At 36.5% G+C, this 57,671-nt stretch carries 60 protein-coding genes and 1 pseudogene (2 of these 61 cut by a window edge); 18 read left to right on the top strand and 43 right to left on the bottom strand.

All coding sequences use genetic code 11. The features are described from left to right. From LG276_RS11450 to LG276_RS11410, 9 genes are all read right to left on the bottom strand, one after another. On the bottom strand, window positions 1-1,283 hold the 5' portion of the coding sequence (locus LG276_RS11450) for an acyl-CoA dehydrogenase family protein (RefSeq protein ID WP_251161564.1). Its footprint begins 493 nt before the window's first position; only the first 1,283 of its 1,776 coding nucleotides appear in the window; the start codon lies at window positions 1,281-1,283; its stop codon lies off the left edge, out of view. A gap of 11 nt (window positions 1,284-1,294) precedes the next feature. Continuing rightward, the gene (locus LG276_RS11445) at window positions 1,295-1,705 is read right to left on the bottom strand and encodes a PaaI family thioesterase (protein ID WP_251161563.1); all 411 of its coding nucleotides are present in this window, start codon (window positions 1,703-1,705) and stop codon (window positions 1,295-1,297) included. A gap of 17 nt (window positions 1,706-1,722) precedes the next feature. Next, window positions 1,723-3,858, bottom strand: coding sequence for an acetate--CoA ligase family protein (locus LG276_RS11440; RefSeq protein WP_251161562.1), 2,136 nt, complete (start codon window positions 3,856-3,858; stop codon window positions 1,723-1,725). A gap of 3 nt (window positions 3,859-3,861) precedes the next feature. After that, window positions 3,862-5,772, bottom strand: a complete 1,911-nt coding sequence (locus tag LG276_RS11435; protein ID WP_251161561.1) for a TRAP transporter fused permease subunit — start codon at window positions 5,770-5,772, stop codon at window positions 3,862-3,864. Between the two features lie 53 nt (window positions 5,773-5,825). After that, window positions 5,826-6,971 (bottom strand): TAXI family TRAP transporter solute-binding subunit, encoded by a 1,146-nt coding sequence (locus tag LG276_RS11430; RefSeq protein ID WP_251161560.1) that lies wholly within the window; start codon window positions 6,969-6,971, stop codon window positions 5,826-5,828. A gap of 40 nt (window positions 6,972-7,011) precedes the next feature. Continuing rightward, complete coding sequence (locus LG276_RS11425) at window positions 7,012-7,416, bottom strand: Zn-ribbon domain-containing OB-fold protein (RefSeq protein ID WP_251161559.1); 405 nt, start codon at window positions 7,414-7,416, stop codon at window positions 7,012-7,014. A 4-nt stretch (window positions 7,417-7,420) separates the two neighbouring features. Next, window positions 7,421-8,590 carry an acetyl-CoA acetyltransferase gene (locus tag LG276_RS11420; RefSeq protein ID WP_251161558.1) on the bottom strand — a complete coding sequence of 390 codons (1,170 nt, stop codon included), beginning with the start codon at window positions 8,588-8,590 and terminating at the stop codon, window positions 7,421-7,423. A gap of 222 nt (window positions 8,591-8,812) precedes the next feature. Beyond that, a complete protein-coding gene (gene fabG / locus LG276_RS11415; protein ID WP_251161557.1) occupies window positions 8,813-9,553 on the bottom strand; it encodes a 3-oxoacyl-ACP reductase FabG in 741 nt (246 codons plus the stop codon). A 168-nt stretch (window positions 9,554-9,721) separates the two neighbouring features. Then, the gene (locus tag LG276_RS11410; RefSeq protein WP_251161556.1) at window positions 9,722-10,516 is read right to left on the bottom strand and encodes an IclR family transcriptional regulator; all 795 of its coding nucleotides are present in this window, start codon (window positions 10,514-10,516) and stop codon (window positions 9,722-9,724) included. A 155-nt stretch (window positions 10,517-10,671) separates the two neighbouring features. Here LG276_RS11410 and LG276_RS11405 point away from each other — a divergent pair, with 155 nt between their 5' ends. Then, complete coding sequence (locus tag LG276_RS11405; RefSeq protein WP_251161555.1) at window positions 10,672-11,580, top strand: LysR family transcriptional regulator; 909 nt, start codon at window positions 10,672-10,674, stop codon at window positions 11,578-11,580. Between the two features lie 58 nt (window positions 11,581-11,638). Here LG276_RS11405 and LG276_RS11400 read toward each other — a convergent pair whose 3' ends face one another. The 13 genes and pseudogenes from LG276_RS11400 to LG276_RS11340 all read right to left on the bottom strand — a co-directional run bounded on the left by LG276_RS11400 (window position 11,639) and on the right by LG276_RS11340 (window position 24,919). Continuing rightward, entirely contained in the window at window positions 11,639-13,744 is a 2,106-nt protein-coding gene (locus LG276_RS11400; RefSeq protein ID WP_251161554.1) for an acetate--CoA ligase family protein, read from the bottom strand. 15 nt (window positions 13,745-13,759) lie between these two features. Beyond that, the gene (locus LG276_RS11395) at window positions 13,760-15,064 is read right to left on the bottom strand and encodes a TRAP transporter large permease (protein WP_224936373.1); all 1,305 of its coding nucleotides are present in this window, start codon (window positions 15,062-15,064) and stop codon (window positions 13,760-13,762) included. Next, complete coding sequence (locus LG276_RS11390) at window positions 15,054-15,569, bottom strand: TRAP transporter small permease (protein ID WP_251161553.1); 516 nt, start codon at window positions 15,567-15,569, stop codon at window positions 15,054-15,056. The genes LG276_RS11395 and LG276_RS11390 overlap by 11 nt, the downstream gene beginning before the upstream one ends. 22 nt (window positions 15,570-15,591) lie before the next feature. Continuing rightward, window positions 15,592-16,653 (bottom strand): TRAP transporter substrate-binding protein, encoded by a 1,062-nt coding sequence (locus tag LG276_RS11385; protein ID WP_251161552.1) that lies wholly within the window; start codon window positions 16,651-16,653, stop codon window positions 15,592-15,594. 27 nt (window positions 16,654-16,680) lie between these two features. Continuing rightward, a complete protein-coding gene (locus LG276_RS11380) occupies window positions 16,681-17,895 on the bottom strand; it encodes a CaiB/BaiF CoA-transferase family protein (protein ID WP_251161551.1) in 1,215 nt (404 codons plus the stop codon). Window positions 17,896-17,898: 3 nt separating this feature from the next. Beyond that, a complete protein-coding gene (locus LG276_RS11375; protein ID WP_285852022.1) occupies window positions 17,899-18,495 on the bottom strand; it encodes an acyl-CoA dehydrogenase family protein in 597 nt (198 codons plus the stop codon). 27 nt (window positions 18,496-18,522) lie between these two features. Then, a pseudogene (locus tag LG276_RS11370) lies at window positions 18,523-19,052 on the bottom strand (acyl-CoA dehydrogenase family protein); the annotation flags it as partial. 207 nt (window positions 19,053-19,259) lie between these two features. Further along, window positions 19,260-19,826, bottom strand: a complete 567-nt coding sequence (locus LG276_RS11365; protein WP_251161550.1) for a Fe-S-containing hydro-lyase — start codon at window positions 19,824-19,826, stop codon at window positions 19,260-19,262. A gap of 11 nt (window positions 19,827-19,837) precedes the next feature. Further along, the gene (locus LG276_RS11360) at window positions 19,838-20,683 is read right to left on the bottom strand and encodes a fumarate hydratase (RefSeq protein ID WP_224936367.1); all 846 of its coding nucleotides are present in this window, start codon (window positions 20,681-20,683) and stop codon (window positions 19,838-19,840) included. A 2-nt stretch (window positions 20,684-20,685) separates the two neighbouring features. Further along, a complete protein-coding gene (locus tag LG276_RS11355) occupies window positions 20,686-22,047 on the bottom strand; it encodes an MmgE/PrpD family protein (protein WP_251161549.1) in 1,362 nt (453 codons plus the stop codon). 91 nt (window positions 22,048-22,138) lie between these two features. After that, entirely contained in the window at window positions 22,139-22,804 is a 666-nt protein-coding gene (locus tag LG276_RS11350) for a GntR family transcriptional regulator (protein ID WP_224936365.1), read from the bottom strand. A gap of 168 nt (window positions 22,805-22,972) precedes the next feature. Further along, a complete protein-coding gene (locus tag LG276_RS11345) occupies window positions 22,973-23,830 on the bottom strand; it encodes a CoA ester lyase (protein ID WP_251162008.1) in 858 nt (285 codons plus the stop codon). 24 nt (window positions 23,831-23,854) lie between these two features. Then, entirely contained in the window at window positions 23,855-24,919 is a 1,065-nt protein-coding gene (locus tag LG276_RS11340) for a tartrate dehydrogenase (protein WP_285840849.1), read from the bottom strand. 257 nt (window positions 24,920-25,176) lie between these two features. Between LG276_RS11340 and LG276_RS11335 the strand changes: the two genes are divergently transcribed. After that, window positions 25,177-25,899: an ATP-binding cassette domain-containing protein gene (locus LG276_RS11335; RefSeq protein WP_251161547.1), complete on the top strand. Its 723-nt coding sequence runs from the start codon at window positions 25,177-25,179 to the stop codon at window positions 25,897-25,899. Further along, window positions 25,896-26,663, top strand: coding sequence for an ABC transporter permease (locus LG276_RS11330; RefSeq protein ID WP_251161546.1), 768 nt, complete (start codon window positions 25,896-25,898; stop codon window positions 26,661-26,663). The genes LG276_RS11335 and LG276_RS11330 overlap by 4 nt, the downstream gene beginning before the upstream one ends. A gap of 71 nt (window positions 26,664-26,734) precedes the next feature. On the opposite strand, the gene LG276_RS11325 is transcribed toward LG276_RS11330, so the two are convergent. After that, window positions 26,735-27,010 carry a hypothetical protein gene (locus tag LG276_RS11325; RefSeq protein WP_251161545.1) on the bottom strand — a complete coding sequence of 92 codons (276 nt, stop codon included), beginning with the start codon at window positions 27,008-27,010 and terminating at the stop codon, window positions 26,735-26,737. A gap of 267 nt (window positions 27,011-27,277) precedes the next feature. Here LG276_RS11325 and LG276_RS11320 point away from each other — a divergent pair, with 267 nt between their 5' ends. Both LG276_RS11320 and LG276_RS11315 read left to right on the top strand, forming a co-directional pair. Beyond that, window positions 27,278-27,499 (top strand): hypothetical protein, encoded by a 222-nt coding sequence (locus LG276_RS11320; RefSeq protein WP_095373379.1) that lies wholly within the window; start codon window positions 27,278-27,280, stop codon window positions 27,497-27,499. Between the two features lie 56 nt (window positions 27,500-27,555). Continuing rightward, on the top strand, window positions 27,556-29,586 hold the full coding sequence (locus tag LG276_RS11315) for a catalase (protein ID WP_251161544.1): 2,031 nt from the start codon (window positions 27,556-27,558) through the stop codon (window positions 29,584-29,586). A 332-nt stretch (window positions 29,587-29,918) separates the two neighbouring features. Here LG276_RS11315 and sdaAA read toward each other — a convergent pair whose 3' ends face one another. The 7 genes from sdaAA to LG276_RS11280 all read right to left on the bottom strand — a co-directional run bounded on the left by sdaAA (window position 29,919) and on the right by LG276_RS11280 (window position 35,672). Continuing rightward, complete coding sequence (sdaAA, locus tag LG276_RS11310) at window positions 29,919-30,809, bottom strand: L-serine ammonia-lyase, iron-sulfur-dependent, subunit alpha (protein ID WP_251161543.1); 891 nt, start codon at window positions 30,807-30,809, stop codon at window positions 29,919-29,921. A 24-nt stretch (window positions 30,810-30,833) separates the two neighbouring features. Continuing rightward, window positions 30,834-31,496, bottom strand: a complete 663-nt coding sequence (gene sdaAB / locus LG276_RS11305; RefSeq protein WP_224936357.1) for an L-serine ammonia-lyase, iron-sulfur-dependent subunit beta — start codon at window positions 31,494-31,496, stop codon at window positions 30,834-30,836. Between the two features lie 36 nt (window positions 31,497-31,532). After that, a complete protein-coding gene (locus LG276_RS11300; RefSeq protein WP_224936356.1) occupies window positions 31,533-32,207 on the bottom strand; it encodes a transcriptional regulator in 675 nt (224 codons plus the stop codon). 478 nt (window positions 32,208-32,685) lie between these two features. Then, window positions 32,686-32,919 carry a group-specific protein gene (locus LG276_RS11295; RefSeq protein WP_224936355.1) on the bottom strand — a complete coding sequence of 78 codons (234 nt, stop codon included), beginning with the start codon at window positions 32,917-32,919 and terminating at the stop codon, window positions 32,686-32,688. Window positions 32,920-33,014: 95 nt separating this feature from the next. Beyond that, the gene (locus LG276_RS11290; protein ID WP_251161542.1) at window positions 33,015-34,943 is read right to left on the bottom strand and encodes an LTA synthase family protein; all 1,929 of its coding nucleotides are present in this window, start codon (window positions 34,941-34,943) and stop codon (window positions 33,015-33,017) included. A 183-nt stretch (window positions 34,944-35,126) separates the two neighbouring features. After that, on the bottom strand, window positions 35,127-35,360 hold the full coding sequence (locus LG276_RS11285; RefSeq protein WP_224936353.1) for a hypothetical protein: 234 nt from the start codon (window positions 35,358-35,360) through the stop codon (window positions 35,127-35,129). Between the two features lie 12 nt (window positions 35,361-35,372). Then, complete coding sequence (locus LG276_RS11280) at window positions 35,373-35,672, bottom strand: DUF2642 domain-containing protein (protein ID WP_224936352.1); 300 nt, start codon at window positions 35,670-35,672, stop codon at window positions 35,373-35,375. 156 nt (window positions 35,673-35,828) lie between these two features. Here LG276_RS11280 and LG276_RS11275 point away from each other — a divergent pair, with 156 nt between their 5' ends. The 3 genes from LG276_RS11275 to LG276_RS11265 all read left to right on the top strand — a co-directional run bounded on the left by LG276_RS11275 (window position 35,829) and on the right by LG276_RS11265 (window position 38,546). After that, window positions 35,829-36,923, top strand: coding sequence for a glycosyltransferase (locus LG276_RS11275; RefSeq protein ID WP_251161541.1), 1,095 nt, complete (start codon window positions 35,829-35,831; stop codon window positions 36,921-36,923). Between the two features lie 43 nt (window positions 36,924-36,966). Continuing rightward, window positions 36,967-37,422, top strand: coding sequence for a hypothetical protein (locus LG276_RS11270; RefSeq protein WP_224936350.1), 456 nt, complete (start codon window positions 36,967-36,969; stop codon window positions 37,420-37,422). A gap of 101 nt (window positions 37,423-37,523) precedes the next feature. Next, window positions 37,524-38,546 carry a M42 family metallopeptidase gene (locus LG276_RS11265; protein ID WP_373370914.1) on the top strand — a complete coding sequence of 341 codons (1,023 nt, stop codon included), beginning with the start codon at window positions 37,524-37,526 and terminating at the stop codon, window positions 38,544-38,546. A gap of 75 nt (window positions 38,547-38,621) precedes the next feature. On the opposite strand, the gene LG276_RS11260 is transcribed toward LG276_RS11265, so the two are convergent. Further along, complete coding sequence (locus LG276_RS11260) at window positions 38,622-39,341, bottom strand: glycosyltransferase (protein ID WP_251161539.1); 720 nt, start codon at window positions 39,339-39,341, stop codon at window positions 38,622-38,624. Between the two features lie 108 nt (window positions 39,342-39,449). Between LG276_RS11260 and LG276_RS11255 the strand changes: the two genes are divergently transcribed. Next, window positions 39,450-40,532 carry a glycosyltransferase family 4 protein gene (locus LG276_RS11255; RefSeq protein ID WP_251161538.1) on the top strand — a complete coding sequence of 361 codons (1,083 nt, stop codon included), beginning with the start codon at window positions 39,450-39,452 and terminating at the stop codon, window positions 40,530-40,532. A gap of 439 nt (window positions 40,533-40,971) precedes the next feature. Here LG276_RS11255 and LG276_RS11250 read toward each other — a convergent pair whose 3' ends face one another. Then, a complete protein-coding gene (locus tag LG276_RS11250; protein ID WP_251161537.1) occupies window positions 40,972-41,685 on the bottom strand; it encodes a glycosyltransferase in 714 nt (237 codons plus the stop codon). Window positions 41,686-41,687: 2 nt separating this feature from the next. Further along, window positions 41,688-42,605, bottom strand: a complete 918-nt coding sequence (locus LG276_RS11245; protein ID WP_251161536.1) for an NAD-dependent epimerase/dehydratase family protein — start codon at window positions 42,603-42,605, stop codon at window positions 41,688-41,690. A 167-nt stretch (window positions 42,606-42,772) separates the two neighbouring features. On the opposite strand from LG276_RS11245, the gene LG276_RS11240 reads away from it, so the two are divergent. The 6 genes from LG276_RS11240 to LG276_RS11215 all read left to right on the top strand — a co-directional run bounded on the left by LG276_RS11240 (window position 42,773) and on the right by LG276_RS11215 (window position 46,735). Next, window positions 42,773-43,213: a hypothetical protein gene (locus LG276_RS11240; RefSeq protein WP_251161535.1), complete on the top strand. Its 441-nt coding sequence runs from the start codon at window positions 42,773-42,775 to the stop codon at window positions 43,211-43,213. 171 nt (window positions 43,214-43,384) lie between these two features. Next, a complete protein-coding gene (locus LG276_RS11235; RefSeq protein ID WP_251161534.1) occupies window positions 43,385-44,575 on the top strand; it encodes a glycosyltransferase family 4 protein in 1,191 nt (396 codons plus the stop codon). 12 nt (window positions 44,576-44,587) lie between these two features. Then, entirely contained in the window at window positions 44,588-45,505 is a 918-nt protein-coding gene (locus LG276_RS11230) for an NAD-dependent epimerase/dehydratase family protein (RefSeq protein ID WP_251161533.1), read from the top strand. A gap of 79 nt (window positions 45,506-45,584) precedes the next feature. Then, complete coding sequence (locus LG276_RS11225) at window positions 45,585-45,734, top strand: hypothetical protein (protein ID WP_251161532.1); 150 nt, start codon at window positions 45,585-45,587, stop codon at window positions 45,732-45,734. Continuing rightward, entirely contained in the window at window positions 45,727-45,987 is a 261-nt protein-coding gene (locus LG276_RS11220) for a hypothetical protein (protein WP_251161531.1), read from the top strand. The genes LG276_RS11225 and LG276_RS11220 overlap by 8 nt, the downstream gene beginning before the upstream one ends. Window positions 45,988-46,042: 55 nt before the next feature. Continuing rightward, a complete protein-coding gene (locus LG276_RS11215; protein WP_251161530.1) occupies window positions 46,043-46,735 on the top strand; it encodes a glycosyltransferase in 693 nt (230 codons plus the stop codon). Window positions 46,736-46,890: 155 nt separating this feature from the next. On the opposite strand, the gene LG276_RS11210 is transcribed toward LG276_RS11215, so the two are convergent. The 6 genes from LG276_RS11210 to LG276_RS11185 all read right to left on the bottom strand — a co-directional run bounded on the left by LG276_RS11210 (window position 46,891) and on the right by LG276_RS11185 (window position 51,717). Next, on the bottom strand, window positions 46,891-47,703 hold the full coding sequence (locus LG276_RS11210) for a dTDP-4-dehydrorhamnose reductase family protein (protein ID WP_404294298.1): 813 nt from the start codon (window positions 47,701-47,703) through the stop codon (window positions 46,891-46,893). Window positions 47,704-47,734: 31 nt separating this feature from the next. Further along, complete coding sequence (locus tag LG276_RS11205; protein WP_224936338.1) at window positions 47,735-48,721, bottom strand: polysaccharide biosynthesis protein; 987 nt, start codon at window positions 48,719-48,721, stop codon at window positions 47,735-47,737. After that, on the bottom strand, window positions 48,714-49,805 hold the full coding sequence (gene wecB, locus LG276_RS11200) for a non-hydrolyzing UDP-N-acetylglucosamine 2-epimerase (RefSeq protein ID WP_251161529.1): 1,092 nt from the start codon (window positions 49,803-49,805) through the stop codon (window positions 48,714-48,716). The genes LG276_RS11205 and wecB overlap by 8 nt, the downstream gene beginning before the upstream one ends. 228 nt (window positions 49,806-50,033) lie before the next feature. Further along, a complete protein-coding gene (locus LG276_RS11195; RefSeq protein ID WP_404294416.1) occupies window positions 50,034-50,291 on the bottom strand; it encodes a hypothetical protein in 258 nt (85 codons plus the stop codon). 59 nt (window positions 50,292-50,350) lie between these two features. Next, window positions 50,351-51,148, bottom strand: coding sequence for a PHP domain-containing protein (locus tag LG276_RS11190; RefSeq protein ID WP_251161528.1), 798 nt, complete (start codon window positions 51,146-51,148; stop codon window positions 50,351-50,353). 23 nt (window positions 51,149-51,171) lie between these two features. Then, the gene (locus LG276_RS11185) at window positions 51,172-51,717 is read right to left on the bottom strand and encodes a M15 family metallopeptidase (protein ID WP_224936645.1); all 546 of its coding nucleotides are present in this window, start codon (window positions 51,715-51,717) and stop codon (window positions 51,172-51,174) included. Window positions 51,718-51,856: 139 nt separating this feature from the next. Between LG276_RS11185 and LG276_RS11180 the strand changes: the two genes are divergently transcribed. Continuing rightward, window positions 51,857-52,033 carry a CsbD family protein gene (locus tag LG276_RS11180; RefSeq protein ID WP_224936334.1) on the top strand — a complete coding sequence of 59 codons (177 nt, stop codon included), beginning with the start codon at window positions 51,857-51,859 and terminating at the stop codon, window positions 52,031-52,033. Window positions 52,034-52,073: 40 nt separating this feature from the next. Here the strand turns inward: LG276_RS11180 and LG276_RS11175 are convergent, their stop codons facing one another. The 4 genes from LG276_RS11175 to LG276_RS11160 are packed head-to-tail and all read right to left on the bottom strand — an operon-like array spanning window position 52,074 to window position 55,791. Further along, window positions 52,074-52,640, bottom strand: coding sequence for a GNAT family N-acetyltransferase (locus LG276_RS11175; RefSeq protein ID WP_251161527.1), 567 nt, complete (start codon window positions 52,638-52,640; stop codon window positions 52,074-52,076). 52 nt (window positions 52,641-52,692) lie between these two features. Further along, a complete protein-coding gene (locus LG276_RS11170) occupies window positions 52,693-54,300 on the bottom strand; it encodes a YndJ family protein (protein ID WP_289433626.1) in 1,608 nt (535 codons plus the stop codon). Then, a complete protein-coding gene (locus LG276_RS11165; protein WP_224936331.1) occupies window positions 54,293-54,883 on the bottom strand; it encodes a DUF4166 domain-containing protein in 591 nt (196 codons plus the stop codon). Before LG276_RS11165 ends, LG276_RS11170 begins: the two co-directional genes overlap by 8 nt. After that, the gene (locus tag LG276_RS11160) at window positions 54,880-55,791 is read right to left on the bottom strand and encodes a DoxX-like family protein (protein WP_251161525.1); all 912 of its coding nucleotides are present in this window, start codon (window positions 55,789-55,791) and stop codon (window positions 54,880-54,882) included. Before LG276_RS11160 ends, LG276_RS11165 begins: the two co-directional genes overlap by 4 nt. Window positions 55,792-56,055: 264 nt before the next feature. On the opposite strand from LG276_RS11160, the gene LG276_RS11155 reads away from it, so the two are divergent. Continuing rightward, a complete protein-coding gene (locus LG276_RS11155) occupies window positions 56,056-57,093 on the top strand; it encodes an ABC transporter substrate-binding protein (RefSeq protein WP_224936329.1) in 1,038 nt (345 codons plus the stop codon). 18 nt (window positions 57,094-57,111) lie between these two features. After that, window positions 57,112-57,671, top strand: the 5' portion of a protein-coding gene (locus LG276_RS11150) for an ABC transporter ATP-binding protein (protein WP_224936328.1). Its footprint extends 241 nt past the window's final position; the window shows 560 of its 801 coding nt (coding positions 1-560); its start codon is at window positions 57,112-57,114; its stop codon lies beyond the right edge, outside the window.

Genomic DNA, 57,671 nt, shown 5'->3' with positions numbered 1-57,671 from the left:
TCACGTACAATTTTAGCATTTGCCCATTCTTCAATATATCCATTGCCGCCTCTCATTTCCATTGATTCACCTGCAATCACTCTTGCTTGTTTGCATATTACACCTTTTAACAAAGGTGTTAACAATCTTAGCATCGTTTTTGCTTTCTCATCCTTTTTAGTTTCGGTCAAATCAAAGGTATGTGCCGTGTATAGTGACATGGATGTCGCCACTTCCGATGTTAGCATCATTTCAAATAATTGTTTCTGCATGAGAGGAAGTTTGGCTAATGGTTTTTTAAATGCGATACGTCCTCTAGTTGTGTATAAGGCTTCTAAATAAGAGCGCCTGATGAGACCTGTAGAACGGACACTATTTGATAACCTTGAAGCGTTGACCATTGACATCATTTGTTTAAACCCATGATCAAGTTCCCCAACTAAGTAACCAGTCGCCCGCTTAAAAGTTACTTCTCCTGAAGCCATTCCTTTTGTCCCTAATTTATCTTTTAATTTATTGATCGTATAATGATTTCTTTCTCCACTAGGCAAGATTCTTGGTACTAAGAACATGGCCAACCCTTTTGTTCCTTCTTTTGCACCTGTTGGTCTCGCTAATACAAGTGCTACATCAGCACTAACATTTGAACAAAACCATTTATCCCCCGTGATTAACCATGAATCTCCATTAGCTTCTGCTCTGACTGAATTGGCACCAACATCCGAACCGCCTTGCTTTTCTGTCATAAATTGAGCAGCGGTCATTCTATTACTCTCCGTACTAATTAATTGGGGTAAGTATTCTGTCTTTAGTTTTACACTTCCATAATCCTCCAAAATCTTCGCCGCTGAGTCTGTCATACTCATCGGACAACATAAACCAAATTCAGCTTGAGCAAATACATACCAAAAAGTATATTTCATCACTTTATTAAAAGCCGTTTCAGCCCCCATGACACCGCTGCGATGACTCATGGCAACCAATCCGAATTCTTCATAACCGATTTCCTCGAGACGTGAATAGGATGAATGATAATTAACATCATTTATTCGTTGCCCACGCTTATCATACATTGTTAATGTTGGCGGATGTCTGTCCGCCTCTCTCGAAAGCGGATCGATCTCATTATTTGCTCTATCCCCTAACTCAATTAACTGAGCTTTAAATAATTGATAATCATCGTTTACATAGTGTGCTAATAAAAAATGAATATGGGGATCTGATAAGAAATAATTTATTTCTGTCGGTTCTGGCATGCCACCTTTTATCGGTTCCGGTTGAGGTACTTTAATAGACTCATCCATAAATCCCCCTCCTAACTTATCCGCTGTTTAATAGAAAAGGTACCTAGCGCTTTAGCAACAACACTTCCATCTTCCTGAGTAAGAATAGACTCAACATATTGGATTCTTCTTCCTTCATGTATCATTTTCGCTTCTGCATACAAGATCCCTTCTTTAACAGGTGCAAGAAATTGAGTTGTTAATGAAATCGTCGCCACTTTAACATCTTTCATTGACCGAATAGTGACACCTATAACCGAATCCAATAAGGAGGCAGTTGCGCCTCCATGAACCACACCATTAGAGTTTAAATGTTGTTTTTTTACCGACATCTTAATGCGCGCTCTCCCTGCTTCCAATTCATCCATTCTAATACCAAGGAGCTGCCAATAAGGAGATGTATTAAACTCCTTTTCTAGCCATTGTAAGTATTCATTCTTCATAATAGAGACTTCTCCATTCATAAGGATTCTATTAAATTATCAATTTTTTCATCCCAAACGATGACACCATCTAGGGCAAGCACACCTTCTCCCTCTTCAAGCACAAGAAGAGGGTTGATATCCATCTCTTTTAATCTACCATTTTGATTAGCAGCAAAATGGGATATCTTCTCTATCGCTCGAGCTAATGCCTGAATGTCATGACTGCCTTTTCCCCTAACTCCTTGCAAAACGGCATAACCTTTTAATTCCATTAGCATCTCAATTGCGTCTTCCTCACTGACTGGAGCTTTTCTTAGCGATACATCTTTAAATACTTCAATAAATATTCCTCCTAGCCCACAGACAATAATCGCACCAAATTGAGGATCCTCTTTCACGCCAATGAAAAATTCTACACCTTCTTGCTTAACCATCTCTTCCACAAGAAAGCCATCTATCTGTGCTTCTTTATCATATTTCTTTACACTTTCTGTTATCTCCTTAACCGCTAACGCTAATTCTTGTTCATTCTGTATATTAACAATAACACCACCTGCATCCGTTTTATGAAGAATATCGGAAGAAATGACTTTGCACACCTTAGGAATATCCCAATCTACTTTCATAGTCTCTATCTCATCTACCTTATTGATGAGTACTCCTTTAGGTGTACGGATGCCAAAGCTTGTTAATAAATGTTTAACCTTTACTTCAGTCCAAATTCGTTCTTTAATTTCATCACGATGATAAATGTTTTCACCAGCTACCTGAACATCATTAACAGTCTTTGTTGAATATTGTACTAGTACACTTAGTGCGACCATCGTTTCATAAGATGTTTTATATACTGGGATTTTATTTTGTTGTAAATATCTTCTTCCTTTTCCTGTTAATTCATCTGTACCAGTAATCGTCACGAGTATCGGTTTATCTGTTTTCGCGTCTATTTCCGCTATTGCTTTGCAAATGTTAAAGCCTAATTCGCCTCCAAATGTCGTTTGAAAAACAATGCTGTCTATTGTTGTATCTTCTAATAAAATTTTCAATGTATCGGTTAGAATATGTTGTTCTTTTAAACTTTGCGCAGTCACATCAATCGGATTCATTGCAGATCCGTAAGTAGGGATTAAATCTGCCACTTTTCTCTTCGTTTCTTCAGCCAACGTAATCATATTAAGCTGCAAATCTTCACTATAATCAGCCATTGCGATACCTGCAGCTCCAGAATTAGAAATCGTTACCACTCTATTTCCAGCTGCCCTTTTGTGATTTAAAAAGACTTTGACTGTTGTGATTAAATCATCAATATCATTCACTGTAATAATGCCATATTGTTTGGCGATTGCTTGATACGTTTCGTCAGAACCAGTCATTGAGGCTGTATGCGATAAAGCCGCTTTCTGTCCTAATTTTGACCTTCCAGCTTTCAACATGATGAGTGGTTTATCTTTTTCTTTTGCGGCTTTCGCTAATCGAATGAATTGTTCTCCGTCTGGAATACTTTCTAAATAACCAGTAATGATTGATGTTTGCTCATCCTTTACCATATAACTCATGACATCAAGTGTCGTAATATCCATCTGATTTCCCGTATTCACCACATAGGAAAATCCTATATTCTCTTCTTGTGCCATCCCGAATAATGAAAAGCCAATCGCTCCACTTTGAGAAGCAAACCCTACTGGTCCAGAAATAAATGGCCGATCTGTTTCAAACGAGGTAGCAAACCCCATTGGTAGTGATAAATGAACATTTAATAAGCCGACACAGTTGGGGCCAAGAATATGAATATTCGCTTCCTTCGCCTTTTCTAACACTTCATTCTGTAGATTTGAACCTTCTTCTCCTATTTCTGCAAAACCTGAGCCAAAAAGAACGATACTTCTAATTGCTTTTTGTTTACATTGATCGATGATGGATAACATTCTTTTAGCTGAAACAGCTATTAATGCGACATCAACGGAGTCAGGAATTTCAACTAAAGAAGGGTAACACTTATAACCACCAATTTCTTCATATTTAGGGTTTACAGGATAAATATTCCCTTTATATTGATGCTGAATAAGGTTTTTGATCGGTTTACCACTAATGGATGTGAAATCTTTTGATACGCCTACAATGGCGATTGATTCTGGGTGAAGAAATTTTTGTATCGCTTCATTTTTATCCATTCGTTATACCTCCAGTTCATTGCCTTGATTATATTTACTTCTTTTTCTTCGCCATTTAAGTACATAAAGACAGACAGCTATCACGGTTCCAGCGATAATAAATGACCACATTGGGACAAACATCATCAGACCAGCAACAAATAAAATGATTCGCTCTGCCATAACTAAAATGCCAGCTCCCACAAGATAGCCTTCCAGAGCAAAGGAAATGCAAGCAATCCCTATGACTGCAACAACTATACTAAGGACCGTATCCCACGGATCTCCACGACCAATCAATATGGCAGGATTATAAATCATGAAGAATGGGACAATAAACTTTACTGACCCTAACTGGACAGATTGAAAAGCTGTTTTCATCGGACTTGCTCCTGCTATACTTGCTGTCGAAAAGGCAGCTAATGCTACTGGTGGCGTAATATAGGAGACAGTTGCCCAATAAACAACGTATAAATGTGCTGCTATTGGATCCACACCAACTGCAACAAGTGCCGGTGCCATAATAACTGCTAAAAATACATATACAGCGGATACAGTCATACCCATCCCTAAAATAAAGCAGGTAAGTGCTCCACCTATTAAGATTAAGAAAGTATTATCTCCAGCAGCAGCCACTAATTCACGAGAAAATGAAAACGATACACCTGTAGCAGACAACGCACCAACAATAAAGCCTACCCCAGCAATAATAACAACGATATCAGTTAAGACCTTTCCTGTATTCACAACCATATTCGCTAGATCTTTAGCTGACATCCTCGTTGATTTCTTTATCATGGCAATGATTAACAATACAGCACTCGCATAATAAGGTGCTTGCCCTTCTGAGTTAAGTACTGCTAAGAAGAAAATCATGACTACGATTGAAAAGATATAATACCAACCCTCTTTTAACGTTTTCCAGAATGAGGGTATTTCCTTAGCAGACATCCCTTTCAATCCATTTTTGGCAGCATATCCATCAATTTGAATAAATAAGCCAAGATAATAAAGAAATGCTGGGACTGCCGCTGCTAAAGCGATTTCATAATAAGGGACCGCTAAAAAAGAGGCCATGATAAAGGCTGCCGAACCCATAATCGGTGGCGTAATGGTACCACCTGTAGACGCAGTCGCTTCAATAGCTGCTGCATAATGGGGTTTATAGCCTGTTTTCTTCATTGCCGGTATGGTCATTGCACCTATTGTCACTGCATTCGAAACGGCACTACCACTCAACATGCCAAAAAATGCACTCCCTACAACGGCAACCTTCGCAGAGCCCCCCCTTGTTCTGCCAAAGATAGAAAGAGCGAGGTTGAAGAAAAAGTCACCACCACCAGTTTTCGTAATGACTACACCAAATACTAAAAATCCTAGTAATAAATTCCCAATCGTTGTATAAGCAATACCAAACACGCTATTAGAACTCATGATGTGATTTCTCGCTAACGTAAGAAAATCATAAGACTGTCCTTGGAGCAATTCTATCGGTATAATTCCAGCAATAAGAGGATACAGTGAGATTACTAGACAGATCATCGCTAAAACAAGACCGGCTGTTCTTCTTAAAGCTTCAATAATTAACCCCCATAGAAGAATACTTGCAATGGTCGGTAAAACTGGAGCCTCCCAATCCCATCCCTCAATAATAATCCGTTCACCATTCAAACCAATGGCTAAAGCAATGATCATGGATAATAAAAAACAGGCGATATCATACCATTTAATCGAAAGATCCGTTTTCTTTCCGGGAAACATAAGATAGGCACAAGGGAGAAAACAGGCTAATAATAAAATCATGTAAGCATTTTGAATCGGATTTATGCCAAATAATTCAAGATAGAATAACATGTTTACAGATAAGAAAATGCCTATTAAAGTGGAGCTAATAATAATCGTTTTCCAAAAAGTGTTTAAACGTGATTGCACCATAGACTAACCTCACCTCACATTTATCAGAATGGATGGTTATGATTCTCTCATTCCTAATTTACAGATTCCCGTTCCTGTAACCAGAGCGCTTCAAATTCCTCATCTGTTAATTCTTCTTTTTCAGCGTAGGCAACCGTTTTTTCCCATACTTCATTTAACGCTTCGTACCGTTCTATTAATTGATCATTTTTTTGTTGTTTTTCTTCACTCCATAAGCCTTCTTCTTTAAAGAAACGAATTGTGCCCTCATGAAACGGAATCCCTTTTGGCTCTGTTAAGACTTCATCCTTACTATATAGAGCTAGATTAGGTAGGGCATCGCCATATAAATGGAAAGAATCATTTAACGATTTAATAAACTGATAGACTGCCTCTTCACTTTGATCTGCGTATCCACCAATTAAATAGCCATGTCCCATGACATCCATACCTGTTTCCATACCTGCTCCTTGTTTTGTATTAATAGGAAATAACCACGCAGCCACTTCCTCAACTCTTGCCCATCCCCCGTTGTCATCTTTATCCATTTCTAACCAACGAATCCCACCTTTACTATGGGCTTCAAACATTGTAGATGCAGTCGGATTAATACCGGCAACATCAATTTGCCCTTGGATAAGCGCTTCTCCTTGTCCTGAATAGGAAGTGATTTTTACTGGCTCCACATCATTCCAAGTTAAGCCGGCGAAAGCAAGCATTGCTTCATTTTTCAAATTGACGGAAGTGTTTCCAGCTATTATTGGAATTTTCTTTCCCCTTAGATCTTTGAGAGTTTGTATATCTGAGTTTTCTCTCACCGCAAATCCGAATTGACTAATGGGTGCCCAATAAGCTCGAACATTTTGCGGTCCCCATTTTTTTGAAGTGAATTCTTCCTTTCCTTCGAATGCCAGTTGAATTTCATCTCCCACTTTGCCTACAGAAGCAATTTCACGCCTTAAAGGGACCATTCTTCCAACACCACTTGCAGATGGAAGCATTCTCACCTTTGTATCATATTTTTCTGTCAACACATTCGCAATAGCCGACATTTCTGCATAACCACCAGAGCCTACATCATAAACACTCCACGTCATTTGCTCAGCTAGGCCCGATTCATCTGCGAGCAACGAAGCTTGAGGTGCAGAGTTACATCCAGCTAAAAGAAAACATAGTAATAGCAGCAGTACTAATGGAAGCATTTTATTCCCTTTATTCATGTAATAACCTCCCATCCAGATATGGCCAATGAAAACAAAGTTATACAGGCGTAAACATGGGTAGCGTCATCTCTCCGACTTTTTGAAAGACGACTTTTACTTGTTGATTGCAATGAATTGCTTCCATATCCGTATCAATAATGTTCGTCATCATCCTAACCCCTTCTTTTAGATCGATGAGGGCAACACAATACGGCAAATCGTCTTTAAACGCAGGGCCGCCAGCCCTTCGCGCAATTGTATAAGAATAGATCGTCCCTTCTCCGCTTGCTTCTACCCAAGTAACGTTTTCCTCTCCACAGTGAGGACATAGAATACGTGGGTAAAAGATATGCAAAGAGCAGCTTTGACATTGTTGTATGAATAATTTTCCTTTCTCACACCCTTCCCAAAAAAACTTCGAATCATTATCAATAATTGGTAATGGCTTCATTATCTTATCCATCTGTTTAGTCCCTCCCTAAAATGACGACTGATGTTGAGGAAAGTGTTCCACCTGTTCCATTTACAAGTCCTATTTTTGCTTCTTTCACTTGTCTCTCTCCACACTCACCTCTTAGTTGCCTAACCGCTTCAATAATTAAAAAAATACCGTACATACCTGGATGGGCATATGAAAGGCCCCCGCCGTTCGTATTCATCGGAAAATCACCGCCTGGAGCTGTACGTTGATTTTTCACAAAATCGCCACCTTCACCACGTTTACAAAAACCTAAAGATTCTAATGTGAGCAGCACCGTGATCGTGAAAGAGTCATAGATTTCAACGAAATCAATGTCATCATGGCCAACTCCGGCCATCTCAAACGCGCGTTTACCTGACTGCGCAGCAGATGTCATGGTTAAGTCAGGCATCGCCTGAATAGACCAATGACTATGTGCCTCCCCTTGACCAAGGATCCAGACCGGTTTTTTCCGGCAATCCTTTGCCCGTTCGGGTGATACAAGCACTACTGCCCCTGCTCCATCTGTTACAAGACAGCAATCTAGTATATGAAGAGGATCAGTAATCATTGGCGATTTCAGAACATCCTCAATGGATATCGTATCCCTTTTTGTCGCATATGGATTTAATTGAGCCCACTTTCTTGTTGCTACTGCTATTTCTGCTAAGTCTTCATTGGTTGTTCCGTATTGATGCATGTGGCGATTTGCCGCCATTGCGTATGCACCAGCTGGTGAAGGTAAGCCAAAAGGTGTTTCATATTGTGCAGTAAACGTAGGTGGTCTTCCTGCTAAAGATCGCGATCTCTCTGACTTCTGTGTACTTCCATATAAAATTAATGCTACTTCACAAAGCCCTGCTTGAATGGCAGCTGCAGCATGGCCAATATGAGCTTCAAATGAAGAACCGCCTATCTGTGTAGAATCTGTATAGTTTGGCTCAATCCCTAAATATTCTCCTATTACAACAGAAGGAAATGTACCAACACCAGGTACTCCCCATAGACCAGCAACAAACAGACCGTCTACATCAGACTTTGTTAAACCTGCATCATCTAGTGCTCGTTTTGCTGCGATTGCTTGAATTTGTAAGACAGATAAACCGTCTTTTACTTTTCCTTCCTCAAGCTCAATATCACCTACTCCGACAATCGCAGCAGCGTTTTTAATTGACATGATAACCCTCCATCTATGCATTTATTTTTAGTAATCCTTATGAAAGCAGTCATACCTAATAGATTGGTATACATATGTTTTTATTGGGTTTGGTCTTTTACAAAGAAGTTAACAGCGAGTATTTCAGGATGTATCTTGGTTGAGGATGTTGTTAGATCATTTTGTAGATTTGAGAAGAGAGATTAAAAATGAATCGATATATTTTTCATGTTTTGCAATCGCTTACATATATCTGCCACCCGTTACTTCAATTACGTTCCCAGTGATATAGTCAGCATAATTAGAGCTTAAGAAAACGGCAGCTTTAGCGATATCAAGCGGTTGACCTACTTTTTGCATCGGTATTTCTGCTATTTTCAACTCCTTTAACTTGTCAGGAATGGCTTTGGTCATATCTGTTTCAATAAAACCAGGTTGAATGGCGTTCACATTGACCTGGAATTTAGCTAATTCTTTTGCTGCAGCTTTCGTCATGCCAACAATTCCTGCCTTAGCGCCAGCATAATTCACTTGCCCCATATTACCAACCTTACCGGCAATGGATGAGATATTAACAATCTTCCCCTTTTCTTGTTTTCTCATATGAAGTGCCGCAGCTTGCATACATAAGAATGTCCCTTTCATATGTACTTGAATCACTTGGTCAAATTGCTCTTCTGTCATTTTATGAAGCATTGCATCACGTGTAATTCCTGCATTATTAACAAGCACATCTATATCACCAAAATGACTAATTGTCTTGGAGAAAAGCTCCTCAACACTTTCTTTTTTGGCAACATCTACTTTAACTGCTAATCCCCTTGATCCAACCTTTTCAATTTCATTCACGACAGATTCACATGCTTCTACATTCAAGTCACCAACGACTATTTGGGCGCCATGTTGAGCTAATAAAAGACTAATCTCTCTACCGATTCCCTTCCCAGCGCCAGTAACTATCGCTACTTTATTCTTTAAATCCATGAAACTACCTCCATTTCAAAAATATGATATTTATTAAGATTTTATATATTAAAAATTTTTTTGTCAATAAAAAATTAGAAAATTAAGATTATTTAACTACATTCAATTTTCTGCAAAAAAGACATTATTACTCGCTATTTTCTGATTGAATAATAATGTCTTTTCTAATTAGACTAATGGGCGATCTCCGCCTAATTTAATTGTAATTTCATTCGCAATTCCCTTTATTAGTTCACCAATTCTTTCCGCTTCCGCTCCTTGCAACTGACTGGTTAAGCCGACTAATGAAATGGACATCTCCACTGTATTTGTATTATTAAAAATCGGTGCAGCAATGCCAATTAAACCATCAATATATTCCCCATATGAAATGGCATATCCCTTTATTTTTATCATTTCTAACTCTGCTAATAATTCTTTCATTTCGTTTTCCGTTAAAGGACGAAGACCATCATTATAATCAATTAACCGTTTTGCTTCTTCTCGCCTTAGATTAGCTAACAAACACTTACCATAAGCACCATCTACAATTGAGAAATGTCTACCTACTGATACATTTATTCCAAATTGTTCTGCTTCTACCTTAGCAATGATGGTCGATTTTTTCTCACCAATTCGATTGACTAGGAAACTCGTTAATCCAGTTTCTTCTGTTAATCTTTCCAAGTATGGCATAATAACAGATAAATCTAGAATATTCTCTTTCGCTCTTTCTCCTAAAACAACTAAATAGGGGCCAAGACTATATCTTTTAGAGCTTTGATCATAACGTACAACGGATAGCTCTTCTAACTTTTGCAGTATGCGGTAACATGTTGTTGGGGTTAATGATAAGGCATTTGCAATTTCAGTTAAGTTACTTTTACTAAACTTTTTTCGACTCAATAATGTAAGGATTTTAAATGCACTGTCCACTGCAGGTACATTATATTTTCTCTTCGCCTTCTTTACATGCTCATCCATCTTTTCTACCCCTTCATTATCCTTTTTCAGTAATTTTATATACAAAAATTTTTTTTGTCAACGAAATAAAAATTGTTTTTTGAATGATATAAATTATCTGATATCTATATGGTAAAATAGTGGGAGCAGGAAAACATGTAAGGAGCGTTATTAGAATGGATATTAAACAATTAGAAGTATTTCTATCAGTATATAAACATAATAACTTTTCTAAAGCTGCTGAGGAACTTTGTATTTCACAACCAACAGTTAGCTCTCAAATCAAATCTTTAGAAGACCAATTAGGGCTGCAATTATTCAATCGTAAAAATAAATCATTAGGTAGCTTAACAGATGCCGGAAAGATTCTTTATCCTTATTCCACACAAATTCTTTCATTAGTAAAAGAAGCCGAAAAATCACTCACTCAATATAAAGAAGGGTATAAAGGTTCCCTCTCTCTAGTGACTTCCGATTCATTTTGTTACTGGATCTTACCAAAAATTTTAGAAAGCTTTCATATTTCCTATCCTACAATTGAAATCATACTACATACCGCTTTTACACCTAAAATGATCGATATGCTTTATCATCGTGAAGTGCATTTTGCCATTGCACGTTCCGCTCAAAAAGAGTTTATAGAAGAAGATTTAGTCAGCCATCATATTGGTCAAGATCCCATTGTACTCGTTGCCTCAGCTAACAGTCGTTTAACAAATATTCCAAGTCCTCATTTAAGTGACTTAGCTGATGAAACCTTCATCGTTTATGGGAAAGAGTCAAACTACTGGGCACAAATTGAACAAAAGCTATCTTCCTATGGTTTCCATATGAAAACAGGAATGGAGCTTAACGACATCCATGCAACGAAAAAAATGATCGAGATTAATCTCGGGATTTCTTTCTTGCCAAGTATCTCGGTACAAGAAGAGATTGAAAATGGTAAGCTCCAAATCATTCCAATTAGTGATGACTTGCATTTGTATCGTCACTCTCACCTTGTTTACCATCAAGATACCGTAATTGCTGGAGGAATACAGAAGTTTTTATCGTTTGTAACTGAACAGAAGCCCTATTTGATTTAAGTATATAACCCCCCTTATTAATGAGGTTCCTGCACTTTGCCTAATAAGGGTAAGTGAATCAACTATAGATCTCTACTTGTTTTTTCCCAACAATGACAGCGTCAACCGCTGTAACACCTTTACCTTCTTTATGGACAAGGATTGGATTAAATTCCATTTCTTTCCATTCCCCTTGATGAGATAAACAAAATTCTGATAAAGATTGTATCGTTAATGCCAATGCTTTTATATCTGACTTAGGTTTTCCCCTCACTCCATTTAGAAGTGGAAATGCCTTAATAGAAGCAATCATTTGTAACGCTTGAGCCTCTGTAATTGGTGCAGGCAAGAAAACAACATCCTCAAGGACTTCCGTAAATACCCCACCGATACCAAACATGATTGTCGGTCCAAATGTAGGGTCGTTAATGGCTCCAATAATCACCTCAACTCCTTCATCTGCCATTTCTTCAATCATCATTCCTTCGATAAGATGTTCGATATGATGATGCTTTATCCTATTAATCATGCCTTCATAAAATTGAAGTAACTCTTGTTGACTGTTGATTTTTGTTTGAACCAACTGATAGTCTGATTTATGAGTGATCTCCTTCGAAACTCCTTTTAAGACAAGAGGAAAAGAAAGACTATGCTCATGCAGATCTTCTTGATTACGAACAAAAGAACCTTTAGGCACTTTTATACCAATCGATTGTAATAGTTGCTTCCCTTCCCATTCATTTAGTTTTTCATTAACGATCATGGGTGTCTGCTTACGAATTTCTTTTCTCATTTGACCGTAAGCTTGCTTTTCTGCCGTATAGTAATTTACGACATGTGCAAGGGCATTAATGGTCCGTGTTGGTGTAGGGATCCAAGGAATACTTTTTTCCTTAAAGACCGCCTTTTTTGTTGCTTCCTGTATTCCAGACCAACAAACAACAACGGGCTTATTTGCTTGTTTAATCAACTTACTAAGTTTGTCGATAATAGGTGTAAATAAATGATCCGTCATTTGAATATAAAGCACGATGGATTGCACTTCAATTGCTTCAACTAACACAGTTAGAGTATCAAGTATTTGTTGAGGATTTTGATTCACTTGTGCCGTCATATCAACTGGGTTTTTAATAGAAGCAAAAGCTGGAAGAGTTTGTGATAATCTCTCTTTCGTTTCTGCTTTTAAAGTGGCAAGCTTCATTCCTTTACGTTCACATTGGTCAGCCATCATTATGCCTGCACCACCTGATTGTGTGACGATAACCGCCCCTCCGTCTTTAGAGATATTTTTAGCATAATGAAACAGTGATAATGTATCAATTAATTCTTCCTCATCATCAACAAGAACCACATTGTTTGCAGCAAAATAAGATTGATAAATCTTCGCATTTCCTGCTAATGATGCGGTATGCGAACTAGCCGCATCCGCCCCGATAACTGACGTGCCAACTTTCATTAATACTATTGGTTTATTATTTTCATGACTTGCCTTTATTGCACGATTCATTTTAGTTATATTTCTTGCTCCCTCTAAATATCCACCAATGACTTTTATGTCAGGACTTTTAGCAAAATAATCAATATACTCAAAGAAATCAACCGTGCTTTCATTTCCGCTAGATACAAAAACTTGAAATCCGATACCCATTTCAGTTGCTAATGTATGAGTTAAAGAACCCATTGCTCCGCTTTGTGTAACGAATGCAATCGCTGCAGAATCACATGCTTTTAAACTGGAAAAGGAAGCAATCATCTGTTTATTTAAGTTAAATAACCCAAGAGAATTTGGACCGCAAATCGGCAAATGGTTTCCTTTTGAATACTCCCTTATCTCTTCCTCTAACTTCTCTCCCTCTCCACCTATTTCTGTAAATCCAGAACTAAAAATCAATATACTTTTTACCTTCTTCGCATGTAATTGTTTAATAATAGATAATACACGTTTAGCTGCTACACAAATCAATGCTAAGTCAATATATTCAGGTAGTTCTTCTATCTTCTGATAGCATGGAAAACCTAATATCTCTTCATATTTTGGATTTACAAGATAAACTTCACCTTGATAGCCTACCTCTTTTAAATTCGCTATCGGTTTATAGCTGATTTTCGTTTCGTCTCCACTAGCTCCAATAATAGCTATTGCGTTTGGTTCTAACATTGGTTTAAGGTCGTCACTCGTAAACATATATTCAACCTCCTCTTAATACATATTTTTAGGCAAAAACAGAGCAATATCAGGAAAAAGATAAAGAATAATAATTAATAGGAAAATGGGAATCAAAAATAAACTTGTTCCTTTAAAAATTTGTTCTAAAGAAAGGTCAGGGGCTGATCCTCTTAGTACAAAACAATTCATGCCAACAGGAGGTGTGATCATTGCCATTTCCATCACCAAAACAATAATGACACCGAACCAAATTAAATTCATATCCATCGCTAGAATAATCGGTAGAATAATCGGTAATGTAACAACAACCATAGCAAGAGCATCCATCACCATTCCTAATAAAATGTACATAAGAATAATAAGCACAAATAATAGAAAAGGGGGAACTGAGATAGATTCGAAAATATCCGCTAATAGAAAAGGTAATCTCGTAATTGTTAGGAAGTAATTTAAGATAAATGCCATAATAATTATGGCAAATAAAAATCCTGTTGTTTTTAAAGTAGCAGATAATGCTTTAACAAATGACTGAATCGTTAATTTCCTTCTGATTAATGCAAAAATAAACGTAAAGAATGCCCCAATCCCTGCTGCTTCAGTTGGGTTAAACCAGCCGATATACATCCCCCCAATCACAATGCCAAATAACAAAATAATCCATATTGTAGATTTCAATGCGATGAAACGATCCTTCCACTCCACCTTTGTATGAATCATTGGTGCTAACTCTGGCCTTACAGAAACAGCCACAAATACAGTAATCATATATAAGATGATAAGCATCAGCCCCGGTATAATGCCAGCCACTAAAAGCTGTCCAATAGATTGTTCAGTCATCATCCCATATAGAATAAACAAAGTACTTGGTGGAATGAGCACACCCAATGTTCCTCCCGCGACAATCGTTCCTCCGGTTAATGATTTGTTATAACCAGCCTTTAGCATTTCCTTTGATGCAATGACACCCATTGTGGCAGTATTTGCAAGGCTTGAACCTGAAGCGGCCGCAAAAACAGCAGAAGATGCAATTGTCGCCATCCCAAGTCCACCTCTTAATCTACTAAGCCAAAGTCTGAAAGTATTAAAGAGCTCTGTACTAATTCCACAGATAAATAATAATTCTCCCATTAGAACAAACATAGGGATAGTGCTTAACGTATAACTAAAACTATGATCCCATGTCACTGTTTCAACAACTGTGGCTAATGCCGTCCAACCTTTCAAATAAAAGATTCCTAGTACGGCTGGTACAACCATTGCGATAGCAATGGGTACTTTAAAAAACATTAAAACAAACATGATCAAAATAACGATAACGCCAAACCATTCAACCGGCATGTTCATCACCTCCTATATTTTCATGATTTAATGAAAAGATGAGCTTGAGCATTCTTAGAAAAGCCTCAGCTCCCCACATGAGAAAGCCGAATGTAATGATATAATCAAAGGGATAAAACGGGATTTCTAAAAGAGTAGTAGATATAGGCATTGTTAGTTGATGAAAGATCCCGACATGAAGATATATATAGGCAATGAGGATGGTAATAATAAATGTAAGAAAGGCGCCAAATATCTCTAAGACGCGTTGCCACTTATATGAAAGTCTGCTTGTGATAATATCTATGGTAATATGTCCGTTTACTTGTTCTGTATAAGCCAAACCACACATGATTAGCACTACCATACCTAACTGAACAATTTCGATATCACCGATAATAGGTGAAAATAATATCCGACTAATTACAGCAAAGGTAATAAATATCATCATCAGTGTCATCGTTGCTAACGCAATATATTTTGTTATTGCTGTTAAAAAGTGTATGATCTCTTCCAGCTTTCTCATGCATTCCACCACCTTAACTGTTTTAATTTTCAAATGGTAAAGGGTAACCTTCTTCACGGAGAATTTCAAAAAAAGCTTCGACCATTTCTTCTCCATCATATCCACGTTTATTGGCATCTTCTATCCATAACTCCCAAGCACCTTTACCTGCTTCACGATACTTAATGTCTTCTTCTGTAGAAAGTTTAATATATTCGCCTCTTTTTTCAACTGCTTTCTCTAACTGCTCATTAGAAGCAGCTAACTCTGTAACATAACTCTTTGTAAACATTTCTGATAACGCAGGATTCAATTCTTCTGTAAATATTTTTTGTAAATCTGGCGGGAGCTGATCATAGAAGTTTTTATTCATTACAGGAATGAGTGGGTTTACGAGTACTGACATTTGTGTAATATAAGGGGCAGGTTCATAATACCTTACTGCTTCACCGCCAATAGGTGTATAAAATGCGGTATCAATCATCCCCTTTTCTAATCCTTCGTATATGCCTTCAGATGTGATCGATACTGGCGTTCCTCCTAATGATTGAATAAAGGCATTTTCGCCTTTTCCGCTCATTCTCATTTTTTTATTCTGTAAATCTTCCATTGTGTGAATAGGAGTAGTAGAAAATAAATCATAGGCATCTGTTGATGTTGGTGGCATAAGGATGACATTATCTAACCCTTTGTCTGCAAATCGATCTTCGAATTTACTTAAAACTTTGTTTGCCTCAACAGGTCCTTGTAATGCAAATGGTAAACTACCGATTGTATAAGGAAAAAAAGGGGTATCATAAAAATAGTTCGTTACGAGAAGACTTACATCATAGAGCCCTCCTTTTATATCTTGATAAACAGAGCTAGACTTTCCTAAGGCACTCCCATGATAAATATTGACTTTAACTCTTCCATTCGTCTTTTCTTCCACCATCTTTTTCCATGGCTCCCACGCATTATAAGCATAGTGATGTGTAGATGGCTGCCAATTATTTATATCCATCACATACACCTCATCGGAAGCGCTTTCATTGGATGTCTGTTGACTACAGCCATTTAATAAAATACATACAAAAAATAAAGTCAATAGAAGAATCTTTTTCATTGGAAACACCTCCATTATTGTGCATAATCACACTTTCCACTTGGCTAACGAACCAATAACTCCCTCTTTTCTCAGTTGATCAATCTCTAATTTTTGATACCCTAATGCATGTAGAAGTTCTTCTGTATGTTGTCCTAAAACAGGTGGCCCTGCTTTTGTTTTAACATTTAGCGTAGAATTTTTGAGTGGACTTTTCACCAATTTAATATGTCCAAGCTTTACATGGGAAACTTCTTCTACAACTTCTCTCGCCTCAACTTGAGGATGTTGAAAAACTTGTTCAATATTATTTACTGGTCCAGCTGGAACACCTACTTGTGATAATAGAGTGAACCATTCATCTGCCGTTTTGGTTATCATCATATCTGCGATCTTTTTTGTTAACTCTTCACGGTTAGTTACTCTGGCTTGATTCGTTTTAAACCTATCGTCCCCAATCCATTCTTCATGATTTAAAACAACGCAAAAATTCGCAAATAATTTATCATTACCACAACAAACCATTAATGGGCGGTCACTGCATTTAAATACTTGATAAGGAACAATATAACTATGATCATTGCCAACTCTTGTGGAAACAGTACCTGTATTTAAATAACTACTTGCTACATTGGCAAGTGCACTTAATTGTACTTCAAATAGGGATAGATCAATATATTGTTCCTTTCCTGTTTGATCTCTTTGTCTTAGTGCTGCTAGAATCGCTATTGTTACATATTGTGAAGTCATAATATCGACTAGTGGAAGTCCCACTCTTGTCGCCTCGCCCTCTGAAAATCCAGTAACTTCCATTAAACCACCTATCGCTTGCATAACAGGATCAAATCCCGGTTCCCCTTTATACGGTCCCGTTTGCCCATATCCGGTAACCGAACATAATATAATATCTTTTTTTACCTTTTTAAGTTGATCTAGGTCGAGACCTAACTTTTTCAAAGTACCTGTTTTAAAGTTTTCTAAGACAATATCTGCCTCTTGTACGAGCTTTAGAAAGATATCCTTCCCTTTTTGATTTTTCAAATCCAACTCGACTGATTTTTTATTACGATTAGCGGTAAAATAATACGTACTTTCTCCACCTATGAAAGGAACCCAATCTCTCATACTATCTGTACCGTTCGGTGCCTCTATTCTGATGACATCAGCACCTAAATCTGCTAATATCATTGAACCCCCAGGTCCTGCATATACACGAGATAAATCCAATACTTTAACGCCTTCAAGTGGTTGCCTTTCACTCATCGACTACACCCTCACCTTTTGAATATCACTACTTAAAGAATACTTTCTTTCGATATGATGACGATTAGCATCCTTTTCCCCTAAGGCATCATTGGCAATCAGTATACGTTGAATATTTGCCGACCCTTCACCAAAGTGAAGCATATTCGCATAGTTTACATACTTCATAATCGGATATTCATCTGCGATACCATTGCCACCAAATATCTCTAACGCACTTCTTGCAGCTTTGGTAGCTACTTCGGAAGCAAAATATTTTGCGTATGCACTTTGTCTAGTCGCCGCTTCGCCTTTATCTTTTAAGTAAGCGCTTTTATACGTAAGCAATCTTGCAGCCTCTGTTTCTACTACCATATCCGCAATCAAATGTTGAATCATTTGATATTGACCAATCGGTACACCACTCACTTCTCGTTCGTTTGCATAAGATATCGACTCATCAATACAACCTTGAGCAATGCCAACCAATCGTGAAGAAACCGTTAAGCGTCCATAATCAAGGGCGTTCATTGCAATTTTAAAGCCTTCTCCCTCTTTCCCTAATAATTGACTTTTGGGGATTCGATAATCCTCTAAAAATACTTCACAGCTTCTTGTCATAAATCCTAGAGAGCTAATTTCGATTGGTTTTGCATAAAACCCTGGTACATTAGTCTCAATAATAAATGCAGAAATGCCATTATGACCAGCTTCTGGATTGGTTCTCGCAAACAACACACCTACATCTGCCTCATTTGCAAAAGTAATCCACATTTTTGATCCGTTCAGTACGTACTCATCACCATCTAAAACAGCCGTTGTCTTCATTGCTCCAGCAGGATCTGAGCCACCACCAGATTCAGTAAGAGCGAACATACCAATTTTCTCAGCCTTTATTAGAGAAGGAACATATTTTTCAATTTGCTGCTTATTTCCCCAATTTAATATTGTAAAAGGACAGGTCATTGCTTGCATATTAAAGGCATAACCTAACGATGGATGTGCTTTCGATATTTCTTCAGCAATGATAATTCAGACCCGCCATATTGCTCAGGAAAACAAGCACCAAAAAAACCTAGATTCCCCATTTTTTCAAAAATATCTTTCGGGAATAATTGATTTTTCTCATAATATTTAATGTGGGGTGACACTTCTTTTCGGACAAACTCCTTTACCATTTGTAAGACTTGTTGGTTTTCACTTGTATATTCGAACTCCATCTCTCCACACCACCTAATTAGAATTTTCTGAATTTATTAATTATACTATTATATATATTAATAATATTCAATATTTTATTAATAAAATAGATAATTTGTTTGGGATAATGGATACAATTGATAGACATGTGAGACTTTGTCCTTTTTTAGAATAGTAATAAATGATTAAAGAGTTGATCTTTCTTGTTGAAACTTCTCTCTTGCTTGTATATACCAGTCATTACCTAAAGAATCGATAATTACTGTAGCTGGAAAATGTTCTACTGTGAGCCTATATACTGCCTCTGGACCTAACTCAGGAAATGCCACAACCTCAGCCTCTCTAATAGCCGTAGAAAGAAGTGCACCGGTTCCCCCTATTGCTGCTAAATAAACGGCTTTGTTTCTTTTTATACTTTCCTTTACTTCTTCATTTCGATATCCTTTTCCAATCATTCCTTTTAAGCCATGCTCTAATAATAATGGTGTATATTTATCCATTCTGCTACTAGTAGTTGGACCAGCGGAACCAATCACTTGATTAGGTTTTGCTGGGGTCGGACCAACGTAATAAATAAAAGCATTTTCTAACGTGAATGGGACCGTTTCTTGTTGAGATAAAAGATCATAAATTTTTTTGTGGGCTGCGTCTCTCGCTGTATATATTAAGCCAGTTAATTCGACTTGCTGCCCGGCCCTTAATGTTTCCAACTCTTCTGGTTTTAAGGGTAGTGATAATTGCTTTTTTTCCAATTTTATCAGCCTCACATTCTCAATTCTTTATGTCTTGACGCATGACAATTTAAATTAACAGCCACAGGAAGTGCAGCGATATGACATGGTTCTAACTCGATCTTTACATCTATGGCAGTTGTATCGCCACCTAATCCTTGAGGACCAATCCCCATTTCATTCATGTTCTTCATTAAATCTTTTTCTAATTGGGCAACTATTGGAGACTGATGATGTTGACCAATCGGCCTAAACAATGATTTTTTAGCTAAATAAGCGCAGCGTTCAAAATTCCCACCAATTCCAATTCCAACAACTAGAGGTGGACAAGCATTTGGTCCTGCATTTTCAACGGTTGTTAAGATGAACTCTTTTACGCCTTCGATACCATCTGCTGGGGTTAACATTTTAAGTGCACTCATATTCTCACTCCCTCCCCCTTTTGCCGACATATGGATAACGAGTTGATCTCCGGCTTTCATTTCGATATGAATAATGGCAGGGCTGTTATATGTTTCAGATTTATCTCTTGTCAGGGGATTATTGACGATAGAATGCCTTAAATATCCGTCTTTATATCCTTTCATTACACCTTCATTAATGGCACTTGTAATTGTTCCACCTTTAATCAAACAGTCTTGACCTAATTCAACTATAAAAACGGAAACACCTGTATCCTGACACATAGGCACACGGTTTTCTGTAGCGATATTCGCATTTTCAATTAAATCTAACAGTATATCTTTTCCAATTGGTGATCTTTCTGTTTCTACCGCTTGTCGAAAAGCAGAAATAACGTCTTCGCCAAGGTCAAAGTTCGCTTCCTGACAAAGCTTCGCTACTTGTTCCACTATATGGTCATAAGCAATCACTTTCATCATCAAGCCTCATTTCCATTTACAATTGGGCTATTTACCAGTAGCCAATCCTTTATTTTTACATTTTCAATATTGTATATATCATCTACTCTTTGATCTACATCTGTAATTTTATGAGCCACTAATGACTGGAACTTCTCAACCATTTGTTTTTTGCTGGCAGGATTCTCTGGGTCTCCTTTTGGAAATTCAGTCGCGAAACGATAACTTTCTTTATTCCTTAAGACAATAGTTACCTTGGCACCCCATTGTTCTGGATAGGCATCCGTAAATTCCTTTGTTGATGCTACTCGTACTTTATTCATCATTTCTCTAATTTCACTATTATTTAATGTTCTTTTATTAAAGTCTTGTAGAAAAGCGCTGCCTTTAAGAGCGATTAAGCTAACACAGAATTGTACACTAAATTTTGCTGCATAAATGGAACGAGGTTTGGGATTATCCGTTATATCTAATACAGTTTGATAGGTTTCTATGAGGATTTTTTCAATTTCAGTAGAGTCTATTGAATGTTTGTTCATCAATGTATGCACACAGTCCATACTCGGATGGGTATGACGACAGGAAGCATAAAGCTTAAAACCATTTTCCATTATTTTAAACTGCTCACCGAGTCCTTCAACAATCTTTTGTTCGTTGTACGAATCACTCATTGCCTTGAAAAAACCACGATCACCCTCTAATATCTTTGAGGCACCTGTAAAGCCTTTTTTTGCAAGTAGTGCTGCAAGTACACCATTATAGGATGCCTTTGCAGTATGAAGCTGTTTTGAATTGGCTCCGTCTTCAATAAATTCCCATAACCCCGCTGCCTGTGTCCCTGCATTCCCCAAAGCATGAACGATTTGTTGTTTATTAAGCCCTAATAACTTTGCTGCTGCAGCTGCTGCTCCGAAAGTGCCACATGTTGCAGTATTATGCCAATAATAATAATGACTAGGCGTAACCGCTTCCCCGATACGATAACAAACTTCATAGCCGATGACGATACTCGTAATTAATTCTTCTATTGATAAGTCATACGCTTCACACACAGATAAAGCAGCAGGAATCACAACTGTTGCTGCATGAATAATCGACCCTTTATGAATATCATCTAACTCCACTATATGGCTAGCAGCACTATGAATCATGGCAGCATTTGCAAGAGAAGTCCTTTCACCGGAAATAAGGGTTGCCTGTTCATTCCCTCCCATTTCAAATAACGTCTCTTTTAAAGCAACAACTGGTGGTTCATCTATGCCTGCTATTGCTGAACCGTACCAATCTAAAATACATACTTTCGTGAATTCAATCACATCTTTTGGTAAATCTTGATAGTCTAAATTAACTATATATTCTGAAATTTTCTCCGTTAAAGCCATTGTCCATTCATCCTTCCTTCGTTAAAGTAAACGTTTGCAAAAGATAAGGCAGCTCTGAAAAATTCGTGCTGCCTTCCTGATGAATCAATATTTATTTCATTCTTTCATTTTTTAAACTATGAATAAGTGATTCACCTGTTCTTAAAATATGATGAGACAAAATCTCACCTGCATGCTCAAATCTTTTCTCTCTAATCGCTTTGATAATCTCCTGATGCTCTTCATTTGATGTAGCCGTCTGACCTGTAATAAAATGTGGGGTTTGTTGTGGTAGCCCATTCCATAGTGAGTCAATAAAACCATTTAATCTCTCCCAATGGCAGTGCTTTAATAATAATTGATGAAATTCTATATTTCTTTCAACAAATTCATCTACATCTTCACTATCTTCCATTAAATGAACAAGATCTATTAATCTCGTGATTTCAGTATCTGTAAGCAGCTTTGCACTTTGGATAAAAGCCATCTTCTCTAACTGTGCTCTTAAGGTGTACACCTCTTGTAAATCTGATAAATGAATCGTTTTAACAATAGCTCCTTTATGTGGTACTAGGGTAATTAAGCCTTCAGATTCTAATTTTCTCAATGCTTCTCTAATCGGCATTCTACTAACACCGAGTTTTTCTGCTAAATCTGATTGTTTTAATCGTTCACCAGGTTTAAACTGACCTTTTATAATTGCTTCTCGGAGAACATTACATACTTTTAAATGCAGTGTATCACGATTATCTAATTTCAAATCAACATCAATCGTCAATGATCACTCACCCTTTACTCCCTTTTAAAACAGGATACAAAATCCAATTACAATTGTCTATACTTTTCAGAAATTTATTTTAAAGAGTAGTAAAACTAAGTGTTCGATGACAAAGGTCAGCTAATACTAGCGTATCAAACATTTGACAGTTCAAAATATAAAGTGTCATCACTTTGATTCATTACTCTCACTATTTATCTGTAGTAATTTCTTAGCCTGTTTATAAACGGGATAATCCACTAAACGCCCATTCACATTAATTGATGCTTTTCCCTCTTTCTCAGCGTTTTCAAACAGTCTAATCACTTCTTTAGCCTCATAAATACGGTTGTGATTCTCTTGATGATACACATCATTGATTCGTACGACTTGCTTTGGATGAATCGCTAATTTACCAGCAAAGCCTAGTTTCCTGCCATGGGTTGTTTCTTTAATGAAATCATTGCTATTCTCTAAATGAAGGAACACGGAATCAATAGGTGGTAGTGTTTTAGCTGCTGCTGAAGCGTTTACTAGTTGCGAACGTGCGTATAATAACTCTTCCCTCCCCTCTCCTACCTCAATATTTGTATCTAAACAATAATCAACCGCACCAAAAGCCAGTCTTTCAACGGTTTCTGTTGCAGTGGCAATGTCAAATGAATAATGTATCCCTTTTGCCGTTTCAATTAAGGGAATAAGAGCTATCGATTCGTCTGCCAAATAAGTAGCTATCTCCTTTATCATGTTTTTATCTTCTGTTTTTGGGATAAATAGTCCCCGTGGCTTACATACTTTAACTAATTGAAGATCATGATAAAAATACGGACTTTCACTATCATTAATCCTAATATATACCCTTTGCCTATCCCATTTATTAAGTTCACTCATATAACCAGAGACCTTCTCTCTGGCTACATGCTTTTTGGAATGGGCAACAGAATCCTCTAAGTCTAGTATGATGGCCGATTGTTTAATTGTTAAAGCCTTATTTACCATCTTGGTAGAAATCGCAGGTACGAATAAATAACTAAACATTTGATTCATCAAATATCTTCAACCTCCCTACATTCAGCCAATATTATTTTGTAATTGAAGACAAATCTTATTTGTCACTTCATCAGTCGTAGCATTTCCGCCAATATCTCTCGTCTTTACCCCTGCATCAGTAACTTCTTCCATTGCTCGTAAGACCTCTCTAGCTAGTGCTACTTCACCTAAATGATCTAACATTAACGAAGCCGTCCATATTTGCCCGATTGGATTGGCTATTCCTTTACCATAAATATCTGGCGCTGAACCATGTACAGGCTCAAACATAGACGGATATTTCCCATTTATATTGATGTTTCCAGCAGGGGCTATACCAATACTCCCCATAATCGCTCCACCAATATCAGTTAAAATATCTCCAAAAAGATTACTAGCAACGATCACATCGAAATCGCTCGGTTTGGAAACAAAAAAAGCAGCTAGTGCATCAATATGCACAGATGATGTACGCACTCCTGTATAGCGCTCACTCACATCTTTAAACACTTCATCCCAAAATGGCATCGAATGGACAATACCGTTAGATTTTGTAGCTGAAGTGACATGACCCTTACGAAGAACAGCTTGTTTAAACGCATAATCCATTACTCTTTCCGTTGCTTTTCTCGTAAAAATGGCGTTTTGGATAGCGATTTCGTCTGTTCCTTTATGTATCCTCCCACCAGATTCACTATACTCACCCTCACTATTTTCACGTACAACTAGAAAATTAAATGCCCCTGGATCAACGAGAGGGGAGGTTAGCCCTTTGAATAATTTTGCTGGCCGGATATTAATAGTCTGCTCAAATTCTCTCCTAATGTGAATAAGTAAACCCCATAATGAAATATGATCGGGAACTTTGTTCGGATCTCCTACTGCCCCTAAAAAAATCGCATCAAAATTCTTCAGTCGCTCTAGACCGTCATCACTCATCATTTTGCCATGTTCGAGATAATAGTCGCACCCCCATGGAAGTTCAGTTGTCTCTAATTGAATACCGCCATGTAAAGTCGCTGCTGTTTGGAGCACTTTAACGGCAGAAGGTACAACCTCTTTCCCTATACCATCACCAGGAATCACTGCTAAATCATATCTTTTCATCATTTTTACCTCCTCTTTGTTGTCATTGTGATATATTTTCATTTCTTTACTACCTTTAATAAATCCTTTTCTTTTTTCAAATATTAAGTTAAGTCTTTTTACTAAGTAACCATTAGACCGCTTTATTTTAAAGAACATCAAGTTATTTCTTTTTCATTTTAAGCAAGAATGTTTTAAATATCTAACCAATCTCATCCTTTAGGATATACTAAGGTTGTACAAAAAGATTAATCATAAATGTAAAAGGGTGGTTATATTTGCAAACAGCGATTTCATTTCAACATGTACATTATCACACTGATTCATTATCAATTATTAAAGACATAACAGGTACTATTTCTTCCGGGAATATAACGACCGTTGTCGGTCCATCAGGCTCGGGCAAATCTACACTATTCTATTTATGTAATGGAATGAAGTCAGCCTCATCTGGAGACATTTTCATTCATGGTGAGAATATTTCGACCATTACACCAACAGTTCTACGTCGTAATGTAGGAATAGTTCTGCAAAAAGCCATTATGATAGAAGGGGATGTCTATGATAATTTATCGTTGCCACTAACCCTCAATGGAAAACAGTTATCAAAAGAAAAGGCGATCGAAATGCTTAATTTGATTGGATTGAATGAAGAATTCCTTCACCGCAAAGCAACAGACCTTTCTGGAGGGCAACAACAAAGGGTGTCTATCGCGCGGACATTACTGAATGAACCAGCAATATTATTGTTAGACGAAGTTACATCAGCCCTTGATCAAACTTCACAAAGGGAAGTTGAGCAACTAATTACAACGATTAATCAAAAGAGGAAAACAACCATTGTTTGGATTACTCATAATCTTGATCAAGCACTTCGTTTAGGGGATGAGACGTGGGTAATTATAGATGGCAAACTAGCAGCATATGGAAAAAGCACTGAAATTGTTTCATCCTCAAATGATAAGGTCAAGCAGTTTTTTGAAGGTGGTGAGGAAAAATGACTTTTTTTCAATTATCTCTGACATTAATATTTGTTCTTATTCCTATTCTCTTATCTAAAACATTCAGGCTAGGTCTTGAAAAAGATGTCTTGATTGCGACCATTCGATCAATCATCCAACTTCTTGCGGTCGGTTACGTGTTGCAATTCGTTTTTGATTCAGAAAGCTTTTTCTATATCTTTTTAATGATTATTCTCATTATTACTGCTGCCGTACATAATGCAAGAAAAAAAGGTGTGATGATCAAAGGCATTACATGGAAACTTATTCTTACATACTGCTTTATCGAAGTGTTGACCCAAAGTGTCCTTATTAGTCTTAAAATTATTCCAGCAACTGCCCAATACATGATTCCAATTAGTGGAATGATTATTGGTAATGCGATGGTACTATCGATATTATTTCTCAATCGATTTACCGCAGAAATTGAAAACAGAACAGGAGAAGTAGAGCTTCTGCTATCATTGGGAGGTACACCGAAACAAGCTATTCACCGTCAGTTAATGACAAGTATTCGCGCAAGTACAATACCGACAATAGAAAGTCAAAAAACAATTGGGCTTGTACAACTGCCTGGGATGATGAGTGGACAAATAATCGCAGGCGCTGATCCTGTGCAGGCTGTCATGTTTCAATTGTTGATTCTGTTTATGTTGCTTTCTTCTGCTGTTATCACGAGTATTATACTTGGATTCCTATCCTATCCAACAATGTTTAATGAAAGGATGCAATTTATGACACATACGCCAAATAAAACGGAATGATATCCTTATAAACGCGGACAAATGGAAATTTGTTCGTGTTTTTCGTTTTAATAACTCTTTGCTCTTTTGCATTATTTTTTATTTCTAAAATAAAGCAAAGATGTTTTAAGGGAAGCGTAACTACCAATAGCCCCATAACCGTAAAAGTAACCCATAAAGACACCTGCAATGAGATCCCCTCTATGACTTATAAATATTGATACAATTAACCCGATAAGTATAGCCACTGTCGGCACATAAGGTTTACTAATTCCTAGAAAATATTTTAACACTTGCGTAAGGATCATCACTATGGGAATAGCGATGATAGCATCCCAAAAATTTGTATGTATGATTGGAAATTCCATATCTTATTGCTCCTTTCATTTTTTAAACCAACAACATTATTCTCTATTATTCTTCATCATTGCTGAAATACTCTTAAATAAGGATAAACCTCATGAAAATTGGTTACATTATAATTGAACAATTCAAGTGTATAGCAAAGGAAAATAATCATTTAAAAGGTTTTACTATACAGATTTACATAAAGTTCTATATTACCCAAGATGATAAGGCGGATGAAAGCCTAGTCTATCGCATTAATTCATCCTGTCAAATGGAGGCGAATCTAGATGGCTATTAAAAAGAATATGGAGTTTAAAATTAAAGATGGTTTTTTACCTAACTTATGTTTGTCAAAATCTTTGAAGGTTTTGGATGTTAGTGATAGTAGTATTATTATTGAAATGGGATCTTCACAAAGGCGTGGTGTTTTCCCGCCAGAGAACTTCAATTATTGGATTAACAAGGGGATTTTAATTGCCGTAAAAGATCATCAAAAGCGTATATCATAAAATTTTATACATACTTTATTACCGTCATCATACCTTTGATAATGGAGGTGACTGTAGTGGAGCGAGAAGGCAAAAAGCCAGAAAATAAAAAAACGAAACAATTAGAAGCATTCATACGTGAAAATAAAAATCAACCGTTAACAACTAATGAAGGGGTAAAAATTGCGAATGACGAAAATACTCTAACAGCTGGTGAACGCGGTCCCACCTTGATGGAGGATTTTATATTTCAGGATAAAATGGCTCATTTTGATAGAGAGCGTATTCCTGAGAGAGTAGTTCACGCGAGGGGATTTGCTGCACATGGGGTTTTTCGCGTATATGAATCGTTAGAAGATATAACAATGGCTCATTTTCTTCAAGATCCTAGTTTAGAAACACCTGTATTCGTCCGTTTTTCTCAGGTGGCGGGCTCTAGAGGGGTAAATGAAACGAACCGAGATGTGCGGGGATTTGCGACAAAATTTTATACAGAAGAAGGCAATTTTGACCTGGTAGGGAATAATATTCCCATCTTCTTTATTCAAGACGGGATTAAATTTCCAGATCTCATTCATGCAGTAAAACCAGAACCGCATAATGAAATTCCACAAGGTCAAACAGCTCATGACACTTTTTGGGATTTCATTTCGAGCAATGAAGAATCTGCAGCAATGATGATGTGGATTATGTCCGACCGAACCATTCCCCGTAGTTTTAGAACGATGGAGGGCTTCGGCGTCCATACATTTAGACTGGTTAATAAAAATAACGAAGCGAGATTTGTTAAATTTCATTGGAAGCCTGTACTTGGACTGCACTCGTTAATTTGGGATGAAGCACAAAAACTAGGCGGAGCAGATGCCGATTTTCACCGCAGAGATTTATGGGAAAATATCGAAGAAGGTCATTTTGCTGAGTATGAATTAGGCATACAAGTCATTAATGAAGAAGACGAATTTAAATTCGACTTTGATATTCTAGATGCGACTAAATTATGGCCAGAAGAGCTTGTTCCCGTACGGAAAATAGGTAAAATGACATTGAATCGAAATGTTGATAATGTTTTTGCCGAAACAGAACAAGTTGCTCTTCACCCTGGTAGTATCGTCCGTGGTATTGACTTCTCTAATGACCCCCTACTACAAACGCGTATTTTTTCCTATTCAGATACACAAATATATCGTGTAGGAACAAATTTTCAACAAATTCCTATTAATCGTCCTGTTTGTCCATTTCATAACAACCAACGAGACGGTGCAGCCAGATATATTATCGATAAGGACAAAGTCGCTTATCACAATAATTCCTTGCAAAACAATACACCTTATGAAGTACCCCCAGCAAGAGGTGGGTTTCTCACATACCCTTCTGAAGTTGAAGGCATGAAAGTTCGAAAAACTGCTCCAAGTTTTACAGACCACTTTTCTCAGGCGAGGTTATTTTGGAATAGTATGAGTGATGTTGAAAGGAATCATATCTTCTTAGCTTTTAGCTTTGAATTAGGTAAAGTAAAAAGTAAAATGGTCAGGCAAAATGTAGTCAACCTTATTGGTCATATTAGCCACGATCTGGCCACATCCGTGGCACATAAAATTGGTGTCCAGCCACCAAATGTGAAAGAATCATCAGAAACTGCGTCCTCTAAAGCACTTAGTATGGCAAACACCACTTTTTCTCCAGCTACGTTAAAGGTGGGAATCATCGTAGCTGACCAATATGATGCAGCTATTGTACGTCCATTATTACAACAGCTGCTCGCTGCAAAAACTCGCCCCTTCATTATTAGTGAAACACAGGAAACATTGAATGGAACTGATGGTAGTACGCTTCAAGTCGACGATTCCTTTTTAACAGGTTCTCCCCTGGTTTATGACAGCCTATTTGTCGTATCTGGAAGAGGAGCTACACCTCACTTTAATCAAAAAGCAAAGAGCTATATAATTGAACAATTTAATCATTATAAACCGATTGGCTCTTCTCGAAGTGGCATGTACTTAATCCAAGAAGTTGGAATTATTAATAAACCTGGAGTAACAATCACAAACGGCCCTTTTAAAACTTATATACAAAATGTAGGTAAACAAAGGTTTTGGGAACGAGGATAATAGACAAAATACACCAGCGTCAACCACCTTTGTAATCCATTTTACATTAGACCACTTTTGTAGTGGTCTTCTCTTATGCTATCTATGCCTGTACTTCATTGTAATCTGTGCAAAAGATGAACATGGGTACGAATATCGTATTGAATGATAAGCACTCCTAAGACTTTTTCATTTGATTTTGATAAAAAGAGTACCTAGCGATCTTTGCTCTACTTCTTTCTCCCACATCTCATTCCTTATTAGCCATACTGCTGCTAAACAAACAAAAAAATAAACGCTCTTGAATCGTATAGACACGAGACAAGAATGTTTATTTAAAGTGCTCTATCATATTATTTAACTGCTTTAGCTTTGTTCCCAAAAATCTCTTTTTCTAATCTTCTACCTGTTGGTGTGGCCGCTAACCCACCTTCAGCCGTTTCTCTTAACGCAGAAGGCATCGTTTGACCAATTCGGTACATGGCATCAATCACTTCATCACATGGAATTCTACTTGTGATCCCTGCTAATGCCATGTCTGCTGCTGTCATCGCATTTGAAGCACCCATTGCGTTTCTTTTCACACAAGGGACTTCTACCAATCCAGCTACAGGATCACATACTAAACCGAGCATATTTTTTAAAGTAATCGCCATCGCATGTGCTGCTTGAGAAGGTGAACCGCCTGCCATTTCTGTAATAGCTGCAGCTGCCATACCACTCGCTGACCCCACCTCTGCTTGGCAGCCACCAGCTGCTCCGGAAATGGATGCATTATTGGCAACAATAAAGCCAAAAGCTGCAGATGTAAATAAGAATTCAATCATTTCCTCTCTTGTTGGATTAAGTACATCCTTAACGGCAAACAGCGTTCCAGGTACAACGCCTGCGGAACCCGCTGTTGGTGTGGCACAAATAGTTCCCATTGCTGCATTTACTTCATTTGTAGCAACAGCTTTGCTAACAGCATCTAGCAGTGTATGACCAGAAAGTGCTTTTCCACTTTTTATATATTTTTGTAATAAAACCGCGTCTCCTCCTGTTAACCCAGAAACAGAAGTTACACCATTTAAACCTCTCTCTACTGCTTGTTCCATAACGGTAAGATTACGATCCATTTGGGCAATAATATCTTCACGTGTGCGCCCTGATACTTTAACTTCTTGGCGAATCATCACTTCTGCAATTTTGATTTGCTCTCTTTCTGCTATTTCTACTAATTCTGCCGCGTTCTTAAATAACATATACATCCCTCCTACATGCTGTCATTAATCCACCATCTTGATGACTTGAGTGATATGTGGTAACTGAGCAATTTCGTCCATTAAGTTTTGATCAATATTTTGGTCTACTTCAATGACCATTAATGCCATTTTTCCTTTTTCTTTTCTTGACACTTCCATATGACCGATGTTTATTTCATGTTGTGCTAAAAGGTAAGTAACTTTTGAAATTACACCAAATTGGTCATTATGAACCACTAAGATAGCAGGATGTTCACCTGTAAGTTTGAGCGCAAATGAATTTAATTCAATTATTTCAATAGAACCTCCACCAATGGAAATACCAACGAGCTCCATTTCTTTATCATCATCAAACAATTTAATGCGCACAGTATTTGGATGATCAACAACTGCTTCTTCAACAGAAAACACGATTTCCATTCCCAGTTGCTCGGCTAATTGAAGCGATCCAGGTATGCGTTCATCAAACGTATCGTAATCAAGAATTCCCCCTACAATTGCCACATCTGTTCCATGTCCCTTATACGTTTTCGCAAATGAACCATAAAGATATATTTCCGCCTTCGTTGGCTGCCTGCCAAATAAGGTCCGAGCTACCCTTCCAATCCGAGCAGCCCCAGCTGTATGTGAGCTAGAAGGTCCGATCATAACTGGGCCGATAATATCAAATGCTGATCTATATTTCATATATTATGCTCCTTTATCATTAACTGACTCTTTATCTTAAACATACTCATGCGTGTTTTCGTTCTCATTCTCATTCATCACTTTTATTTTTTGTAAATAATTATAAATAGTAAACTTAGAAACTCCTAAAATAGAAGCAACATATTCATTGGCTCCTTTAATTAAGAAGGTCCCTTTTTCCTCTAACTTTTTCACTGCCTCAATTTTTTCATCAATCGTCATACTTGCAGGTGCTTTTTTATACGGTTGAAGGACTTGTTCCACCATTTCGTGAACAATATCCTGTACGGATGTAAAGAAAGTTTCATCCTTTGTATCTTCTTCATTAAAGTTTGTTAACGTTTCAAGGACACCACCAAATTGCATCATCAAGCTTATGTCGTAGTTCATACATAGCGCGCCAATAATTTTATTATGTTCATCACGTAAGAAAACGGTCGATGATTTCATTACATTTCCTTTTGGTGTCTGCGTTTTATAGTTGGCAAGATCCTCTGCTTCATAGTTACCCTTTGCTAATTCGTTCAAAACTAAATCCGTAATTGGAGCACCAATTGAACGACCAGTTACATTACCGGCAAGATGTATAAGCGATTTCTTAAAATCCGAGAAATCATGAACACCTACTTCACAATGAGGGCCAAACATTTTTACAAGCATATCAGCCGTTCTAATAGCAAAGTCAAATATATGTTGATCCTTCTTTTTCATCTTTGTCACATCCTATACTCTTCGAATGAAACCGTTTTCAAAATGGTTGTATTTCAAATCCTAATCATCATAACACACATAAACTATAATTAAAATATTTTTTTAATGCATACAATTTTTTTGTAATAACGTTCAAAAGTACGATAAACTAAGAACAAATAAAAATCCGCAAGTCTAAAATACCTTTGTGCAAGTTTAAAAGACAGAAGATTATACCCTCTTTCGCTTGAGAAAGAAGAGGGCATTTGCCTTTCCTATTGACAACTCATCGTTTTGGACTCTTCTCTGAAGGAGATAATATAGCCTTGTGGAGACCTGATTTCTTTATTTTTTGTGAAGCTCTCAGCTTGGGCTAATTCTATGAGTGCGACATTGAAATGCTTTAAATCAATATCACCACTAAGAGTTTTTTCATTTTACACGCATCTGCCCAACAACAAATGAAAAGCGAAAGAACAAAAGTCCTCTCGCTTTATCATCAAACATTTCTTAAGACCAAATGAAGACGATTATTTCTCGTTTCTTGCTCCTCTTCATCAGCTAAATCGTATTTCTTTAATAAGTGAAATACATCGTTTAGGATTTCTTGGCTATGTTCTTCTTGGAAAAAAAGGTCGAACTTTGCATGCAAATCCTTAGGCAAATACGATTGCTGATCTATATACTTATTTTTTACATCAGTCATTGTGTGATCCAATTTGCATTCGCTCATCTTTTATCCCCCTTAATCAATTTCTCAATGTATGAAGTATAACATTGATTATAAGTTGTTTGCTATATTTTAACCCGAAGTCCACATTCAATACTTTAACTTTCCACTTCACCGTCTTGAACATAGTGATAGTCCTCACGATTGATAGGGGTAAACCCTGCTGGATGATAAAACCTTAATAAATCTTTTGTTAATATTTCATCTGAAAGATCAAGTTTTTCTCTTGCAGCTTGTGTCAGTTGATCAAATTCCTCCTCATACGGTATCATTTTCCCGCTTTTACTATCATAAAAACGCCGATTAATCATACTTATATCATTCGAGACAAAATCACCATTTCGCAATGGCGTAAGTTCGATATGACCTTTGGCTAATAAATCTGTTCCTAAACCTAAATAATGATTGGTTTCAACCCCTAATAAATGTAGAAGTGTAGGCCTAATATCTAATTGTCCGCCGATAGGTTGAGGATAATCTCCTGTTTTCACTCCAGGGATATGAATAAAAACGGGGACTTGTTGTAATTTTAGACTTTCGATTGGCGTCATTTCTTTGCCGATAATCTCTGCCATCGCTTCATTATGATTCTCTGAAATTCCGTAGTGATCACCATAAAGGACAATAATAGAACGGTCATATAGACCACTCTTTTTCAAATCTGTGAAAAACTTAGATAATGCGGAATCTAGGTAATTTGCCGATTGGAAATACTGATTAACAACCTTATCATTTGTATTAGCTTGTGGGAAATTTGTATCCCATTCGTCCATTTCAAAAGGAAAATGATTGGATAATGTAATAAATTTTGCGTAAAAAGGTTCAGGTAATTCCTCTAATATTGGCATCGACTCTTCAAAAAAAGGTTTATCTTTCAATCCATAATTCTTCGTATTTCTCTCATTCATATCATAATATGATGCATCATAGAAACGGTCATAGCCTTGAGAACGATACATTTCATTCCGATTCCAAAATGTTTGATAATTCCCATGAAAGGAAGCAGATGTATAACCATATTCCTTTAATATTCCTGGTGTAGATTGAAAGGTATTTTGCGCTTTATTTACATAGGCCGACCCTTGCGGCATGCCATATAAAGAATTATCAAGAATGAACTCAGCATCCGATGTTTTACCTTGACCCGTTTGATTATAGATTTGATCGAAATAAAACGTCTCCTCATCTTCTACTAAAGAATTGAGAAAAGGTGTGACTTCCTTCCCTTCTATTTTCGTATTGATTACAAAATCTTGTAATGATTCCATTGAGACTACTATCACATTGCGATTTTGCGCCAATTGAAAATAATCCTTAGAAGGCGAAACATAGCGATCTTGAATTTCTTTTTTAATCTTCACCACATCTCCGCTATCTGCCATTGCTCTTTCACTCGTCGCATGTATATTTTGATAAATGTCAAAAAGTGTGAAATTGTATAACCCTAAATACTTGACTAAATAGGCGCGATCAAATGAGCGCTGAAATAACCCTGGTCGATCATTTTCTGCTAAAATGACATTTCCTATAACCATCATTACTCCTATGAAAAGGCCTATCAATGCCATTTTCATGCTTCGATTTCCAACAACCTTAACTTTAAATACGGTCAAAAGGACGACCAACACGATCAAATCTATAAAAAAGAGAATATCTATTGGCTGCATGAGAGCTAAGGCACTATTACTTAATTGCCCCCCATTTGTTCTTGTTTGCATTAAGACTGGTATTGTAATGAAATCATTGAAGAATCGATAGTATACAACATTTGCATAAAGAAGAATGGTTAAAAGAAGATCCATGATAAGTAAATAAATCATTTGTTTACGTTTATTAAATATATACAAGATAAAAAATAAGCTAGCAGAACTTAAAATATGTGTAGCTAATATAATCATTTGCGTTCCCAGCTCAATATCCATTCCAAACTGTGTGTTATATGTAATCAAGAGCTTCATAACAAAACTACTTAATGCAATGAGAAAAATCGTATGAAATAAAATATATTTATTGTTACTTTCTTCCATGATAAAACCTCTTTCACGTTCTTTTATAAATAAAAATGTAATATGATATAAGCTTGCTCCTATTGAAGACGAAGACAAAAATAATAAAGTTTCAAAAATGCAGCTTTTTGATATCGTCCTGCTACATAAATAAAAATGAGAAAGCCTTCAAAGGTAAAGACCTTCGAAGGCTTTAAGTCATCATTAAACTACTGGTAACTCTACATAACTCACATTACATAACGGAATAATAATCTCGTCCGTTTCATTTGAATAATAACCAGATACGACACGTGCTAACACAAGTGAACCTTCATCTACGCGTAAAAGGACGCCTGTTTGAGAAGAAAAGTTACTTACTACAGTGATTGTACGTCCGATGTAACCTTCTAGCTCTTCTGCAATAGTTGGTGCTAATCCAGAAAACCCTCTAGACAATATAAACCCTCCTTATCCTAAATTAATAACTGATTGAATATTTCTAAATGGAACAAAGAAAGTTGAAGTACCATCAGTAACAACAACATAGTCTTTTCTCACTGCTGCTAATACACCTTCTACTGGACCACCTGTTGTTTCAATTTCTACAAAAGTGCCGACTAAGCGTTTTAATTCATTTCTTAGTCCTTCAAAATTACAGAAGTCATCACCACAGTCATTGTTATGAGATGGTTTTTCACAACCCTCTAACCATTCTTTTTCCTTACCACCTTGGTAACGATGTTTCTTCTTAGAGTCAGTACATAACATATTGTAATACCCTCCCTTCACTCCTTAATCACTAACTATCTTATGTCGTTTTCCTCAAACTGAATGGACGAGTTTCCCAGTACAAACGCCTTTTTTCTAACAATTCCTTAAACAATCCACATATAATGTAAAAAAAACATGATTGGAAGTGTTAAGATGAAATCCATATTAATGGTAGCTGATCACTTAGGAGCAAACGGAACAGTAACTTATATATTGACAATTAGTAAAGCATTAAAAGCCATGGGTTATACGATTATTGTCATCGGGAGACCCGGCGTATTAGGAGACAATTTTAAGCAAGAGAACATTCCTGTCTATGAGGTTAATATCCCGACCACCTTTGACAAAAAATCTAATGAATTACAAGCAAAAATAGAAGAAATCATTCATAACCATCAAATTGATCTCATTCATTGTCATCAAGTATATTCAGGTATTTTATTCCTTCATATGGCACAAAAACATAACATCCCCTATGTCTACACCCTTCATGGCCTCTATAACCGAAAAGAAGAGTTATTAAAAATACTTCCAAAATGTAACCAAATCATTACTGTTAGCCAATTCGTTCAAGAGCAATTGGTTCATCAATATAATCTGTCATCTACCTTCATTCCCAATGGCATTGATGGAAATGATTATTTTTATCAATCTGATCTAACTGTAAGAAAAAACCTTCATATCCCAGAAACAGGATTTGTTGTCTTTTATGCCAGCCGGCTCGAATTTGATAAAGCAGATATTTGCATGCGTCTGTTAAAAGCCATTGCAGAATTGAGACAACCAAACCTATATGCACTTGTTGCTGGGGAAGGTTTTAGAACGAAACAAATTCATAATATGATTAAAGCGATGAATCGGAAAAGAGCAACACCGTACGTTCATTTATTAGGCTCACAACAAGATTTACGCCCCTTTTACTATTCCGTTAATGCGGTTGTAGGAACCGGAAGAACAGCAATGGAAGCGATATGCTGCGAAGTTCCTGTTATAGCAGCAGGAGCAAAAGGTTATAGTGGAATTGTGACAAAAGAAAACTGGGAAAAAATGAAATATGGTCATTTTGCTGATCATCAGGCAGATCAACCTATTCATCAACGGAATATCAAAAATGACATCCTCCAATTAATGACTCATGAAAAAAAACTTGTAGAAATGAAAGAAATTCGTCAAGCATTATTAAAAGATTTTAACATTGCGAAAATCACAAAAGATTTAACTAATTTGTACGTGAACATCCTCAATTAATGTTAAAATATGCTAAAAGAAAAAAAGGAGGTGCAAGCTCTCTATGTCTAGAAAGAAAATCATATTTATTTCTTTCATAAGTTTAACAACGGTTTTCACCGCTATACTTATTTATTTTGCGGTGCTAGAGGGAGTCACCTATCAAGCAGCTTCAAAACTGGCTGACACGCTGCAAGAAGAAGACATGCAAAAATTATTAAACGACCCTACAATCCTGTCATATATCAATGAAAAAGACGAGATTGCAACAATGAACTTAAGTAAAACGGACTTACCGATCAAAACGAGATCAGAAGCCATGACTAAAGTAACACAAACCTTCAGCAATCAAGACATCAAGGATCTTTCTACAAAACTAAAACATGGGTTAACGGAGAAAGATAAGGAAAAATTAATGGACACCGTTAATAAGCATTTTAGTGATGAAGAAATTCTTTCACTAAAAATACTTGCCATACAAGAGCTTAAAAAAAGAGAATATCAATCACAAAAACAATAAAATGCCTGGCATGTTCAGACACACTAAAAAGGCGTATAATAATAGACAATTAAACATATAGGAGGCTCACAAATTTGACTCACTTTCAAACGAAAGAAACACTGCAATTATTAAAAGATTTAGTTTCCATCCCTAGTCCATCAGGGAATACATATGAAGTAATTTCATTCGTTGAGGAATATTTGCATGAACTTGGCGTACAAACAAGAAAAAATCGCAAAGGTGCTCTAATCGCAACAATTACTGGCAAAGACAATTCCCAACATAGGATGTTAACTGCACATGTGGATACATTAGGAGCCATTGTAAAGGAAATTAAGCCGAGTGGCAGATTAAAAATTGATCTAATCGGTGGGTTTCGTTATAACTCTATTGAAGGCGAGTACTGTCAAATAGAAACGTCAGGTGGAAAAAAATATACTGGTACGATTCTCATGCATCAGACCTCTGTTCACGTATATAAAGATGCTGGGACAGCGGAAAGAAATATAAATAATATGGAAGTACGTTTAGATGAAGAAATACACTCCATTGAAGACGTTAAAAAACTAGGAATTGCCGTAGGAGATTTTGTTTCATTTGATCCACGAGTGGAAATAACCAACGCTGGATTTATCAAATCTAGACATTTAGATGATAAAGCAAGTGTAGCTATTTTACTGCAGTTAATGAAAGATATCACTACTGCTCGTATTGAATTACCTTATACAACTCATTTCCTCATTTCAAATAATGAAGAAATTGGTTATGGAGGCAATTCAAATATCACTGACGAAACAGTAGAATATTTAGCTGTGGATATGGGAGCGATCGGTGATGGACAGGCAACTGATGAATATACGGTTTCTATCTGTGCGAAGGATTCTAGTGGGCCTTATCATTATCAATTACGTAAACATTTAGTCGCTCTCGCAGAAGAACATCAAATCGGTTATAAAGTGGATATTTATCCATACTACGGTTCCGATGCATCTGCCGCTATTAGAGCCGGATTTGATATTATTCACGGATTAATCGGACCAGGAATCGATTCTTCTCACGCTTTTGAGCGCACGCATGAAAAGAGTATTCGCCAAACTTACGACTTACTTTATTATTATTTACTGTCAGAACTAGTTGGTTAAAGGATCAATCCTAAGTGTAATTGATATAACCCTACCTGCCAAAACATATTGTTTGACGGCAGGTATATTTTCTTCCTAATGCCCACCCCTTCTTAGCTCTGAGATTTTTTTTAATACATGATTTCGATACTGCCTCTTTATGAAGAGAACTTCTTGCTTTATTTCTCTTTGATGATGCACTGTCCCCATTTCTTCATGCACACGATAATTCACTAACTTTTCAGTAAGATAGTGAAATTCCTCACTTAGGCCAACCCGCAACCACATCTCATAATCATGTGTATATCGATAACTAACATCAAATGGACCAACTTCGCGTAATAAATCCATACGCAGCATAACTGTACAACCGTGAATAAAACATATATTTATTAAAGCTCCTAAAAAGTGGCTTCTCAATGAATAGGTTTGATTAAAATAAGCATCTATTTGTGAATCACTCTTCCCAATTGTCTCACAGCCGGTATAACAAGCTCTTACGCCATATGTTTCCATATACTTTACTTGTTTTTCTATTTTTGTTGGCTTATAGCTATCATCGGCACTAAGCCAACAAAAATATTTACCTGTTGCAATTTGAATGCCAGCATTGAGAGCTGTAGCTGTGCCTCCATTTTCCTTCCTTACATAAGTAACCTGTTTTTTATATGGTTCAAGTTTATCAAGATGTAATGTGGACCCATCATCGATGACAATAATTTCGATATTTCCATATGTCTGTGCAAGCAGACTTTCAATTGCCTCATCAATATACCGGCAATTATAAAAAGGGATGACTACTGAAACTTTATCCATAAATTAAATGCACTCCGTTCTTTCTTTCTAGACGTATTGTCCAAACCACATGTGAGACTTAAGCATATTTATAATATTAGAGGATAAATGTGATAGGAGGAGTACATCTTGAAAGTATTATTTATATTCTATGTACCAAGTGGAGGAGTCGAAACCTTAAATCGACAAAGAAGTATTGCTTTAAAGGAGGTAGGAATCACTTGTCATTTTCTATATTATGAAAACCGTAGAAATTATATAAATGAACACTATAATCCTGTATTTATTAAAAGTGATGAAGAAGAAATTATTACCCTTATAAAGAAACATCAATATGACGCCATTGTCATTACTTCCGATTTTAAAATGGTGCCTGCTATCAAAAAAAGTGGGTACAATGGTAAAATCTTTGTTGAAATCCAAGGTTATGGGTCTATACAACAAACAAGATATGGTTTTTCTATCGGTAAAACATTAGCAGAGAAAGATATTGATGGTTTTCTTAATCCAAGAACTCCCCATATTTCCACATTATTAAGTGAGATGTTCCCAAATGTTCCTAAGTATGAATTTAATAATTGCTTTGACTGCAGTCACTTTAACTATAAAGCGACTGGCAAAAGTTTTGTTCAACCAATTATTGGTTGGGTTGGTCGGATCGAGGATAATAAAAACTGGCAGGAATTTTTGAACATTTGTTTTCTACTAAAAAGGAAACTACGTAATCAGCTACAAGTCTACCTTTTTGAAGATCCAACATTATCTTTCCCTAAAGATAGAGAAAATTTTTTAAAGACGATGAAAAAGTACCATTTAGAAAAAAACATCAATTTATTACCGAACATTCCTAATGAGAAAATGGCTGACTACTTTTCCATGATTAGTGATTCTGGTGGATTTCTTTGTTCGACCTCCAAAATAGAAGGTGCCCCCTTAACAGCATTAGAAGCGATGAGCTGTAGATGCCCGATACTCACAACTGACTCTAGCGGTATAAGAACAGCTGTCACTCATAATGTTACCGGTAAATACTATGAAATTGGCAACCCAAAAGAAGCTGTTAAAGAAGGTGTAGAACTGATTCAAAACCAGACGCTCAGACAGACGATTATTAATAACGCAGTATCCCATGTAAAAAAGAACTTTGCCCCCTCGCTATATGCTCAGAATTTCAAGAAAATAATGACAAGTACATTACCAGTAAGTAACTAAAATATATTTTATGAATGGAAAACAACTAAAAATCTAATACCAAACCTGATACTAAGCTGTAGTTTTCTAAGTGAACGTAATGTCATCTTATAAGGAATACGTTGCAACTACTCATCTAAATATTTTATTTATTCAGTAGCCTCTTTAAGGAATTGAAACAAAGTGGATTGTAATAATCATACATTAGGAAATGGATTGAGCAGTACATTACACTGCTCAATTCTGTTTTTACTCTATTAGTATAACTCAGTATCTTAACTTCCATTGATGTATTCGCCTTTGGGTTTACCTAATCGGCAATCATTTTTTTTAAGGATCTCTATCAGTTTTACAATTAGAACGCACAAAGTATTATGCAAAAAAAGAAACACTCCATATTCAGAGTGTTCATTTGGCATGTATTCATCCAGATCACTATTTTATAAAAACTAGTATTATTTCATATCCACTTTTTTAATAGTTTCCTTAATTTTCTACGATAAATGGCTTCGAGTTTACGTATTTCCATTTTCATTGCCGGCTGATTTTTAGCTGATGTTGAATTACTATGAGAGCGATATTTTGTTAGACTTTCATTTATAAATGCTATTGAAGTTTTGGCAAGGACTACTCTTAACCACATATCATAGTCTTGAGTGAATTTATATAGAGTATTGAAATAGCCCACTTCATTAAATACATCTTTCTTTATCATGACTGTGCATCCATTTACAGGGTTGTAGTATAAAAATGTTTCATAAATATGATTGGTAGATAGAAAATTAATCGTTAAGTTTTTCATCACAACTTCATTATTTTCGTTGATGATATCATAGTTTGTAAAACTCATATCCACTAGACGATCTTCCATAAAATCTACTTGTTTTTCAATCTTTTCATGTTCAAATAAATCATCGGCACTTAACCAGGCAATATATTTACCTTTAGCAGCTTTAATTCCCGTATTTAATGCAGCTGCTGTTCCTTTATTTCTTTGATAAATATAGGTTAGTTTATCTTTATACGCTTGCACTAAGTGTACGTATTCAGTTGAACCATCATCGACAACAATTAATTCTATATTTTGATACGTTTGTTGTAATACACTTTCAATTGCTTGATCGACATATTGGCAATTATAAAAAGGAATAACGACCGAAACTAGTGGCTCCATATTTACACGTCCTTCTTTATCTTATTCCTAAAGTGAGTTAACACATCATTTAAAGATTCTTTTAACGTGTAGTCTCTCACCCAACCTAATTCTCTTAATTTTTGTGCACTCATTGATGATACATAAGATGGTCGTAACTCTTCCACTTCTTCAATATGAATATTTTCATTTGTAAGAGATTTGTAAATAGCCATCACTTCAAGGAGTGTGTAAGATGTTTCAGAACAAATCTCGTACACTTCTCCAACTTTTCCTTTTCTTAACAACAATTCGTAAGCTTTTATTGCATCTCTTACATCGAGAAAATCTCTTTTAGCATTGACAGCAATCTCTATCGCTTCTTCCTTATTATAAGAATGCTTTGTTTCTATTTCTGCAATTCGTTGACCTAAAATGGCACAAATCCCCGTCGAATTTCCTGGCCCAATTAAATTCGTGGGTTTAGCTAAGATGACTTGGCTTTCAAAGAGCTGAATCCAGGACTTTGCCAGTATGACTTGTATCGTTTTGCTAAGACTATAAGGGTTTTTCAGTGTGTCTATTTGATTGGATTCAAACTCTAAGGCAGAACCCGGTATAAGAATGCGACAGTGTTTCACATGCTTTCTAGCTTCGTCTATTAATTTGGCTGTTGCCATCGTATTAACACTTAATACATCTACTGGATGTTCCCATGAATCAGAAACACTACATCTTCCAGCTAAATGTAAAATATAATCAGGCTTACTGACATTTACTGCTTCTTCAATTTGTTCAAGCGATAATAAATCACAATTGATTACCTTATAAGGTAATGATAATATTGGCTGATTCCTCATTAATGCATATACTTGATAACCTTGATTATGAAAGAAATCACATGCATGCCGTCCCGTAAACCCACCAGCACCAGTAATAAGGATCTTTTTCCCTTTACCCATATTGCCCCTCTCACTCTCCAATTCGAACAACTTACTAAATAGCATATGAAGAGTTTGTCTATTTGTTTCGGGCTCAAATCGTAAAAAAAATGGTGAAACTTGTCCAAGCACCTCTCACTCCATTCACATAATGTATTACTAACTGACAAGCAAAGGAGGTGAACATATTGGGAACATTTTTAGATTCACAAAGTTCACAAAACTCAACAGCAAATGGTCAGATTGGTATACCTGTGACAGCTACACCTGCATTATTCGGTACATTAGGGTTGAATTTAGCAGGAGCTGGTGCTAATCCACGTGTAACATTTTCTATCAGTGCCGCCTTCACTTCATTAGCTTCAGTGTTAACACCAATTGTCGTAAACGTATATCGTGTGGTGAACGGTACCCCAACACTTATTTATTCAGCCACACAAACATTAGCAGTTGCAGGTCTTGGAGTAGCTTCAACTACTGTCTTATCTTTCAATGGTGCCGATTACAACCCCATTGCTACAACGACTTTTCCAATTTATCGCGCAACAATCAATGTAGGAGGCGGAGTTGTATTATTTCCAACACGAACAGGACCAGAAACATTTTATGCAGCAGCCTATTCTGATTAATTTCTGAATGACGCAAAACACGGACAATATATGTTTTTATCATATTTTGTCCGCGTTTTAATTTGAACAAAGCCTTTCTATTTAAGATATTTAGCTGGTATACCCGTCTATAACCGATTATAGCGCACTGCATATACATAGTATGTGGACAATCAAAAAGGAGAGGAACATATGAGGATTTTATTTGCAACCTTTTGGCAAATTCCGCATGTTGGGGGCGTATGGAAATATATGAACCAACTAAAGAATAGGTATGAACTACTTGGTCATACAGTAGATATCATTGGTTTTACTCAAGGTCATAAAGCACTTGCGGTCATTAATCGTAATATTTTTATCCCTACGCCCGCTGGACAACCACCTATGGCTGAGAGTAATGATCCCATTATTGGCTCTTATTCTTCCTTATTAGACATATATATAAATTGTTTCAAACAAATTGACCTTAGCGAATATAATGTCATACATGCCCAGGATATTTTCTCTTCTATAGCGGTCAATCGATTAAAACATCCTCAAACGGCAACAGTTACTACCATGCATGGATGTGTAGCTCAAGAAATTATTGATGCCCATTATCATGGTCAAATAGAAAATCGCTCCATAGAAGGTGTTCAATATTTCTGTCAACTCGAAAAACAAGGAGCTGAAGCTAGCGACTGTACCATTGTGGCGAACAGATGGATGTATGAAAAATTGATCTCCCAATTCGATGTATCGAGTCAGCAATTAAACATTTTACACTACGGCTATGATATTGAAGCTTTTACCGCTAGCGCGAAGGAAACGACCAATATGAAAAAACCACGCAATAAAAAAGTAATCATTTTCACAGGTAGGTTCACACCGTTCAAAGGGGTTAGGTTTCTCATTGAAGCACTTTCAATGCTTAAGAAAACAAGACATGATTGGGTATGTTGGCTTGTAGGGAGCGGTCCTGAAGAAAACGAATTGAAAAAACTTGTTAAAGAAGCACGACTAGAGAAAGATATTGTCTTTCTAGGGCAACGAGATGATATCCCTGCCTTATTACAACAGTCAGATATGCTTATTTTACCAACGTTAATTGAGAACCAACCTTTATCTGTTATTGAAGCACAACTTTCTGGGAAAGCCATTATCGCTTGTCAAGTCGGTGGTGTCCCCGAGATGATTCAACATGGTATGACAGGCATGCTAGTACCTCCAAAAAACGCCTACCCCCTTTATGAAACGATTGCTTATCTCTTACAAGAGCCAGCATTCTTAAATAATCTCGGGATGCGTGCCAAACATTTCGCAGATGATTACTGGCGTTTAGGCCCAGCCATTGATCGTGTTATTGCCGTTTACCAAAAAGCCTTGAAGACAAAGCAAATTTAGGGAGGAACAATCATGAATATTGTTATTAGTGGAGGAGCAGGATTTATTGGTTCACATTTAGTGGACTATTTTATAAAAGAAGGGGCAAAAGTATATGTGATTGATAACTTTTCATCTAGTACACAAAAATATCTCCACCCTGAGTCAATCGTTCTTGATTGTGATATAAGAAGTGACAAAATAAAGCAGCATTTTTCTACCATAAAACCTGATCTTGTTTTCCATCTTGCTGCTCAAGCAGATGTAACAAAATCAATCAAATATCCAACTACAGATGCAGATATTAATATCGTAGGTACAATCAATCTACTAGAAGCTAGTGTACAAGCAAAAGTAAAGCAATTTATATTCTCATCTACCTCCGCTGTATACGGAGAATCATCGGAGGATATTATTCACGAAACAGATCCCACTCAACCAATCTCCTACTACGGTATGTCAAAATATGCAGCAGAAAATTATATCCGCCTTTACCACCATTTATATCAATTACCCTATACGATATTACGCTATGGCAATGTGTATGGTCCTAGACAAACACCCAAAGGAGAAGGTGGTGTTATTGCTGTTTTCCTTCAAAAGATTTTATCCGGGGAATCACTTAATATCCACGGGAATGGTGAACAAACACGAGATTTTATATTTGTCGACGATATCGTTCTTGCAAATGTGTCTGCTAGTAAACAAATCACAAATGATACCTATCACGTGAGCACAGGTTTAAAAACTTCAGTTAATCAAATCATTGAAAAACTTTCGCATATTCATTCTAAGCCGATAAAGAAACAATATGTTACAAGTCGCCAAGGAGATATAAAAGATAGCTGCCTTTCCCGAGAAAAAATCAAACAGAAACTCAATTGGGTACCACACCATTCTATCGACGAGGGCTTACTACAAACCTATCAATTTATGAAAAACAAAAGCTAACTTAATGTAAAGAAGCTTTTTTATGAAGATTCTAGCTACGTATTGGGCGATTCCTCACTTAGGGGGAGTGTGGAATTAGATGAATCAGTTAAGAAAAGGGCTCGAGGCAGAAGGTCATGAGGTAGATTTAATGGGGTTTAATACACAAAACCGTCATGTCATTATTATTAATAAAGATATTAATATTCCGATTACACCGCCTCATACAGAACTTCCGCCTGATGAATAAATTATTAAATATACCGCTTATCAAAGCAAGGAATACGAGAAGGCAGCTGCTCAAATGGATTTGGAAGCATATCATACATGAACAAGACGTTATTGCAGCCCGTGCAATTGATCACTTAAAACTCAAACACCCGGCTCTCATTACAACTATACATGGATCCCTGACAAAAGAAATAAAAGAACAGTTTTTCCAAGATCCTTTATCAAAACTGGAGAATTTATCGTATTTTAAGAATTTAGAATACACCGGTTAAAGGGCAGGTTATACCACTATTGTAGCTAATGAATGGATGAAACGTATTTTATGTAATGATATTCACATCAAAGAGTCATCAACTAACTATCCTTCAATATGGGTTTGATATTGATGATTTCTTATTACGAGCTGCAAAACCTGCAAACCATATTAGAAAAAGAAAAAAAAGACAACAACTATTAATATATACAGGTAGACTCATTAAAGCAAAAGGTGTACAGTATTTGATCACAGCATTGTCATATGTGAAAGAACAAAATAATAACTGGGGTTGTTGGATCATTGGTGATGGCGAAGTAAAACAGCATCTACAAAAACGAACGAATGATTATCACTTAAGAAATCAAATTCTCTTTTTAGGAGAAAGAAATGATGTCCCCTCTCTATTACAACAAGCTGATCTATTCATTTTACCAACACTCTCAGAAAACCAGCCCTTATCAATTATCGAAGCACAACTATCAGGATTAGCTATTATCGCCAGTGATGTAGGAGGCATACCTGAAATGATTGAAGATGGCGTAACAGGATTTCTAACACCGATAGGAGATTCAAAAAAACTAGCTGAAAAAATCGCATTCTTACTACATGAAGAAAAGGTCAGAAAAAGTATTGGTATAAGCGCATTTGAGTTTGCTACTCATCACTGGTCGTTAGCAAATGCCATTAAACAAGTACTATGCCTCTATCATCAGGCGATACAGAAAAAACTTCAAAAAAACGATCAATCCGGTTTGTTTCGCTAAAAATCTAAATGCGAATAATCGTATAAGTTTTAAATAATGAGATGGCAAACATACAAACGAACCCTCCGCAGAATTTAAGGATGAACTGCACCTCCAATTGTTAGGTCATGTGTCTAACCATTAGAGGTGCAGTTTTTCCTTATAGCTGATGACAATTATTCTCTTTCCTTCATTCTTTCCATCTCTTCTTTAAGCTCAATGAGCATTTCTTTATATGATGGTAGTGGATAAGAAAAATCTTTCCTTACCGTTTGCACTGTTCGATCTAACTTTACTACATCATCAGAGATAATCGATACATCTTCTTTGTGAAATACTTCTTTTATTAAAGATAAGAGCTCATATTTAGAAACAGCTTGATGCATACCCAGATGATACAGTCCCTGTATATCCTCCTTGATCATTTGATGAATCGCTTTCGCTAATTCGAAAGTCGTTACGCCATTCCAATACACATTACTGAAACCTTTTATGGTACCTGTTTGTTCCATAAACCATAAGAATAAGCCGATACCATCCTTCTTTAACTCCGGACCTATAATTGATGTTCTTACAGTTAAATGGGGAGGTGAAGATACTTCACCTAATTGCTTCGATTGCGCATAAATAGATGTACCATCTGTTATGTCTTCTTCAGTATAGCCACCCTTATCGCCTAAAAACACACAGTCAGTACTAATATGGATGAGACGACCGCCCCTTTTTTCCATAATACTTGCCAACGCTTGTGGCAGCAGACTATTCACTTGAAAGGCAAGCTTTGTATTAGCACTTGCATGCTCGTTTAAGATACCAACACAATTTATAACGATATCCGGTTGTACCTTATCTATAACCTCTTCGACATCAGTTGTACGGGTCACATCTAAATATAGTTGATGATCACTTTCTGAATGTTCTCTTGAAGTTGTGTAGACGTCAAAGGTGGAATAAGCATGAAAATAGGAGGCAAGCATGTGACCTGCCATGCCCTTCCCTCCCAAAATTAATAATTTCATTTTAAATAAACCCGCCCTTCTTCAACATCTTTCTCAGCTCCTCTTTATCCATTAACGATTGACCAGAATTATATTCTTCTAGATTAATTGGTTGATAATCTTTATAATAAGCCTTCAAACCATCGATATGGATAGAGGGTAGGATAACATAGTATTCATCATCATAAGTGACGGTCATTGTACTTTCATAATCTGATAGTAAAAGTTCATGGATTTTTTCTCCTGGTCTTACTCCAAGAATTTCTGTTCCAATATTCGGTTTTCCTGATGCTTCAATTAATAAGTCAGCGAGGTCAGTAATTTTACATGCTGGCATTTTCATTACAAATGTTTCGCCACCGATACTTTCAAAAGTTGCTTTAAATACCAATTTGATCGCTTCCTCTACTGTTAAGAAAAATCTTGTCATTCTTGGATCGGTGATGCCTACCTTTCCCTTTTCTTGTATTTGTCTCTTAAACACATGAATGACACTTCCATTTGTACCAAGTACGTTTCCTCCTCTTATACAAACAAACTTTGTGGCCGAGTTTAAAGTATTGGCATGGATAATCAATTTCTCCCCCATCGCTTTAGATAAACCGTAGAAGTTCGACGGGTTAGAAGCTTTATCTGTGGATATATATACAACTCTTTCCACTTTATTAATAATCGCTGCATCTATGACATTTTGTGTTCCAATCACATTGGATTTTAATGCCTCAATCGGCTGGTCTTCACATACAGGAACATGCTTAAGTGCCGCAAGGTGAAAAACATAATGTACTCCTTGTGTTGCTTCAATCATGGCATCCTTTTCTTTTATATCTCCAATTAAAAAGTGTAATGAAGGATGATGATCGAATGCTTCCTTCATTGAAAATTGATTTGACTCATTTCTAGATAGTATTCTTATCTCTTTCGGTTGAAAGAAAAGTAATTGTTCGACGAGTTCATAGCCCCAAGACCCTGTACCGCCGGTTACTAAGATGATTTTATCTTTAAACAACTGTCAGTCCCCCTAATAGTAGTTTGATTACTTTATCTGAAACATCCTCTGCTTCGTAGCCTTCAGGCAATTTCCAACTTGTCGGCTGACTCGTCATTATTTTTGCACAGAAAAGTATTCTTTTTGCATCAATACCAGAAATCATATTACTTCCACAGGCTAATGTTTCAGGTCTTTCTGTTGTATGGCGGATCGTAACAGTTGGAATATAGAATAAACAGCACTCCTCTTGGACTGTTCCACTATCCGTTAATACACAGAAAGCATTTTTCTCAAGTTGTACAAAATCAAAAAAACCAAATGGCTGATGGAATTCGACTAATGGATGTAGAACGAAATCGGTAAGGTGATCGATTTTGGATTTTGTGCGGGGATGAATACTGCAAATGACACGTTTATTAAAATGATCAGCTACTTGATTAACACCATTTAAGATCTCAAGCAGCCTTTCTTGATGGTCGACATTTTCAGCTCTATGTGCAGTAAGTAACAAATAATTTCCTTTTTGTAGTGATAATGAGGTTAAGATATTACTTTGATTAATTTGTGGCGAATAGTGTTGGATGACTTCATTAATCGGATTGCCTGAAGTATAAATTCTTTGTGGGGCTATCCCCTCTCTTAATAAATTTTCTTTACTTCCTGGTGTATAAGGAAGATTAACTGTTGAAATCGCATCAATTACACGGCGGTTTTTCTCTTCAGGCACTTCTAAATCATAACAACGATTCCCCGCTTCCATATGGTATACTGGAATACCCATGCGCTCAGCTAAAATAGCACTGAGTCCACTATTGGTGTCTCCTAATACGAGAATTTTATCTGGTGCCTCATCTTGTAATATGCCTTCTAGCTCGCTATACATTTTTGCTAATTGTTTTCCTAGTGATTGTTGTTTTGATGCTAATATATAATCAGGTTGTCTTAAGCCTAGTTCTTTAAAAAAGATATCGCTTAATTCGTTTGTAAAATTCTGACCAGTGTGTACAATAAGATGTTCATCAATTAATTGATCGAGTTTTTTTATGATTAAACTTAAGCGAATAATTTCTGGCCTTGTCCCCAAAATTGTCATGATCTTCATCCCTTCACTCCCTTTCCTTTCTATTACTAGACCATAGCACTTTTTTTATCTAATATTAATTTATGCTTGTATCTCGACTTTGCTATAGGCAAGTCTTTGAAAGATAAAATTGAAACATATACCTAAGGGGGAGAAGCCAGTGGAGTATATATAATGAAAAAAAGCTATGATGAAATGGTATTTACCATATCATCATAGCAAGCAAAAATTTAGTTCTTCATTAGTTCACTACATTACATCATCATCCTTAATGAAACGGATAAAAAAAGGCATGACAAGACAAATAAGGATAAATATGAAGCCACTGAATAGATATACAATGTTTTGCGAAGGATTAAAAAGATAAATAAAAGCGATCATAAATGAGGTAACGAGCGGTAGAAAGAAAGTAACTTTTCTTGACCTTACACTTTGATATTGATTTTCACCGCAATACATACACCTTATTGTCCTTCTAATAGTAAATAGTCTTTTAAATGTTTGCATCCAACTCCATTTGTGATGACAATGTTGACAAATAGGCATGACAAACCTCCATAATTCTATTATCGTTTATAACCAAATTCACCCAAATAGTGGGCATATGTATGAAAATCTGATCCACCTGTTTGCAGAATCTCATATTTTTTTGCCATTCTTTTGTATTTTTTCACATCTTTACTCGTATGCCTGCGATGCCAAACTTCAATACCATCGAGACCTAAACGCAGTAATTCTAACACTAATTGATCATCTTTTATGAGACGGGGATGAGCTAGCACAGCATGTCCACCAGCCTCATGAATAGTGGCAATCGCCTCTTCCACAGACATCGTATCGAGTGGAACATGTGTTGGGCTATCATCACCAATGTATCGCCGAAAAGCATCATTCTTGCACGATGCATAGCCCTTTTCAACTATAGCCATGGCAATATGGGGACGACAAATTAGCTCTCCTACCATCTGTTTTCTAATATCTCTCATATTAATATGCACACCATAAGAGTTTAACAGTTTTACCATCTTGTTGGCACGATCTAACCGATTTTCATAAATAAATGCAAGTTTTTTTTTAAGATGATTAGTTGGGTGAATATTGTATCCTAATATATCAATTCTTCTGTCTTTATATGTTGATGATAGCTCAATCCCTCTAATGAGTTGAATAGGGAGATTGTGGGAGATGCTATATGCCTCTTCCACACCATTAATCGTATCGTGATCTGTAATACTGATAGTCTTTAATCTTTTTTCAACAGCATATTGCATTAACTCAAGAGGTGTTAGTTCACCATCTGAAGCAGTCGTATGCAAATGCAGATCAAAGCCTTCCTCTTTTGTTACAGCAGCAATATCCACCACACTCAATCCCTCCCTTACCGTATTTATTCTTCTTCTGGTGGTCTTTTCCCCCTTTGTAATTCATTAATCGATAAACCGAAGTCATATTGTAGATGCGGGTAATCTTTAAAATGCTGCCAATCCCCACCCCATTCAAAACCTAATTTTTTCGCTTCTGCAACTACTTCATCCCAGTCAGCTTGGCCATTTCCATTCCCATCATATGTCATATCCCATACTACTTCTCCACCTTTTGTGACTAGTGCAAAATCAACAGCTAACCCATAATTATGATACGATTCTCCACCTTTAGCATGTGTGACAATCTTTCCTTCTTCAGTTCGCCCTTTTGCATACAGCTCATCTTGGTCATGTAAACTGCGATAATCATCTGTAATCAATATATTGATTCCTTTGTCTTCTAATGATGTGATTAGCTGTTCTGTCTTAGCTCTTACTTCGGGATGAACCTCAACTGGTAAGGGTACATCTTTATACTTAAATAATGAACCGAATAAATATTGGATAAATAACAATAGAATAATAATTAATATGAGCACAAATACAAACGCCCTAAAAACTTTCACCATCTTCACCTTTTCTTTTCCCCCACACAAAGTTGTCTCTTTTCAATAGTTTATCAGTTTCATAAACGAATAATCGAAGAAAAAGGTTTCAGTTTTTTGATTAAGGGAATAAATGTAACAAACTTCAAAAGGAGTGGTACAAATGAATAAAGAGCAAATGGATGGTCTTAAAGATAAAGTAAAAGGAAAAATGAAAGAAGAATATGGTGATAGTACAAATAATACATCAAAAAAATCTGAAGGTAAGATGGATCAAGTGAAAGGAACAGTTAAAGAAAAGTTCGGCGATGTGAAGGAAGCTTTTAACAAACAAAAGTAAGAAAAAAGGTGATGATTCCTTTCATCACCTTTTTTCTTCTTTACATTCTGCTATTATCGAAAAAATAACTCATTAAGATTAAATCATCATACTCATTATAACTTTTTTTCACTGCCTGCCTTTTAACACCTTCGACTGCAAAACCCGCACTCTCATACAAGTGGATAGCAGCTTTATTTTCAGCCAGCACTTCTAACTCTATTTTTTCTATTTTTGGATGTTGTCTACCCCATAAAAGTAAACTTGAAAGTAACGCTTTTCCTACCCCTTTTCCACGAAAAGAGTGACTCACACTCATCCCGAAAGTTCCTGTATGCGCAATTTTCTTTCGACTGGCTACACTAAAATCTAACCTGCCAATAATCTCCTCTCCAAAAACAGCAATTAACAATAACTTACTTGGACCTTCAAGTATTTGCTGAACTTTTTGCTGTTGCTGTTTGAAGGAAAGCTGATATTCATTGGGCTCAATCAATAAATAAGGAGATTGCTCTATGACATCCTTAGTAAACAGTAGCAACTCATTGGCATCCGAGCTTTCAGCATGTCGTATATAAAATTTCTTCCCATCTAACATACGAAATCCTTTTATTAACATCTTTCCCATTTAAGGCACTCCTTAGCAACCTATCATTTAATCATGCTAATATAGTTCTACTCTAAGTATTTTTTTCCTGCCTATTTTCAATCTCATAGGAGATAAAAAGAAAAGAGATTCCGAATATCCACATATGATGATGCGCCATTAACTTGCCATCTTTTGAAACAAACATCGTAAATTTTTCATTTAATGGCAAACGGAAGAAGTGATTTCTCCATTGAAAATATATCCCTTCATGCGACTGCTCATTTTCTTGAAAACTAGTTAATACTAAGTTCTCTTTATCCATCTTTAGTGAAAGAATACCGGTCATAGCAGAGAAAGGAAGGGGTAGACTTATATTCATATATTTTTTCCCTAAATGTTCATGTGCTGCATATAAAGCAATAAAGCAAACGTCATTGTTTATTTTTCTCACCCACGCTCGGGGATTTGTTCGCCCATCGACTTTAGATGAGACCGATACCAACTCACCGTTCATTTCTATTTTATTGCTATGGAGGGGTAAATGGATTTGTTTAACGAAGCGGCTCACTTGGTAATAACAGAAAGCTAATGGTTTAAACCATTTAGCCCAATGTACAGTTGCATACAAGCGAAACTCGCCCGTATGTTCATAAAAATCTCGGTATGGTTTTGGAATCGAACGGGATGAATAACTTTGTAGTTCTTCAACAAGTCCCTCTACTTTTCTATTGTCTTTCACTTTAGTTAAAACTTCTTCACCAACCATCATGCCACCTCTCACATGACTCAATGGGATATTATGCTTAACAAAACGACTTTGGGGTCGGATAAAAAACCAAGCTAAGCAACCACATAAAGCAAAAAAGACACTATTCGTTATACCATGAAATTGAAGCATAAAAGGAATAGTAATCCCTTCATTTCCACCAAATCGACTTATGATATAGGCAACAGAAAATAAAATGGTTACACCTAAGGAAGCAAATGAAATGACAGCTAAGGATTTGTAAAACAATCTATGAATTCGTGCTCTTAATGCATAATAAATCAGTCCATAGATTCCATATATATAAAGAACGACGGATACTACTTCTAACCAATAAGAAACAGCAATGCCAATTGCAAGAAGAAGCGGTGCAATAAGGACGGCTGTGCTACAGTAATAAAAACCCCTTCGCTTCCCTTTTAGTACGCGTCCTAAAAAACCAGCAAAAACCGGTAGTAAAAAAGAAGCATAATGAAAATGGATACTCGTTAACCAAGTAATCATTGGAGAAAAACCAGTATCAATTCCATTATAATGAGCAAATGTCCATAATCCTCCAATTGCAAAATAAATCAAGCCAACATCAATCAAAAATTCTTCAAAGAGAGTGAAACCTCGATTTAGAAAGCGCCATACCCCATAAAAACATATGAAAACCGTATAGAACAGATAAATTGTAGAGAAAAACCAATTGGTCACACCTGAAGTGAAAACCGTTAGTATAAAAATCGAAAGGACACCAATTGTAATGAATAGCCATCCGTATCTGTCTATCCAATCCCCTTTCTCAACAATAAGCAAGATCATTGTCGGAACATAAATCATTTGTGCTACGGTCAAAAGTAAAAAATAGCCACTATCGATTGATACGAGAAGTGTGATAATAAATAAAATGATGTATAGGATAAGTAATGTTTTTTTCTGTCTATTCATCAATAAAAGTCCCTTCATATGTGAACAATGTACCTATAAGCCGATTCATTACTTTTACTTTAATTCGAAACCGGCCAATCTTCTCATCAAATTGTTCATACACCTCTGCTTTTACTTGAAAGAAAGAGGGAATCTCTACCTCGTGTTTACCAATAAGCAACTTTTGCCGACCCGACACAATCTTTAGACCACCACAAGGTTGTACTTGAAAACAAAGTGATGAGTATAAAGGGGACGGATATCCTAAAAAATCATCCACTTCTCTCGTCTGTTCATTCCACCTCATGTTTGCATCAAAAAAACGTACTTTCCCACCAATGAAAAACTTCCGCTCCCAATACACTTCGTTTTTTTCTACATTCAACGTATTTTTCACTTCAAACGGAATATTTTTACCATGTTCAGGGAACATTAAGCGTCTTTTTGTCGCTAAATATAAAAAAGGGCGTAGCCACCATTTATTTTCAATCATGTCCATTTTCCCTTTTCCTATAAAAGTTGCCTCATTGAAACGGTATCTTTGCTGCATTCTCTTATGTAATTTTTCAAAATGTTCACCTAATACTTGCTCATACATAGTCATTTGCGCTTTTTCACTCTCCTACAATTTTTAGCAGACGGTAGATGAGCCGAACTTAACCACCCAATCAGGGCAAGTATAATTAAACTAGTGTTAAACGTAAAAGGATTAAAGGGGGCAGTCATTAAAGATGGAATTCCGACAATTGCCGCTATGCCTAAAGCAAATAAAAGCAAGAGGGCTATTATAAACAGCTTACCTTTTCGCTGAATGAATAAAAAACTTAAGCCAAAGGCAATCTCACCTACACCAGCTATTATGGTCAATATTTTCGCATGCGCATATGAGACTGGCAATACATCAGTAATCATTTGCACCTCTAAAGGATGTTGTGTAATCAATTTAGGAACTAAACCGTGATAGATCCATATAAAAGCAAATAGAAAAGTAACTATCCAGTGAATGATAAAATTTCGATATTGCGTCTGAGGACTTTCCCCTTTTTCTAACCATCTTCGCAATACATCGAAACTAAGCGCCGTTGACCATCCTAATAAAGGTCGGAAAAAATAGTTATCTAGCAACATACCTAACCTACCTAATGGGACATCATAGTCATATTGGGTAATAAATAATGTCTTATTTTCTCCTTTAGTTTCATATTTCCAGTATCCTCTACCTTCCCTTATTGGCGAAAGCGAATAATCGGTACCGAAATGAAGCGATGAAGTCTTTTTTCCATCCCTATCTACGCTACCTCTTGTTTTCCCCCACCCTATTATTTCTAAAAATGGTGGGATATTCCGCTTATATGTAAAAGTTTGTACATCATCATCCAATATTTCTTCATAGTGAATGTTTGAGAACCTGATATCCCATTCCACATGCTTAGTAGGTTCTTGTGTGTATGTCCAAACGTCATCTAGCTCACGATTGATATCAACCTCCACATAAATCGGTTTAGGCTTCATCAACCCACCTCCCTTATTTACCATTATAACTGATAATAAACGGTTGAATCATCAAATGTTGGAGAATAATCCATTCATACATAGCGTTCTTTAATTAGATTAAAAGACGAAATTCTCCTTTGACTATCTTTATACTCTAGAATCGGTAAAAGGTATATTGAACTCATCAAAATAAATAAAATATTCAAATAATATTGACATTAATCAAATCTTTTTTGTATATTTAAAACTATGTATTATATATAAAACAAAGGAGGATTTAACATGAAAAGCAATTTATTCACTTTATTACTGTCAACATTGCTCTTTCTGACAGCTTGTGGGAATGCTTCTTCTACTTCAGAGGATGGGAAGACCGCACTTACTTTTGCAGAACCAGCACGAATTCTTTCCTTCGCTCCTCTCTATGTAGCAATTGAAAAAGGATATTTTGAAGACGAAGGGATCGAGGCAAATATTGCTTCAGGTGGTGGTGGTTCCCAAGTAACAGCGACTATTCTTTCAGGAGATACACAATTTGCGCTAGCAGCACCACGTGCCATGTTATCTGCCATTGAAGCAGGAGAAGACCTTGTAGCCATCCAAGGATTAAATTCTGCTCTCACATATGAAGTAGCGCTGTCTGAAACCTTTATGAAAGAAAAAGGCATAACAAAGGAATCCACTGTTGAGGAGAAAGTAAAAGCATTAGCTGGTGCAAAAATTGGCTCTAATCAAGTGGGAGATTCCGGCGATGTTTATTTACGTTATTTAATGGAAAAGTATGGACAAGATCAATCGACCCTTGAAACAGTAAAAATGGAAGGAACAGGATCAAAAGTCGGTGGAATGCAAGAAGGTATTATTGATGGTGGAATTGCGTCACCTCCATTCTCTGCACTGGTTGAAGCAGAAGATGGTGGTTCACTTGCACTCGAACTAAGTGAAGAAGAAATGTACGCGGAACTAGCTTGGGAGATTGTTTTTGCGAAAAGAGACTATATCGAAGACAACCCTGAACTTACTACAAAAGTTGTAAGAGCATTAGGAAAAGCGATTGAATTTACTCGGGACAATCCAGATGAAGCTGCTGGATTAATTACAGGGTATTTTGAAGGAGTTGATCAAGCAATATTAGAAAAATCGCTCACTTCATTAAAACCAACCTATGTCGGGTATGGTGAAATGACTCAAGCTGCATGGGATCACGCACAAGACCCTTTAGTTGAATTAAGTGAAATTTCTGGTGTAAGCCAAACTCATGATACGGCTGAAGAAAAACTTTGGACAAATCGTTACTTAAAAGAGGCTTTCCCAAAATAATAGGAAAGGAAGGGTACGATGAAAGATACACAATCATTACCTAAACTGCAAAGTCAATTCCTCGATGTCACTTATATGAACCATAAAACCGGTCAAGAGGTAACTGCTTTAAAAAATATTAACCTCTCCATTCAAGAAGGAGAATTTATTTGTATTGTCGGTCCATCAGGTTGTGGAAAAACAACTTTCTTAAATACGGTGATCGGTTTTATTGAACCGAGTAATGGGTCCATTCTTTTAGATAATAAGAAAATAGTCGGACCTGGGAAAGATCGCTCTATGGTCTTTCAATCTCCGAGTCTCCTTCCATGGAGAAATGTAATGGACAACGTCTTATATGGGGTAGAATTACAAAAGAGACTGAGTCCTGATACAAGAGAGCTAGCGAAAACATATATCGAAATGGTTGGCCTCAAAGGATTTGAAAGTCATTATCCGCATGAACTATCTGGTGGTATGCAACAACGAGTAAACCTTGCAAGAGCCTTAACAGTAGAACCCTCCTTACTCCTTTTAGATGAGCCATTTTCCGCTCTTGATGCACAAACAAGAGAATTTATGCAACAGGAACTTGTGAG

The organism is Cytobacillus kochii, assembly GCF_044790165.1.
Classification (GTDB): Bacteria; Bacillota; Bacilli; order Bacillales; family Cytobacillaceae; genus Cytobacillus; species Cytobacillus kochii.
This window is presented reverse-complemented; position numbering and strand designations above follow the sequence as displayed.

Coding starts and splice junctions, on each gene's coding strand:
- LG276_RS11275 (WP_251161541.1), top strand. CDS start 35,829: ATGAAATCCATATTAATGGTAGCTGATCACTTAGGAGCAAACGGAACA.
- LG276_RS11340 (WP_285840849.1), bottom strand. CDS start 24,919: ATGAAAAGATATGATTTAGCAGTGATTCCTGGTGATGGTATAGGGAAA.
- sdaAA (WP_251161543.1), bottom strand. CDS start 30,809: ATGTTATTTAAGAACGCGGCAGAATTAGTAGAAATAGCAGAAAGAGAG.
- LG276_RS11245 (WP_251161536.1), bottom strand. CDS start 42,605: ATGGGTAAAGGGAAAAAGATCCTTATTACTGGTGCTGGTGGGTTTACG.
- LG276_RS11360 (WP_224936367.1), bottom strand. CDS start 20,683: ATGAAAGTGATTGCTTATGACCATATAGTGGAACAAGTAGCGAAGCTT.
- LG276_RS11425 (WP_251161559.1), bottom strand. CDS start 7,416: ATGGATAAGATAATGAAGCCATTACCAATTATTGATAATGATTCGAAG.
- LG276_RS11300 (WP_224936356.1), bottom strand. CDS start 32,207: ATGAAAAAGAAGGATCAACATATATTTGACTTTGCTATTAGAACGGCT.
- LG276_RS11345 (WP_251162008.1), bottom strand. CDS start 23,830: ATGAATCAAATGTTTAGTTATTTATTCGTACCTGCGATTTCTACCAAG.
- LG276_RS11215 (WP_251161530.1), top strand. CDS start 46,043: ATGATATTCACATCAAAGAGTCATCAACTAACTATCCTTCAATATGGG.
- LG276_RS11435 (WP_251161561.1), bottom strand. CDS start 5,772: ATGGTGCAATCACGTTTAAACACTTTTTGGAAAACGATTATTATTAGC.
- LG276_RS11410 (WP_251161556.1), bottom strand. CDS start 10,516: ATGGATGAGCATGTAAAGAAGGCGAAGAGAAAATATAATGTACCTGCA.
- LG276_RS11185 (WP_224936645.1), bottom strand. CDS start 51,717: ATGGTGAAAGTTTTTAGGGCGTTTGTATTTGTGCTCATATTAATTATT.
- LG276_RS11155 (WP_224936329.1), top strand. CDS start 56,056: ATGAAAAGCAATTTATTCACTTTATTACTGTCAACATTGCTCTTTCTG.
- LG276_RS11280 (WP_224936352.1), bottom strand. CDS start 35,672: ATGTTATGTACTGACTCTAAGAAGAAACATCGTTACCAAGGTGGTAAG.
- fabG (WP_251161557.1), bottom strand. CDS start 9,553: ATGGATTTAAAGAATAAAGTAGCGATAGTTACTGGCGCTGGGAAGGGA.
- LG276_RS11165 (WP_224936331.1), bottom strand. CDS start 54,883: ATGACTATGTATGAGCAAGTATTAGGTGAACATTTTGAAAAATTACAT.
- LG276_RS11400 (WP_251161554.1), bottom strand. CDS start 13,744: ATGTTTACGAGTGACGACCTTAAACCAATGTTAGAACCAAACGCAATA.
- LG276_RS11390 (WP_251161553.1), bottom strand. CDS start 15,569: ATGAGAAAGCTGGAAGAGATCATACACTTTTTAACAGCAATAACAAAA.
- LG276_RS11420 (WP_251161558.1), bottom strand. CDS start 8,590: ATGTCAATTAAAAACGCTGCTGCGATTGTCGGAGTAGGTGATATTGAG.
- LG276_RS11260 (WP_251161539.1), bottom strand. CDS start 39,341: ATGGATAAAGTTTCAGTAGTCATCCCTTTTTATAATTGCCGGTATATT.
- LG276_RS11290 (WP_251161542.1), bottom strand. CDS start 34,943: ATGGAAGAAAGTAACAATAAATATATTTTATTTCATACGATTTTTCTC.
- LG276_RS11395 (WP_224936373.1), bottom strand. CDS start 15,064: ATGCCGGTTGAATGGTTTGGCGTTATCGTTATTTTGATCATGTTTGTT.
- LG276_RS11380 (WP_251161551.1), bottom strand. CDS start 17,895: ATGAGTGAAAGGCAACCACTTGAAGGCGTTAAAGTATTGGATTTATCT.
- LG276_RS11235 (WP_251161534.1), top strand. CDS start 43,385: ATGAGGATTTTATTTGCAACCTTTTGGCAAATTCCGCATGTTGGGGGC.
- sdaAB (WP_224936357.1), bottom strand. CDS start 31,496: ATGAAATATAGATCAGCATTTGATATTATCGGCCCAGTTATGATCGGA.
- LG276_RS11375 (WP_285852022.1), bottom strand. CDS start 18,495: ATGACAAGAAGCTGTGAAGTATTTTTAGAGGATTATCGAATCCCCAAA.
- LG276_RS11355 (WP_251161549.1), bottom strand. CDS start 22,047: ATGGCTTTAACGGAGAAAATTTCAGAATATATAGTTAATTTAGACTAT.
- LG276_RS11220 (WP_251161531.1), top strand. CDS start 45,727: ATGAATAAATTATTAAATATACCGCTTATCAAAGCAAGGAATACGAGA.
- LG276_RS11325 (WP_251161545.1), bottom strand. CDS start 27,010: ATGGAATTTCCAATCATACATACAAATTTTTGGGATGCTATCATCGCT.
- LG276_RS11270 (WP_224936350.1), top strand. CDS start 36,967: ATGTCTAGAAAGAAAATCATATTTATTTCTTTCATAAGTTTAACAACG.
- LG276_RS11385 (WP_251161552.1), bottom strand. CDS start 16,653: ATGAAAAAGATTCTTCTATTGACTTTATTTTTTGTATGTATTTTATTA.
- wecB (WP_251161529.1), bottom strand. CDS start 49,805: ATGAAGATCATGACAATTTTGGGGACAAGGCCAGAAATTATTCGCTTA.
- LG276_RS11160 (WP_251161525.1), bottom strand. CDS start 55,791: ATGAAGCCTAAACCGATTTATGTGGAGGTTGATATCAATCGTGAGCTA.
- LG276_RS11295 (WP_224936355.1), bottom strand. CDS start 32,919: ATGAGCGAATGCAAATTGGATCACACAATGACTGATGTAAAAAATAAG.
- LG276_RS11230 (WP_251161533.1), top strand. CDS start 44,588: ATGAATATTGTTATTAGTGGAGGAGCAGGATTTATTGGTTCACATTTA.
- LG276_RS11225 (WP_251161532.1), top strand. CDS start 45,585: ATGAATCAGTTAAGAAAAGGGCTCGAGGCAGAAGGTCATGAGGTAGAT.
- LG276_RS11430 (WP_251161560.1), bottom strand. CDS start 6,971: ATGAATAAAGGGAATAAAATGCTTCCATTAGTACTGCTGCTATTACTA.
- LG276_RS11210 (WP_404294298.1), bottom strand. CDS start 47,703: ATGGCAGGTCACATGCTTGCCTCCTATTTTCATGCTTATTCCACCTTT.
- LG276_RS11195 (WP_404294416.1), bottom strand. CDS start 50,291: ATGCAAACATTTAAAAGACTATTTACTATTAGAAGGACAATAAGGTGT.
- LG276_RS11250 (WP_251161537.1), bottom strand. CDS start 41,685: ATGGAGCCACTAGTTTCGGTCGTTATTCCTTTTTATAATTGCCAATAT.
- LG276_RS11330 (WP_251161546.1), top strand. CDS start 25,896: ATGACTTTTTTTCAATTATCTCTGACATTAATATTTGTTCTTATTCCT.
- LG276_RS11440 (WP_251161562.1), bottom strand. CDS start 3,858: ATGGATAAAAATGAAGCGATACAAAAATTTCTTCACCCAGAATCAATC.
- LG276_RS11405 (WP_251161555.1), top strand. CDS start 10,672: ATGGATATTAAACAATTAGAAGTATTTCTATCAGTATATAAACATAAT.
- LG276_RS11170 (WP_289433626.1), bottom strand. CDS start 54,300: ATGAATAGACAGAAAAAAACATTACTTATCCTATACATCATTTTATTT.
- LG276_RS11180 (WP_224936334.1), top strand. CDS start 51,857: ATGAATAAAGAGCAAATGGATGGTCTTAAAGATAAAGTAAAAGGAAAA.
- LG276_RS11175 (WP_251161527.1), bottom strand. CDS start 52,640: ATGGGAAAGATGTTAATAAAAGGATTTCGTATGTTAGATGGGAAGAAA.
- LG276_RS11445 (WP_251161563.1), bottom strand. CDS start 1,705: ATGAAGAATGAATACTTACAATGGCTAGAAAAGGAGTTTAATACATCT.
- LG276_RS11320 (WP_095373379.1), top strand. CDS start 27,278: ATGGCTATTAAAAAGAATATGGAGTTTAAAATTAAAGATGGTTTTTTA.